We start from the raw sequence: 54,232 nt of genomic DNA, 5'->3' as shown, positions 1-54,232 counted from the left end.
ACCCTGACCAGCCTGCTGGCCTTCGGGCTGCTGGCCTTCAGCGCCACCCCCGCGCTGCACTACCTGGGACTGTCCTGCCTGATCGGCCTGGCCCTGGTATGGTGGCTGGCACGCTGGGCCGCCCCCGGCGTCGAGACCTCGCCAAGGGAGAGTGCCCATGTCGAGACACCCTGACACCGACGCGGACGTGCTGATCATCGGCGCCGGCCCCGCCGGGGCGGCGGCCGCCGCCTGGCTGGCCCGCGCCGGCTACCGGGTACGGGTGCTGGAGCGTGACCACTTCCCGCGCTTCTGCCTCGGCGAGAGCCTGCTGCCGGCGTGCATGGAGGACCTCTCGCGGGCCGGCCTGCTCGACAGCGTCCAGCGCGGCGGCTACCAGGTCAAGGATGGTGCCGCCTTCACCCGGCGGGGGCGGGAGGCCACCGTCGACTTCCGCGACCAGCCGGGCCCCGGCTGGCGCCACACCTATCAGGTCGAGCGCGCCGACTTCGACCAGCGGCTGATCCACGCCGCCACCGGGCAGGGCGTCGAGGTCGAATTCGGCGTGACGGTCACCGAGGTCCACCCGGACCACCGGCGCCCCCGCCTCACCCGGGTCGACCAGCACGGACGCACCCGGGTCCTGACGGCCCGCTTCCTGCTCGATGCCAGCGGTCCCGGGCGGGTGATCGCCCGCCGCCTGAGCCTCGCCCGCCCGCCCCGGCTGGCGCCGCGCCAGGCACTCTTCAGCCATGTCGACGATGGCATCCGCGACGCCGCCTTCGACCGCGACAAGATCCTCATCGCGATCCATCCCCGGGAAGCCGGCGTCTGGTACTGGCTGATCCCCTTCAGCGGCGGCCGCGCCTCGCTGGGCGTGGTCGGCGACCCCGCGGCCCTGGCCCGCCACGGCGACACGGCCGAGGCACGCTGGCAAGCGCTGCTGGACGCCGAACCCCGCCTGCGCGGCCTGCTGCGGGACGCGCGGCGGCGCCGCCCGCTCGACGAGCTCCAGGGCTATGCCGCGGCGGCCAGCCGCCTGCATGGCCCCGGCTACGCCGTGCTCGGCAATGCCGGGGAATTCCTCGACCCGGTGTTCTCCTCGGGCGTCACCATCGCCCTGCGCTCGGCGCTGCTGGCCGCGCCCCTGGTCGCCCGTCGGCTGGACGGCGAGGCGGTGGACTGGGCGGCGGCCTTCGAGACGCCGCTGCGCCGCGGCATCGCCACCTTCCGGGCCTTCGTCGAGGCCTGGTACGACGGCCGCCTGCCGGCGATCATCTTCCATCCCCGCCAGCCCGCCTCGCTGCGTCGGCAGATCAGCGCGGTGCTGGCCGGCTATGCCTGGGATCGCGACAACCCCTTCGTGCGGGCCCCGAATCGCCGCCTGACCGCCCTGGCCCGCCTCTGCGGTCACCGGCCATCTGCCGAGGGTACCCCGTGAGGGCGCTGTCGAGCCTGCTGCCGGCGCTGCTGCTGACCCTGCAGCTGGGCGGCTGCGCCGCGCTGCGGCCGGCCCCGCCGCCCTCGCCGGCGCTGGCGGCGATGCCGAACCAGGAGCCCGTCCAGCGACGCCTGACCCTGGCCCCCGACGCCGGACCAGCCCGGACCCTGATCATGGTGATCAGCATGGAGGCGGACCGCCTGCGCGCCGTGCTGCTCACCCCCTATGGCCAGCGCCTGGCCACCCTGATCCGAGATGCCCGCGGCAGCCGCTACGAGAGCGGCGACGCCGCCGTCCCCGGCGAGGCCCCGCTGCCGGTCCCCGCCGACTGGCTGACTGCCCGTCTGGAGTGGTGCCTGTGGCCCCTGGAGGCCCTGCGGCAGGCCTTCGCCGGCTCGGCCTGGTCGGTGGCGCGGGTCGGCGACAGCCGCGAGATCCGCCATCGCGGCACCCTCGTCGCGCGGATCCACCCGGCCGATCCCCGGCTCGGGGACACGCAACGGGTCTTGCTGGATGACCGCCAGGGTGAGTACCGTCTGACCATCGCCCCCCTGAAGGAACCCCCGCCATGAGCCCACGTCCCTGCCCGCCACGGCAGCCCTGTCGGCTGTCGCCGCCGGCCATCGTCTGCAGCCTGGGCAGCGGCCTCGCCGAGATCCGCGAGGCGCTGGCCGAGGGGCGCCGGGGGCTGACCACCGACGACGCCTACACGCCCGGCCGGCCGCTGCCGCTGGGCCGCGTCACGGTCCCCCTCCCGGCGATGGACGACTGGCCGGCGGCCCACCGCAGCCGCAACAATCGCCTGCTGGCCGCCGCCCTGGAACGCCTCGCGGCGCCGCTGCACCGGGTGCTCGCCACCCATGATCCGGCACGCATCGGGGTGGTGATCGGCACCAGCACCTCCGGCATCGCCGAGACCGAGCAGGCCCTGGCCCGGGCGGGCCAGGGGCCGCTGCCCGACGGCTTCCGCTATGCCCAGCAGGAGCTGGGCGCGCCGGCACGCTTCGTGGCCGACCGCCTGGGCCTGGCCGGGCCGGCCTACGCCCTCTCCACCGCCTGCAGCTCCGGGGCTCGGGCCCTGGCCAGTGCCCGCCGGCTGCTGCTCGCCGGCGAGTGCGACGCGGTGATCGCCGGCGGGGCCGACAGCCTGTGCCGGCTCACCGTCAACGGCTTCGCCGGCCTCGAGGCCGTCAGCGAGCGACCCTGCGAGCCCTTCTCGCGCCACCGCGACGGCATCAACCTGGGCGAGGCGGCGACCCTGTTCGTGGTCGAGGCCACCACGGGCGGCATCCAGCTCGAGGGCACCGGGGAGAGCGCCGACGCCTACCATGTGTCGGCACCGCGTCCCGACGGTGGCGGCGCCCTGGCGGCCATGCGCGAGGCGCTGGAGCAGGCCGGGCGCCGCCCCGAGGAGGTCGACTACCTCAACCTCCACGGCACCGGGACCCCCCACAACGACCGCATGGAGGCGGCGGCCATCACCGCCCTGTTCCCCCGTCCGCCGGCGTGCAGTTCGACCAAGGCCCTCACCGGCCATACCCTGGGCGCCGCCGGCGCCCTGGAAGCGGCCTTCTGCTGGCTGGCCCTGGACGCCGGCTTCCTGCCGCGCCACGTCTACGACGGCCACTACGACCCCGACCTGCCCGCGCTGCCGCTGGTGAGCGCCGCCGGCGCCGGCGGGCCGCGCCTGGCCCTGAGCAATTCGTTCGCCTTCGGCGGCAACAACGCCGCGCTGCTGCTGGGACGCCACGACTGACATGACCGACCTGCCCGACCTGCCCTGCCCCATCGCGCCCTTCGTGCCCCACCGCCAGGCCATGTGCCTGCTCGAGCGGCTGGTGACGCTGGACGACGGCTGCCTCATCGCCGAGACCTGCCCCGGGCCCGACGACCCCTTCGCCACGCCCCGCGGCATCCCCGGCTGGGTGGGCCTCGAGTGGCTGGCCCAGGCCGTCGCGGCCTGGGCCGGCGTCGAGGCGGCCCGCCGCGGCGAGGCCCCCGCCGTCGGCTTTCTGGTCGGCAGCCGGCACTATGCCTGCTCGGCCGGCCACTTCGCCCTGGGGCGCCGGGTCAGGGTCGAGGTGACCCTCGACTTCCGGGCCGACAATGGCCTGGCCGAGTTCCACGGCCGCGTGCTGGATCAGGCCGGGGAGCCACTGGCCGAGGGGCGGCTGCAGGTCTTCGAACCCCATCGACGCGGGGCCGCGCCCCGCCCCTACGAGGCACCATGAACGACAGCATCCTGATTACCGGCTCCAGCCGCGGCATCGGCCGCGCCATCGCCCTGCGCCTGGCTCGCGACGGCTTCGACGTGGTGGTGCACGCCCGCCGACCCTCGGCCGACGCCGAGGCCGTGGTGGAGCAGGTGCGTCGGGCGGGCGGCCAGGCCCGCCTGCTGTGCTTCGACGTCGCCGACCGCGAGACCGTCCGCCGCGTCCTGGAGGACGACGTCGCGGCCCACGGCGCTTACTACGGCCTGGTGTGCAACGCCGGGATCACCGCCGATGCCACCTTCGCGGCCATGACCGACGAGGCCTGGGACAGCGTCCTGCACACCCACCTCGATGGCTTCCACAACGTGGTCAAGCCGCTGGTCCTGCCGCTGGTGCGTCGCCGGGCCCCGGGCCGGATCGTGGTGATGTCGTCGGTCTCGGGAGTGATGGGCAACCGTGGCCAGGTCAACTACAGCGCCGCCAAGGCCGGCCTGATCGGCGCGGCCAAGGCCCTGGCCGTGGAACTGGCCAGCCGCGGGATCACCGTGAACTGCGTGGCCCCCGGGCTGATCGACACCGGGATGACCGAGGAGCGGCTGGATGCGGCGACCCTCGGCCAGATCCCCATGCGCCGCGCCGGCACCGCCGACGAGGTCGCCGCCCTGGTGAGCTTCCTGTGCTCCGGCGAGGCGGGCTACATCACCCGCCAGGTGTTCGGTGTGAACGGTGGCCTGTGCTGAGTCCCCACGCGGGGCCGACGCTGCACCTGGTCCTGGCGCGGGTGCCCCCCGGCCAGGGCCACGACGCGCCCTCGCGCCGAGGACGTGAGCTGCTCAGCCGCCTGGCACGGCGCCGGGGGCTGGACTGCCCGGTGGACGACTGGTCGCCCCGGGGCTCAGGGCCGCCACGCCACCCCGCCCTGCCGACCGGCCTTCACGCGACCCTCTCCCATCGCGACGACCGGGTCGTGGCGGGGCTCGCCGACTGTCCCGTCGGCCTCGACCTGGAGCATGCCCGGGCCCGCCATGCCGGGCGTCTGGCGGCGCTGGTCGCCCGACTGCCCGAGCCCGAGGTGCGTCGGGCCATCCTCGCCGCCGAGGATCCGCCGGCGGCCTTCTACCGGGCCTGGACCCTCCACGAGGCACTCTTCAAGCTGGCGAGTCTCGCCGAGCGGCCGCCGGCCGCGGTGCTCGCCACCCGCCTGGTCAGCCTCGGCCCCGGCGGCAGCCTCCACGCCTGGCAATGGCAGGAGGCCGCCTGGACCCTGTCGGTCTGTGCTCCCCATGCCGGGCTGCGCATCCACGCCGCCCCGCCATTGCCGCTGCGCCGCCTGGTCCCAGGCGATCCGCTCTGAGCCCGGCTTGCCAAGGGGCCGGCTAGCCGGCCTTCACCAGCGCCGTGACGGTGATCTCCACCCGGAGCTTGTCGGCGGGCATCGGCGCACAGACGCAGGTACGCGCCGGGGCATGGCCTTCCGGCACCCAGGCATCCCAGACGGCGTTCATGGCCGCGAAGTCGTGGCCTTCCTTGAGATAAATGGTGGCGGTGAGCAGGTGCTCGCGATCCGAGCCGATCTCCTCGAGCAGGGCGTCGACCCGGGCCAGCATGCTCTCGGTCTGCTCGGTGATATCGCCCTGACGGGCCTCGGGCCCGGCCACCTGGCCGCATAGGTAGGCCACGCCATTGTGGATCACGGCGCGGCTCATGCGGGCCTTGGTATCGTGGCGTTGAATGGTCATCGATACGTCTCCTAGCGATAAAGGGGAAGGCCAGATGATAACCCGGCATAGAAGGGAAAAGCAGTCGATATCACCGAGTCATTCGGCACAGTCGATACACTTCAACACCACGGGGTCTCCCTCCAGGCGCCGGACCGCGATCCACTCGCCACAGGCGATGCATACGCCGTACTCGCCCCGCTCGATCCGCGCCAGGGCCGAGGCGATGCGCGTCAGGGTCAGCCGACGGCGCTCCTCCTCGGCCTTGGCCATCGCCTGGCCCTGGAGGGCATCCATGCGCGACAGGCGTCCCACCGAGGACTGATCCAGCATCACGGTCTCGCGGGCATCGCGACTGTCGGCGCTCTGCTGGAGCAGGTCGTCGCGCATGGCCTCGAGGCGAGCGGAGACGGTCGCCATGTTCAGGTCGAGATGATTCATTTCCGGCTCCGTGGGCAGGGAGAGGGCGGCACGGGCAGGCACGCCCGGCATACGTTCTTGCGTTCGCCCTGTAAGCATTCGTCATCGGCCTCGACTCATCAAGGCATATCGACGCATCGCCTCGATGCGCGGTGGCACCACAACCATGTTGACGACCCACAGGAGAAAGACCGTAGGACGTCATGCGCCCGGTTCCAGGCCGATACGCGCTCATCCTAGGGGGTAACCCCCTGGGCCTCGGGGCTGGCCAGCACTCCCTGGGCCAGCCACCAGCTGCCGACCAGCAGCGCCAGCATGCCCGCCAGCACCAGGGTGAAGGTAGCCCCCAGGTCGAGCGCCACCCCCAGCACCGCCGGGGCGATCCCGGTGGAGAACACCATGGCCGCGCTCAGGGTGGCACGCACCCGGCCCAGGTGCTCGGCACCCCAGAGCCGCACCAGCAGGCTGGTGGCGATGGACTCCTGGGCGCCCATCGCCAGGCCGCCCCCCATCATCAGGGCCCATACCGCCAGGTGCCCGCCCAGGGTGATGGCCAGCGCCAGGGCCAGGGCGAAGGGCAGCAGATAGAGGCGCGCCAGGCGCACCGGCCCCAGCCGGTCGACCCAGTGGCCGCCGAGCAGCGCCCCGGGCAGCTTGGCGAGCCCCATGCCGGTCAGGGCCAGGGAGTAGATGGCCAGCGAGCTGCCCATCGCCTCGGTCAGGTGTGCCTGGAAGATGAACAGCCCGGTCATGGTGATCGGCAGGACCATCAGCAGCGGCAGCAAGCGCCAGAAGCGCGCCTCGCGGAAGGGCCGTGGACCATCGCGGGTCGCCTGCCGGTCCCCCCGCGAGCGCGGTGCCGCCGGCCAGGGGGCGCCAGCCAGCATCAGCAACCACGCCAGGGCGACCCCCGCGGCCAGGCTCCACCACAGCTCGCGCCAGCCCAGCCACACCAGCAGGGCGGCCACCAGCGGCGGCAGCAGGGTCTCGCCGAGCATCAATCCCAGCCCGGCGAGACCCAGGGCCCGGCCACGCAGGGCGGTGAACTCGCGTCCCGCCAGGGTATTGCCCAGGTGGCTCATCATGCCCTGGCCGCACAGGCGCACCAGGCCCAGTCCCAGCAGCCCGACCAGCCACCCGGGGGACAGCGTCAGCAACAGGATGCCGGCGAGCAGCGCCAGCAGGACGGCCAGGGCGAAGCGACGCGGCGCCACCCAGTCGATGCTGGGACCGAGGCGCAGCATGGCGAAGCCACTGGCCAGGGTAACCAGGGCGTAGGCGGTGCCGAACTCGCCGGCGGACAGGCCCAGCCGTTCGCCGATGGGAACCTGGAAGAGGCCGATGAAGAAGCTCTGGCCCAGGCTCGACGAGAACATCGCCAGGAAGGCGATGCCGAGCAGTCCCCGATGGTCCCTCAACAGGGTGCGATAGCTCATGGTGGTCTCCGGTTGGCAGCAAACCACGACAAAGGCCCCGCCGGGGCGGGGCCTGAGCCTTGCGGGGCGCCCCGAGATCCCGGGGCGCGACGACCTAGCGCAGCAGCAGTACGGGAATGCTGGCCCGACGCAGCACCGAGGTGGTGGTGCTGCCCACCAGCAGGTGGCGGATGCGCGAATGCCCGTAGGCCCCCATCACCACCAGGTTGATGGCGTGCTCCTCCTTGTAGGCCCGCAGGGTCTCCTCCACCTCGCCGGCCCGGATGGCCCCCTCGGCCTCGTGGCCCGCCTCACGCAGGGTGGCGAGCGCCCAGTCGAGCTGGGAGCGGTGGTCGCCGGTGTCGGCGCCGACGATCAGCACATGGCAGGGAATGCCCTTGAACAGCGGGCTCCTGGCCAGCATCTCGACGCCCTTGCGAGTGGTCGTGCTGCCGTCGAAGGCGATCATCACCCTCTCGGGGCGCTGGAAGGCCTCGGGCACCATCAGGATCGGGCGATGCAGGCTGCGGACCACCCGTTCCAGGTTGGAGCCCAGGTGCTCGCTGTCCTGGTGGGCGGTCTCGCCGCGCTTGCCCATCACCAGCAGCCGGGTCTCGTCGGCCAGTTCTTCCAGGGTCTCCACCAGGGTGCCGTTGCGCTGGCGGGTGGCGGGCTCCGCCACGCCGTCCTCGATGGCTCGATCCCTGGCCGCCTGGAGCATCAGGCGGCCCCGTTCCTGGGCCACCTTGGCGCGCTGCTCGTCCAGGTGCGAGAGCTCCTCGAGCAGGTGCTCCCGGGAGCCCAGGCCGATGTTGCCGGAGAGATCCGCCTCGGCGGTCTGGGGGTGGTTGTCGACCACGTGGAGGAAGGTCAGCGGCGCCTCCAGCGCCAGGCTGGCCCAGGCCGCGTAGTCACAGACGCCCTCGGAAAACTGCGAGCCGTCGATGGCGGCCATCACCTGTTCTGTCATCTTTCTGTCCTGAAGCCGGCGTGTGTTGTCTCGTTACCCACGTTCTACACCATCGCGGCCGCCCCGTCACAGGGGCGGAGGTCGGGCGGCGCCTCAGTGCCCGCCCATCAGCTTCTCGACCGCCTCGGGGTCATCGTGGATGGCGTAGCGGTCAACGATGGTGGCGCTGGCCTCGTTGAGGCCGATCAGCGCCACCTCGGTGCCCTCGCGGCGGAACTTGATCACCGCCCGATCCAGCGCCTGGACGGCGGTGATGTCCCAGAAGTGCGCCCGCGAAAGATCGATGGTGACCTTCTCCACGCTCTCCTTGAAATCGAAGGCGGCGGCGAAGCGCTCGGAGGAGGCGAAGAATACCTGGCCGACCACCCTGTAGATCCGGCGGCTGCCCTCGTCGGCCTCCTCGGAGCCGATATAGAGGATGTTGCCGACCTTGTTGGCGAAGAACAGCGCCGCCAGCAGCACGCCGACGAAGACGCCGATGGCCAGATTGTGGGTCCCCACCGTGACCACCACGGTGGCGAGCATCACCAGGTTGGTGGAGAGCGGATGCTTCCTGAGGTCACGGATCGAGGTCCAGCTGAAGGTGCCGATGGAGACCATGATCATCACCGCCACCAGGGCCGCCATGGGGATCCGCGAGACCCAGTCGGCGAGGAACACCACCATCATCAGCAGGGCGACGCCGGCGATCAGGGTGGAGAGGCGAGTCCGGCCCCCCGACTTGATGTTGATCACCGACTGGCCGATCATCGCGCAGCCCGCCATGCCGCCGAGCAGGCCGGTGCCGATGTTGGCCAGGCCCTGGCCCTTGCACTCGCGGTTCTTGTCGCTGCCGGTGTCGGTGAGGTCATCGACGATGGTGGCGGTCATCATCGACTCCAGCAGGCCCACCACGGTGAGCATCACCGAGTAGGGCAGGATGATCATCAGGGTCTCCAGGTTGAGCGCCACCTCCGGCCACAGGAACACCGGCAGGGTATCCGGCAGCTCGCCCATGTCGCCCACGGTGCGGATGTCCATGCCGGTCGCCAGATAGACGCCCGTGAGCACCAGGATGCAGACCAGCGGCGAGGGCAGGGTCTTGCCGATCACCGGCACGTAAGGGAAGAGATAGATGATGCCGAGCCCCGCCGCGGTCATGGCATACACGTGCCAGGTGACGCCCGTCAGCTCCGGAAGCTGGGCCATGAAGATCAGGATCGCCAGGGCATTGACGAAGCCGGTGACCACCGAGCGCGAGACGAAGCGCATCAGATCGGCCAGCCGCAGATAGCCCGCGGCGATCTGCAGCACCCCGGTGAGCAGGGTGGCGACCAGCAGGTACTCCAGGCCGTGCTCCTTGACCAGGGTCACCATCAGCAGCGCCATGGCCCCGGTGGCCGCCGAGATCATCCCCGGTCGGCCGCCGGCGAAGGCGATGATCACCGCCATGGAGAAGGAGGCATAGAGGCCGACCTTGGGGTCGACCCCGGCGATGATGGAGAAGGCGATGGCCTCCGGGATCAGGGCCAGGGCCACGACGATACCCGCCAGGGTGTCGCCCTTGAGGTTGGAGAACCAGCTCAGTTTCATCTTTTCGTACATGCTGCGGTCCCGTCAGGGGTGATTGTGATGCCGTGGGGCGCCGGGCTGCGTGACGTGCGCAACCCATCCCGACATCCCGAGGGAGGCCGACGCCGAGGCGTGTCGATGAGCAGACAGAAGTGCAAGGCGGGCGCGAGGGCGCCCTGGGCATCACGACGATGCCCGACCGCGATGACATCATGACGACGGCATCGCGATCCGAATCGGGAGGGAGATACTAGGGCGGCGTGGCCAGCCCGGAACGAGGAGTCATCACGGTCTGTCGGTTCCCTGGCTCGAGATCAGCGGGGGCGTTGAACGAACGTCTAACGAACATCCCCGACGAGAGCGCCAGAGTCTATCAGACTCGAAAGCCCGCTGCATCCGAGCAACGTTGTCCGATTACTCGTCCCGGGACGCCCCCGTGGGTCGCCGGCCGGCGCCTTCCGCCATCTGGCGGAAGGCATCCATCAGGTCGATGGGCAGCGGTACCACGATGGTGGAGGCGTTCTTGTTGCTCATGTCATTCATGGTTTGCAGGTAGCGCAGCTGAAGCGCCGCCGGGTTGGCCGACATGACGTGGGCGGCCTCGACGAGCTTCTTCGAAGCCTGCAGCTCGCCCTCGGCGTGGATGACCTTGGCGCGCCGCTCGCGCTCCGCCTCGGCCTGGCGGGCGATGGCACGGATCATGCTCTCGTCCAGGTCGACGTGCTTGATCTCGACGTTGGCCACCTTGATGCCCCAGCCCTCCGCCGAGGCGTCGATGATCTCCTGGATATCGTCGTTGAGCTTGTCGCGCTCGGAGAGCATCTCGTCCAGATCATGCTTGCCCAGCACCGAACGCAGGGTGGTCTGAGCCAACTGACTGGTGGCATTGACGAAGTGCTCCACCTGGATGATCGCCTTCTCCGGGTCCACCACCCGGAAGTAGAGCACGGCATTGACCTTGACGGTGACGTTGTCCTGGGAGATCACGTCCTGCTCGGGCACGTCCATGGTGATCACCCGCAGGTCGACCACCTCCATCTTCTGGATGCCGGGGATGATGATGAACAGCCCCGGCCCCTTCACCGCCTGGAAGCGCCCGAGGAAGAACACCACGCCGCGCCTGTACTCCGGCAGGATGCGGATCGAGGCCGCCAGCAGCATCAGCACCAGGACGACCGGCACGAGATAGGAAATCATCATGGTTGTCTCTCCTCGACGTTGAGGGCCGGCGTCCGCCGGCCTCCTTCAGGACGATCCATCTTCCGGCTCGACCTCGACGGTGAGGCCGTCGATGCCGACCACGCGCACCACCTGGCCGCGGTTCAGCGGACGACGGCTGCGCGCATTCCAGCGCTCGCCATGGAGTCGCACATGGCCCTCGCCCTGGAAGTCCTCGAGCACCTGGGCTTCGTTGCCCAGCAGCTCCTCCTGGCCGGTACGCGCCGGGCGCCGGCGCAGGCCGAGGAAGCGGGTCATGATCCACAGCATCAGCCCCGCCGCCACCAGGGCGATACCGCCGATCAGCGGCAGCGAGATGTTCAGGGTGTCGGCATCCATCAGCATCACCGAGCCGATCACGAAGGCCACGATGCCGCCCATGCCGAGGATGCCGAAGCTGGGCATCAGGGCCTCGCCGACGATCAGCCCCAGCCCCACCAGGATCAACGCCAGGCCGGCATAGTTAACGGGTAGCACCTGGAAGGCGAAGAGCGCCAGCAACAGGCAGATGATGCCGATGGTGCCCGGAACCAGGCTGCCGGGGTTGGAGAGCTCGAAGATCAGGCCGTAGAAGCCGATGATCATCAGGAAGTAGGCCACGTTGGGGTTGGTGATGACCTCCAGCAGCCGGGTGCGCCAGTCCGGATCGAAGCGCTCGACGGCCAGATCGGCGGTGGCCAGGGTCAGCGTACCGTCGGCCATGACCACCTCGCGGCCGTCGATCTGCGCCAGCAGGTCGTCGAGGTCGGTGGCCAGCACGTCGATGACGTTCTGCTCCAGCGCCTCCCGGGCGGTGAGGTTGACCGCCTCGCGCACCGCGGCCTCGGCCCAGTCGGCGTTGCGGCCATGACGGTTGGCCAGCGAGCGGATATAGGCCACGGCGTCCTCGAGCACCTTGCGCTCCATGGCGGTCTCGCCACGGCGCTTGTCCGGCTCGCTCGCTGGCGCTTCGGCGGTGTCGCCTGGCTCGCTGCCCGCACCCTCCTCGCTCGCCGAGTCGCCGCTCTTGTCCTTGCCGTCCTGGGCCTCGCCGTCCCCCTCGTCGCTCGGCGTCTCCGGCTCGCCGATGCCGGGGAGACCGCCCCCGCCGCCGATCTGCACCGGCGTGGCCGAGCCCAGGTGGGTGGCCGGGGCCATGGCCGCCACATGGCTGGCGTAGAGCAGGTAGGTGCCGGCGCTGGCCGCCCGGGCGCCGCCGGGAGAGACATAGAAGGCCACCGGCACTTCGGAGGACAGCATGGCGGAGATCATGTCGCGCATGGCGGCGTCGAGGCCCCCGGGGGTATCCATCTGCACCACCACCAGCTCGGCGCCGTCTTCCTCGGCGATCTCGAGACCGCGCATGAAGTAGTCGCTGGTGGCCGGACCGATGGCGCCGTCGAGGGTCATCATCAGCGCCGTGCCGCGCTCCTGCTGAGCCGTCGACTGCCAGGCGGCCAGGCTACCCAGCAGCAGACAGGCCAGGCTCAGCCAGAAGACGACTCGACGCCGGGACAGCGATCGCGTGGACATCATGGTGCCTCGCCTTGGCATAAGGTTAATCCTGTGATGCCGGGCCAGGCGATTCGTTCAGGCTCCGGGGCGCACCCCAAGGCTCGTCGCCAGGACATCGGCGCGAATCACCTGCTGCTCGGCGATCAGCTCGTTGACGACCGCCCGGCAGGCCGCGTAGTGCGGTGTTGCCTTGTGGGCCGCCAGGGCCTGTTGGTCAGTGTAGATCTCATAGAGGTGGAAGAGGTCCGGCGTATCGCGATCCTCGATCACGTCGAAGGCATGGCAGCCCGGCTCGTCGCGCACCGAGGCCTCGGCATTGGGCAGCATGGCCGCGAGGAAACGCTCGCGGGTGCCGGGCTTCAGTCGGGTCTGGACGATGATGCAGTACATGGGGGACTCCCGAGGGTTGTGGATTGGCGATTTTTATGGAAACATTTTCCAAAGCATTGATGAAGCCCCATCGCGCCGAGGAGGTCCCATGCAACGCCCCGCCCCGTTCAACGGCATGCGCCACATCGCCCTGCAGGTCCAGGACCTGGAGGCCTGCGAGCGCTTCTACGTCGAGGTGCTCGGCCTGGACGTGCTGCGCCGCGCCCACGACGACCTCGTCTACCTGACGCTCGGCAACGACAATGTCTCGCTGTCCCGGGCCCGCCGGCCCACCGCTGACGATCCCCAGCGCCTCGATCACTTCGGCTTCGTGGTCGATGCCCGCGAGGACGTGGATGCCTGGCACGCCTACCTGCTCGACCAGGGCGTCGAGGTGGTACGCGGCCCTCATGACCACGCCGACGGGGGGCGCAGCCTCTACTGCAAGGATCCGGACGGCAATACCGTGCAACCGCTCTACCATCCCAGCGTATCCGGCCAGCGCCTGCGCTGACCCGGTTGTCCCGCGGCGGTCGCTGGCCGCCGACTCCCCCGGCATGCAGACTCGTCAGGCGTCACCGGCCACGGTGGCGCCCTTCTTCGTGGCGCGACTGGCGATCACGGCGTCGGGCTGACAGGACGCGGCGTTGACGGCAAGCACCCGGCCGACGGGCGTCGGCGGCTATGCTGGGACACGAGGGCGCGGTCTTCCGGACCGCCGTTGTAAGGAAGGCGCGCCGCATGCGACCGAGCGCAGGCACGCCACCGACAAAAGGACTCCCGATGCCCGAGACGTCGTCCCACCCGGCCGACAGGGATCGCCGCGACGCAGACACCCTGCCGGCTCGCCTGACCCGCGCCCTGGCGCGGGCCGGTAAACGCGAGGCGATCCAGGATCTCACGACGATGGCCGATACCGGTCTCGCCCACTGGCATGTGTGGCTTCGCCGGCACGACGGCGACCTGGTGGCGCGCATTCCCAAGCAGAGCCAGATGGGCCTGCCGGCCCGGGATAACCTGGCCTACCAGGCGGCCTGCTTCGCGCGGGCCGCCGCCGGCGGCCATGCCCCGACCCTGCACGGCCTGCTGCCGCCGGACGAGGACCTGCCCCGGGGCGCCCTGCTGGTCGAGGCCATCGAGGGCCGCCCGGCACGGCTGCCCGAGGACCTGCCGGCCATCGCGCGCAGCCTGGCCGGCCTGCATCGGCTGCCCCGGCCGCCGGCAACGGAGCGTGCGCCCCTGCAGGCGCCCGACGATCCCTGGCGGGCGATGCGCGAGGAGGTGTTCGGCCAGGCCGCCGCCCTGCCCGAGGCGGGGCTCGGGGTCGAGGCGAACCGGCTGATCGAGGCCCAGCTCGCCGCGCTCCCCGAGCGGCTGCCGGAGGCCGCGGGCATGGCGAGGCTGATCAGCTTCGATGCCCACCCGGGCAATTTCCTGGTCGAGGCCGGCGGCCGCGCGGTGCTGGTCGACCTGGAGAAGTGCCGCTACGGCCTGCCGGGCTTCGACCTGGCCCATGCCAGCCTCTATACCTCCACCACCTGGGACCTCGCCAGCCGGGCGGTATTGAGCCTCGACCAGCTCGCCGACTTTCATGCCCAGTGGCGAGAGGCCATGGGCCCGGCCGCCGCCGCGCATCCCCCGGAGGCCCTGCTGGCCTGTCGCCGCGCCATGTGGCTGTGGTCGCTGACCTGGTGTGCCAAGTGGCGCGTCGCCCAGGGGCGTCGGCCGCGTCACGCCGGGGACGGCGAGGACTGGTCCGCCGCGCTCAGCGAGGACGCCCTGGTCGCCCACGTGCGCGACCGGGTCGATCACTACCTGGCCCCGGCCACGCTGCGGCGCGGCCGCGACGAGCTCGAGGCCCTGGCGGCGCGTTTCACCCGCTCTCCCCACTGCACAGGATCACCACGATGACCCCAAGCGATCTGGCCCGACGCGCGCTCCCCCTGCTGCTGGCGATAGCCCTGGCCCTCTCGTTTCCCGCGGCGGCGACCGCCGAGACGAGCCTGCCCGAGGACTGGGACGACATCGAGACCCAGGCCCGGGGCCAGACCGTCTACTGGAACGCCTGGGGGGGCGACGCCGCCGTCAATCGCTATATCGGCTGGGTGGCCGGGCGGATGGCCGAGCGCCACGGCGTGGAAGTGGTCCACGTCAAGCTCGACGACACCGCGGCGGCGGTCTCCCGGGTCATCGCCGAGAAGTCGGCGGGCAACGTCGACGACGGCGCCATCGATCTGGTGTGGATCAACGGCGAGAACTTCGCCGCCATGCAGCGCAACGGCCTGCTGTTCGGCCCCTTCGCCCAGCGGCTGCCCCACTTCGCGCTGACCGCGCCGGACGACAACCCCGAGATGCGCACCGACTTCACCCTGCCCACCGAGGGCTTTGAAGCCCCCTGGGGCAAGGCCCAGCTGACCTTCTACTACGATGCCGAGCGCGTCGAGACGCCGCCGCGCGACATGCGGGCCCTGCTCGACTGGGCGAAGGCCCACCCGGGCCGCTTCACCTACCCCCTGGTCCCGGACTTCCTGGGCAGCACCTTCCTCAAGCAGGCCCTGCTCGAGCTGGTCGAGGATCCGACGGTACTGGCCGAGCCGGCGGACGACCACGATGTGGCGGCGGTGACCGCCCCGCTGTGGGACTACCTGGATGCCCTGCACCCGCACCTGTGGCGCCAGGGCCGCCACTTCCCCGCCAGCGGGCCCGAACTCAAGCAGCTGATGGGCGACGGCGAACTGACCCTGGCCTTCACCTTCAATCCCGCCGAGCCCGCCGCGGCGGTGGCCGACCACCAACTGCCCCCCACCACCCGCAGCTATGTGCTGGACGGCGGCACCCTGGGCAATGTCCACTTTGTGGCGATCCCCTTCAATGCCCGGCACAAGGCCGGCGCCATGGTGCTGGCCAACTACCTGCTCTCCCCCGAGGCCCAGGCCCGCAAGCAGGACATCGCCGTCTGGGGCGATCCCACCGTGCTCGACATGGACCGGCTCGACGCCGACGCCCGGGCACTGTTCGGCGGAGACGACGACCACCCGGCGCGCCTGCCCCCGGAGGCCCTGGAGAGGCTGCTGCCCGAGCCCCATCCCAGCTGGATGGAGGCCCTGGAGGCGGCCTGGCTCGCACGCTATGCCCAGGGCTGATGCTCGGGCGGGATACTGATGTCGGGATTCCCCCTGGCGATTCGCCTGCTTCCCCGCCTCACCATCCTGTTGCTGGTGTTGCCCGTGGCCGCAGGCCTGGTGGGGGTCGTGGCGCCGGCCTTCGGCTGGCTGCCGGCGCTGGGTGGGCGGAGCTGGACGCTGGCCCACTGGCAGGCGCTGTGGCAGGCGCCGGGGCTCGCGGACATGCTGCGCCTGAGCCTGGTCACCGGGCTCGCCAGCACCCTGCTGGCCCTGGCCATCGTGGTGCTGTTCCTGGCGGCCTTCCTCGAGACGCCGCTGTTCCGGGTGGTCAGGCGCCTGCTGTCGCCATTGCTGGCGGTGCCCCACGCCGCCGCCGCCATCGGCCTGGCCTTCCTGCTGGCCCCCTCGGGATTCGCCAGCCGCCTGCTCTCGCCCTGGCTCACCGGCTGGACGCAGCCGCCGGACTACCTCTTCCCCGGCGACCCGGGCGGAGTGGCACTGATCGCCGGCCTGGTGCTCAAGGAGGTGCCCTTCCTGCTGCTGATGAGCCTGGCCGCCCTGCCCCAGTGCCAGGCCCGGGAACGCCTGATGGTGGCGCGCTCGCTGGGCTACGGCCCGGTCAGCGCCTTCGCCAAGGCCGTGTTGCCGGGGCTCTACCCGCTGATCCGCCTGCCGGTGTATGCGGTCATCGCCTTCGCCTCGTCCACCGTCGAGGTGGCGCTGATCCTGGGCCCCTCGACGCCGCCGCCCCTGGCCGTGGCGGTGGTCCGCTGGCTCGGCGACCCCGACCTCTCGCTGCGCTTCCTGGCCTCGGCCGGGGCCCTGCTGCAGCTCGCCGCCACCGGCCTGGCCCTGCTCGCCTGGTGGGGGGGCGAGTGCCTGGTGCGACGGCTGGCGGCCGGCTGGCTGATCGATGGCGGCCGGCGACGCGGCGAGGCGACCGGCCGGGTGCTCGGCGCCACCCTGACCTGGCTGGCCATCGGCCTGCTGGCGGCCAGCCTGGCCGGGCTGATCCTCTGGTCGCTGGCCGCCTACTGGCCCTTTCCCGCCGCCTGGCCCTCGCCGATGACGCTGCGGACCTGGCGGGAGGCCGCCGACACGGCCCTGGGTCCGCTGCGCCACACCGCCTCCATCGGCCTCGGTGCCACCGCGCTGTCGGTGGTGCTGGTGGTCGGCTGCCTGGAGGCCGAGACCCTGCGCCGCCGGCCACTGAGGCCCGGGGCCCAACTGATCCTCTACCTGCCGCTGCTGGTGCCTCCGGTGGCCTTCCTCTACGGCCTGGTCCAGCTCCAGGCCCAGCTCGGCCTCGCCGCCGGCTGGCTGGCGGTGACCCTGGGCCACAGCCTCTTCGTGCTGCCCTATGTATTCCTCTCGCTGGCCGAGAGCTACCGGCGGCTCGACCCTCGCTGGAGCCAGGTCGCCGCCGCCCTGGGGGCGTCCCGGGCCGCCACCTTCCGGCGGGTCCGGCTGCCCATGCTGACGGGGCCCATCGCCGTGGCCGCCGCGGTGGGCTTCGCGGTCAGCGTCGGCCAGTATCTGCCGACCCTGCTGCTGGGCGCCGGCCGGCTGGCCACCCTGACCACCGAAGCGGTGAGCCTGGCCAGCGGCGGCGACCGCCGCCTGACGGCGGTCTACGCGCTGGGCCAGCTCGCCCTGCCGGCCCTGGGCTTCTCGCTGGCCCTGGGCCTGCCCCGCATCCTCTTTCGCCATCGACGCCAGCTGCTGCCATGACCCAGACCACGCCCCCGACCGCTCGATCCCCGCTGATCCTGGAGGAGGTGATCATCCGCCACGGCGAGCAGACCCTGGTCGCCGTGGATGCCCGGATCCCGCCGGGCGAGGTGCTGACCCTGATGGGCCCCTCCGGGGTCGGCAAGTCGACGCTGCTGGCCCAGGTCGCCGGCTTCCTGGCCCCGGTGTTCCACGCCACCGGGCGGATCCGGCTCGGCGACGACGACCTGAGCCGTCGTCCTCCGGAGCGCCGTCGCCTGGGGCTGCTCTTCCAGGACCCGCTGCTGTTTCCCCACCTCAGCGTGGGCGGCAACCTGGCCTTCGGCATGCCCGCCGGAGGCGGCCGCCGACGCCGCCGGCGGGCCGTCGAGGCGGCGCTGGCGGACATCGGGCTGGCCGGCTTCGCCGACCGCGACCCGGCGACCCTGTCCGGCGGGCAGCGCGCCCGGGTCGCCCTGATGCGGGTGCTGCTGGCCGAGCCGCGGGCCATGCTGCTCGACGAGCCCTTCTCCAAGCTCGATGCCGCCCTGCGCGACGAGATGCGTCGCCTGGTGTTCGCGCGTATCCGCGCCCGGGGCCTGCCGACCCTGATGGTGACCCACGACCGCGACGATGCCGTGGCGGCCGGGGGGCGGGTGATCGAGCTCGCCTAGGGCGCGACCCGTGCCGGGACGCGCGGCACGGGCAGATCCTCCAGCCAGCGCAGCTCGCGGGGGCTGAAGCCGCCGACCAGGCGTGGCTTGACGACGTCGAAGAAGGGCGAGATATCGAAGTCCCGTGGCGTGAACAGGGTGTAGTGCCGCCGCCGGAACAGCCGACGATGGCCGGCGACGCGGATCGGCAGGATGGGGTAGTGCACCGACTGGAAGGCCTCGGCGAGCAGCGTCGAGCAGATGGCCCGCGTGGGATCGCCACTGCCGAGCGCCAGCAGGTGGCGCCGCCAGGCGACCGGCACCGGGGGCAGCGGCAACAGGTAGCGGGCCAGGTCGACGATATTGCGCAGGTCATAGCGATGGCCCACCCGGGCGTGGGCGAAGTCGATCAGCCGCTCGATCTCCACCGCCGACAGGCCCACCGGGCGACAGATGCGCAGGGTATGGCCTCGATAGGCCTCGAAGCCCACCATGCGCACCCCCTCGGCCAGGTCGGCCTCGATGAACCACTGGCCCGGCTGGGCGCCCAGCCGGCGGGCCTGTCGCTCTCCCACATAGAGGGCGGCGTGGGACCAGGAGGACTGGGTCAGGTACTTGATGACCGTGCTCAGTCGGGACGAGCCCTCGACCAGCAGGACATCGCCGGGGCGCAGGCAGCCGCGCACGTCCTCGTCATAGGGGGCCACCGTGCGGTGCCAGGGCCGCGGGCAGGACAGCCAGCAACCCAGCCAATAGCCGCAGCGCTCCAGCCAAGTCGTCATCGCCCCCCTCCCCGGGCCTGATGTCTCTGCTGCTCACGCCAGACCGCCAGGCGGACAAGCCCCAGCAGCAGGGCCAGGTAGGCCAGCGGGATCAGCCAGGGGGCCAGGACCGCCAGGCCGCCGGCGATCGGTAACCCCAGCCAGACCACCAGCAGGGGAGCACAACAGGCACCGCCGGCCAGCAACGCCGGCAGGGCCGCCAGCCCTCCGCTGGCGGGTGCACGCCTCGGGCAGGCGGCCGGTGCCCGGCGGGACAGCCACAGCCCGGCCAGGTTGCCCCCCAGCAGCAGGCCGAGTCCCAGGGCGATCAGGGTGTCGAGGGGACTGAGGGTCCACACCCAGGGCCCCAGTTCGACCAGGCCCACCGGCTCGAAGCGAAGCGGCCCACGGGACTCGAACATCCGATGCCAGGCGGTGATGGACAGGCGCACGTCGCCCCGACCACCGCCGGCGATATCGCCGGACAGCCACAGGAAGAGCAGTGCATAGCCCAGGGCCGTCGCGGCCATCATGGCGAGGGTGGCGGGTCGCGAGAACAGCGCCGCGAGCAGGCGGGCCAGGGCGGTCATGGCACCCCGCCTTCCCCGACCAGCAGGGTATCGGGATGGAAGCCGGCCCAGGCGAACCACATGACCTGGAAGGCGTTCACCGGCTCGAGCGCCTCGATCCCCGGCCCGCTCACACCGCCGGGGCCGAAGCGCAGCGAGGCGGGGTCGATCGCCTGGCCCGCGGAAGTACGGAACACCCAGCCGGTATCCAGCTCGGGATCGTGGATGACCACATAGGCATAGGCGCGCTCCCCTAGGGTCAGGCGCACCATCCCGGCCTCGCGCAACGCCGGGAGGCTGACGGCGGCGGCGCCCTCGGCCTCGCGGAAGGCCAGCACCATGGCCTTGGGCGGCAGGCGGGTATCCTCGGCCATCACCGGGAAGAGGCGCCGACTCTCGGGCCGATAGTAGCCGGCCACCGGGTTGTAGTCGCCATAGGGGTCGCGGCGATAGTTGCGCACATAGCCGGTGTCGCGGCTCAGCACCCGGGTCCCGGGATGACGCGCTCGCCAGGCCTCCCAGGTGGTCCATACCAGTCGCTCGGGAACCAGCCCCCGGCCGACCAGTGAGCCATCGATGGCCACGCCCAGCAGCTGAGGCCACTCGCTGTCAGTGGCCCGGTCGTACATCACCAGGTTGCTGTTGAGCAGGCGACCGGAGACGCCGAACTCGCTGTCGCCGCGACGGAAGCCCAGCGCCGACCCCGTCAACGGGCAGTAGGTGATGGCGAGCGACTCGCCGGCCACCACATCGTTGACGATCTCGTGCCAGACCAGGACGCGCTGGGGATAGGCACGGGCCTCGCCGTCGCGATAGAGGCCGATCACCCGGTCGCCCGACGCCAGCCAGGCGTCCGCCTCGCTCGCCGACACGAAGCGCGGCCGGTCGATGGCGGGAATGCCGTCCTTGCCCGGCCCACCGGGTCGCACCGCCTGCCGAAAGGCCGCCAGGGAATGCGCCAGCGGCACCTGGGGATCGGAGAGCGTCGGCGGGGCCGCCGCCCACGAGGCCGCCGCCCCGGCCAGGAGCAGAGACAGGCCCAGGATCACGGTCAACAAGGCACGTGCCATCATCGCGTTGTCCCCCTCGGCGCTTGAATCGCCTCTCTGGAATTCGTCGACGATCCGCGCCGGGACTTACACGGGCGCGAGTTCGCGGTAAGGTTTGGACAGGCGCGCCGCCCCAGGGGCGCCTTGCCCATGGACGTCGCCAGGACACCGACCGTGCACGACCCATACACTGCCCCGCCGCCCCTTTCCATCATCGTGCCGACGCTAGACGAGGCCGGCACGATCGCGGCGACCCTCGATGCGCTGCGCGCCTATCGCGAGCGCGGCGCCGAGGTGATCGTCGTCGATGGCGGCAGCCGGGACGATACCGTCGCCCTGGCCGAGCCCCGGGCCACACGGGTCGTCGTCGTCGCGCCCGGCCGGGCCCGCCAGATGAACGCCGGGGCCCGGCTGGCCCGGGCCCACCGGCTGCTGTTCCTGCATGCCGACACCCGGCTGCCGCCCGATGCCGACCGACACCTCGCCGCGGCCCTGGCCGGTGCCCACCACTGGGGCCGTTTCGACATCCGCCTGGCCGGGCGCCACCCGCTGCTGCCGGTGATCGCCCGGGCCATGACCCTGCGCTCGCGGCTCACCGGCATCGCCACCGGCGACCAGGCGCTGTTCATGACCCGCGAGGCCTTCGACACCGTGGGCGGCTTTCCCGAGCAGCCGCTGATGGAGGATATCGAGATGTCCCGGCGCCTGAAGCGCCTGTCGCGCCCGGCATGCCTGCCGGGCCCGGTGGTCAGCGACGGGCGGCGCTGGGAGTGCCGGGGCGCCTGGCGGACCCTCCTGCTGATGTGGTGGCTGCGCTACCGCTACTGGCGCGGGACCCCTCCCGAGCGACTGGCCAGGCACTACCGTGATGTCCGCTGAGCCCAGGGAGCGCGGCCCGCGGCTGGCGATCCTCGCCAAGGCGCCCTTGCCCGGACGCGTCAAGACGCGGCTGATTCCCGCCCTGGGCGAGGCGGGGGCGACGGCGCTGCATGTCCGGCTGCTGCGTCACACCCTGGCCATGGCGCTGGCGACGACACGCCCCGAGCGGATCACCCTGTGGACGGCCCTGGACCCTGCCCACCCACTGTTCCTGGCGCTCGCCGAGACCCACGGCATCCGCCTGGCCGCCCAGCCCGAGGGCGACCTGGGAGTGCGCATGCATCATGCCCTGGCGGCCATGCACGGCCCCGGCCTGCTGGTGGGCAGCGACTGTCCGGTGCTGACACCCGCGCTGCTGGGGCAATGCCAGGCGGCCCTGCAGACGGCGGAGGCGGTCTTCCTCCCCGCCGAGGACGGCGGCTTCGCCCTGGTGGGTGTCCGCGAGAGCCACCCCGGCCTGTTTCACGGGATCGACTGGGGCACGGCCCGCGTCATGGCCCAGACCCGGCAGCGGGCTCGCGCGTTGGGATGGCGACTGGCCTGCCCGGCCGAGGTATGGGATGTTGACCATCCGGAGGACCTGGGGCGGCTCGCCGCCCTGGACGCTTTCACGCCCTGACAGGGAGGCCATGTGACCTCGACAAGCACCGACGATGATCGCCACCGCCGCCTGGCGGCCGTCAGGCCGCGCCTGGTGGCCTTCGCCAGGCTGCATCTTCGCGATGCCGCCCAGGCCGAGGACGCCGTACAGGAGGCCCTGGTCGCCGCCATCGAGAAGCAGGACGCCTTCGCCGGTCGCTCCGGCTACGAGACCTGGGTGTTCGGCATCCTCAAGTACAAGATCCTCGACGCCATGCGTACCCAGAAGCGCCACGGCAAGTGGCAGCCCCTCGACGAAGAGATGGAAGACGAGGCCATCGATCGCCAGTTCCAGCGCAACGGCCGCTGGCTGGAATCCGCCCGGCCGGGGAACTGGGGCGAGCCGGAGGCGGCTTTCGAGAACGAGCGCTTCTGGCAGGTCTTCGACGCCTGCATGATCGGCCTGCCGGACAACCTCGCCCGGGTCTTCTCGCTACGCGAGCTGATGGGGCTGTCCACCGACGATATCTGCCACGAGGTCGGCATCAAGGAGAACAACTGCTGGGTGATGCTCCACCGGGCACGCCTGCGCCTTCGCGCCTGCATCGAACGCGGCTGGCTGGAGGAATCGGCATGATGATGTGCAAGGAGGCGACACGCCTGATGTCGCTGAAACGGGACCGCTCCCTGACCTTCCAGGAACGCCTGTCGCTGCGCCTGCACCTGGCGATGTGCGGCGCCTGCCGCAACTGCGACCGCCAGTTCGAGCTGCTGCACCGGGTAGGCCACCACTATGAACCCACGTCCGAAGGCGACGGAGAACGGGACGAAGAAAACGGCGATGGGGATCCCGACTCACCGGGCCGCTGACCCCCCTTGAATGACGGGGCGCCGCTCGGCGGCGCCTCGTCCCTGCATCATGGCACTTCAGAAGTCGTATTGAGCGGAGAACTGCAGCCGGGTGTTGTCCGCATCGTCGCGATTCTGCAGCTCCTTGTAGGCGTGCGAGACCTCGAAGCCCAGCGTCACCGGGTCGCTCCACTGGTAGAAATGGCTGAAGTGGATGCTCTGCAGGCTCCGGGTCGAGGTCGGGAAGAGATCCTCTGGGCGATCGCCGCGCACCAGGCCATAGGACAGACTCGAGGTGAAGACCGGAGTCCACTCCTGAACGACGGCGGTATTGAAGCCGTAGGCCTCGATGGTCTCCAGGCTGCCATCGGCATCGATATAAGCCGCCCCGATGGAGTCCCCGTCCTCGGACCCGTTCGCCGTGTAGATGTAGCGGCCGATGCCGTCACCATACAGCACCCCCGCCATCAGCCGAGTGCTGTCGGTCACGTCGACATTGCCCGCCAACATCAGCCCATAGCCGGTGGCGGCATCGTCGCTCGACGCCGACGCATCGTCGGTCTCGAGGCGCCGCACCAGCGCGCCGGTTTCGACGGCCGACGCCTCCCCTTGCCACTTGTAACGCGCCGTGATATCCGGGGCCGTATCCCGTGACTCGGCGAAGCCCGTGCCCTCCGGGTTCTCCGCGGCGAAAGACAGCTCGCCGGGCCCTACCGGCAGGGTATAGCGCACCTGGGCCTGGCGAATGAAGCTCACCCCCACCGGGCCATCGAAATCGACGGTGGCCGGGTAGGCGGAGAAGTGCATGAAGTTCGACCAGGTCTGGCCGGCCAGCAGGCCCGCCAACTCGCCATAGGCATGGCGCAACCGAAAGCCGCGGGAGTTCGAGAAGACCTCGTTGCCGCCCCCACCGAAGAAGTCGCCCTCGATATACGTGGTGGCATCGCCCAGGGAGGTGGGCGTCGAGGTCTTGATATACAACCGGGACTGGCGGGCATGGGAGCGGAAGGAGGGGTCGCTCGAGTCGTCCGAGGCATCCAGGCCATCGACGAACAGGGTATCGCCGAGGTCCTGGTCCAGGTCGTAGATGGCGTCGAACTTGACATAGCCGCCGATCTGCACCGAGGTCTCGGTTCCCGGCAGCTTGAAGCTGCCGGGCATGTCCCCGCCGGTCACCACATCGGCCGGCACGTCGGCCTCGACCTGGCGTTGCTCCGCCGCCTGGCGCTGTTCTTGCTCGAGTCGCTCGATCTGGCGCTGCATCTTCTGCATCTGGGCGCGCAGTGCCTCCAGGGTGGCCTGGTCGGACATGTCATCGGCCAGTCCGGGTTGTGCGGCCACCGACAGTATCCCGCCAAGCCCGAGAGACAGCGCCCAAACAGCAGGGAATCGTGAACTGCGTGAATGATCCATGAGAGTCACCTCTTGTTATGGTTATTGAATCAGCCTTCCCGACCCGACAGTGGCCTCATTTGACTGAGGCCGACGCCGAGGCCAAGGGGCGTCACACCCCTGCCAGTTTGTCGCCTGACACAGCCCCGGCTTACTCCAGGATCATCAGGATCTGATAACGCGACGTCTCGAGTTCGCTTCGGGTACCGAGGGTGTACCCCTCGACTTCGAGCAGGTAATCCCCCGGCGAGACCTCGGCTCCGAGCAGGAAACCTCCCCCGGCAGGGGGAGAGGCCGCCACCCGACGCGCCTCGCCATCGAGCAGGCGTCCACGAAGCCGCAACTGTTCACTGGCGGTAAAGGCCCAGCTCCGTCCCTGAAGGCGCAGGGTCGCGGGCGAGGAGATACGAATGGACAAGCGATGCACGCCACGCCGACAATCACAGCGAACCTCACCTTGCTTGGCTTGGTCGGCTACCGGCGTCCCCCCTTACTACAGGCGCCTCGGGGGAGGAGGTGGTGGGGAACCGGAGCTAGTCGCCGGCGGCCGCCTCGGCGATGCCCGACAGGGCTCCCGCCACCTTGCCCAGCGGCAGGTCGCAGGCCCCGAGGTCATGGCGCCGGGCCAGGTAATGGGGATCGTTCCATTCGATGCGGGTGCCCTCGGCGGTCTCGCGCAGCAGCATCTTCTGGGGAAGGTCCAGGGCGAGGCTGCCCCGGCATTGCATCATGGGGGTGCCCACGGCCGGGTTGCCGAAGATGAAGGTGCGTGTCTCGGGCAGCTCGAGATCGACCCCGGCGGCATTCTCGGCATGGTCGACCACCGTCATCAGGCGCATGCCACGGGCCTCCAGGGCCTCGCGCAGGCGGCCGTCGACCCGGGCGACCTCGTCCTGGCTTATCCTGTGAAGGATGCCGTGTCGTGATGTCTCGCTGGCGTCATCGGCGGCGGCGCCGAGGGCCACCCCCATCGCCAGCCCCAGCATGGCCAGGGGCCTGGTCACTCGCCTCATGGCATTCCCTCCCGTCGATGGACGTCCTCAGCCTTGGCGACACCCGGCAGCGGGTCAAGTCATCAGGGCAACATGTAAGGAATGCCCGGCCGCCGCGACACAGCCCCTCGCATTGCTCCAGCCCCCGTAAGGAGACTCCATGCGTCCCCATTCCCCTGCCCCGCAACGCCTGGCACTGCGCCTGCTGGCCGGCCTGCTCCTCGGCCTGTCGAGCGCCTCGGCCACCGCCGAACTGGCGTTCTCGCCCCGGGACATCCTCGCCTGGCCCAGCCGCTCTTTCGCCGGCCATACCGAATACCGGCTGGTGGAGCTCGACGGCCGGCTGGTGCTGCGGGCCCGGGCCGATGGGCAGGCCTCGGCCAAGTACCTGGAACGGCGGATCGACCTGACCGCCACGCCCTATCTGAAGTGGTGCTGGCGGGTCTCGGGGATCTATCCCGGCCTCGACGAGACCACCAGGGGCGGGGACGACTACCCGGGGCGGGTCTATGTGGCCCGGCGCACCGGCCTGCTGCCCTGGCAGGTGCAGTCGGTGAACTATGTGTGGTCGTCGACCCAGGCCGCCGGCAGCGACTGGCCCAACGCCTTCACCGACCGTGCCCACCTGCTGGCCCTTCAGGGGGGCACGGCCCGGGTGGGCGACTGGGTCGCCGAGGTCCGCGACGTGCGCGCGGACTACCGCCGCCTGTTCGGGGCCACCCCGGCGACCATCGACGGCGTGGCCCTGATGACCGACGGCGACAATGCCGGGGGCGATGCCCGTGCCTGGTTCGGCCGGCTGGTCTTCTCGGCGGATGCCACGCCCCTGGAGTGTCCCGCCTGACGCTCAGACCAGGGCGTCGACCAGCCCCGCCAGGTCCGCCACGGTGAGGTCGGGCTCGATGCCCCAGGGATCGAAGGGCGCCTCCGGCAGGCGCCGGACCCAGGCCGCATGCAGGCCGGCATGGCGGGCGCCGATGACGTCGAAGGCATTGCTCGAGATCAGCCAGGTATCACCGGGCTCCACCTCGAGGCGATGGCGCAGGTGGGCATAGACCGCGGGGTCCGGCTTGAAGCGCTTGACCTCCTCGACGCTGACGATGTCGTCGAAGCGCTCGAGCAGGCCGGCCTCGCCCAGCAGGCCCTCGACGGCGTCACGGCTGCCGTTGGAGAACGCCACGCAGGTCACGCCGGCCTCGGCGAGGCGCGCCAGGGCGGCCTCGGCCTCGGGGAAGGCCGGCAGCCGCGCATAGGCGTCCATCAGGTGATCCTTGTCGGCCTCGCCGAAGCCCGTACGCAGCGCCCGGTCGGTGTACTCGAGGGCCTCCCGGGTGCACTGAGAGAAGTCCACGTAGGCCCCCATCAGGCCGCGACGGAAGCTGTACTCGAGCTGCTTGTCCCGCCAGCGTCGCGAGAACTCCGGGGCCAGGTCGGACTGGCCCTGGGCGGCCAGCCGCTGCTCCAGTTCGGTGACCACGCCATGGGTATCGATCAGGGTCCCGTAGACATCGAAGGCCAGTACCATTGCCATCTCGTGCTTTCTCCTTGCGTCGATCACTGGGCTCACCCGTGCAGCCTGCGCCAGGCCGGCGCCGGGCACAAGGCGACCTAGGTCCCGACCAGCCGCGACAGCGCATGGTCGGCGATGGCGGTGTCCTGGACGCCGGTCCCGGTGAGGTCGCAGACCGTGATGGTGGCCGCCGAGAGCCGCAGCATGTCACCACCGGCGATCACCCGGCCCAGCTCGTGGACCTTGAACGGTGTCTCCCGGCCGGCAAAGGCCTTGAGCTCGCCGTTGGTCTCGCTCTGGGCCCGGCTGTCGGCGACGAAGGCATCGGCCCGGGTCAGCACCGAGGCATCGAGCTCGCGCTTGTCGGGACTGTCCGCGCCCATGGCGGTGACGTGCACGCCCTCCGGGAGGTCCCGGGCGAAGAGCAGCGGCGTCCGGGACGGCGTGGCGGTGACGATGATATCGGCCGCCGCGCAGGCGGCGGGGACCTCCTCATGGACATGCGCCTCGAGGCCGCGGGCGCGCAGCCGCTCGGCCAGGGCCTCGGCGGCCGACCGGCGGCGTGCCCAGAGATCCACGACGCGGATGTCCCGCACCAGGCGCAGGGCCTCCACCTGTCGCTCGGCCTGCTCGCCGGCCCCCAGGACCGCCACCCGGCGGCTGTTCTCCCGGGACAGGTGACGGGCGGCGATGGCCCCGGCCAGGGCCGTGCGCACCATGGTCAGGTAGCCCTCGTCGAAGAGCACGGCCTCCACCTGACCGGTCCTCGCCGAGAACACCATCATCAGGCCATTGAGACTCGGCAGGCCGAGCCGGGGGTTGTCGAAGAAGCCGGGGCTGACCTTGATGGCGAAGCGCGCGGCGCCGCGGATATGCGCCGTCTTGACGTCCACCTCGCCATTGGCCTCCTCGATGGCCATGGAGAGGATCGGGGGCTGCACGGCCTCGCCGCGGCCCAGGGCGGCGAAGCCGGCCTCCACCGCCACCAGGGCCTCGCGGTCGATGCCCACGGCGGCCTCGATGGCATCGCGTTGATAGAGCTGCATGGGGAAATCTCCAGGGGTATCCGGATCAAGTGGTTGACGAGGACCACTTCACTCCTCTGCCTTGCTTTTCAGGATGGGGTATTCCGGAAGGTGCAGGATGTTGGCGGGCAGGCTGGTCATGCAAGCTTTCCTTGTAGACATGGTCTATCGGAGAACGCACCTCAGGGGCTGAGCCGTTTTCTGGGAACTCCCGATGAATTAATCCCTCGGGTCTCCTGTCCCCCTGATCCCTGCATGCAATGACGCTATTAGCGGGCAGGTGATATTGCCCTGGTGTGAGTGGCATCGCTCGACCATGACGCTTAGCACCTTCTCGATTTGCGCCAGCCTGTCGATCTTCTCACGCACGTCCCGCAACTTGTGCTCGGCGAGCGCCCTGGCTTCCTGACAGTGGGTGCCATCGTCCAGCCGAAGCAGGTCGCTGATCTCATCGAGACTGAAGCCCAGCTGCTGCGACGTCTTCACGAACGTCAACCTGTCGATCTCGGCGGCACCATAACGTCGAATACCCCCCGGAGGACGCTCGGGCTCCGATAACAGCCCTCGTCGCTGGTAGTAGCGGATCGTCTCGACATGCACGTTTGCCGCCTTGGCCAGGCCGCCGATGGTCAGTGAATTCGCTTTATCATCCTGCACGCGCCTTGACTCCGTATCTGACTACGGAAGTAACCTTAGCTCAGCGAACCAGGCCATGAAAGGTGCAAGCGAATGTCAACATCGAAATCGGGACGTAGCCCCCTGGCCGCCGGAGGGTTCGCGGCCCTGCTGGCGTCGGCCTGCTGTCTCGGCCCTCTGGTGCTGCTCACGCTGGGCGTTTCCGGCGCCTGGATCGGCAACCTGACAGCCCTGGAACCCTACCGCCCGCTCTTCATCGGCGTGGCGCTGGTGGCGCTGTTCTTCGCCTGGCGCCGAATCTTCCGTCCCGTGGAACAGTGCCGGCCGGGGGAGTTGTGCGCCATGCCACAGGTCAGGACGGGCTACAAGGCGATCTTCTGGATGGTGTCGGTACTGGTACTGATCGCCCTCGCGTTCCCCTACGTCCTGCCCCTGTTCTACTGAAAGGAGATGTCCCATGGGAATGCGTTTCGCCCTGATATCGCTCCTCGCCCTGCTCTGCATGCCCGCTTGGGCCGCCATGCAGACCGTGACCCTGTCGGTGCCGGGCATGACCTGCGCCGCCTGCCCCATCACCGTCAAGGCCGCCCTCAACAAGGTGGACGGCGTCTCGCAAGTCGACGTGAGCTACGAGAATCGTGAGGCGGTGATCACCTTCGACGATTCCCGAACGTTCATTGAAGCATTGACCGAGGCGACCACCAACGCCGGCTATCCCTCCACCCCGACAGCCTCGGATGCGGATCGGGAGTGACCATGAAGAACCCGAAGCCCCCGCTGCGCGTGAGCGTGATCGGCACCGTCCTGGTGGCGCTGTGCTGCTTTACGCCGATCTTGGTAATTCTGCTCGGTACCGTCGGCTTGGCGGCACTGACCGGCTATCTCGACTATGTGCTACTGCCAGCCCTGGTCTTTTTCATCGGCCTGACCCTCTACGCGCTTTGGCGCAAGAAACCATACGACGCCGATGGTGGCAACGGCTCACCCCCTTCGAGGACTCCCCCTCATGAATGATGACAAGAACCTGCACATCGCGGTCATCGGCAGCGGCGGCGCCGCCATGGCGGCGGCCCTGAAGGCCGCCGAGCGTGGGGCCCGCATCACCCTGATCGAACGCGGGACCCTCGGCGGCACCTGCGTCAATACCGGCTGTGTGCCCTCGAAGATCCTGATTCGCGCGGCCCATATTGCCCACTTGCGCACGGCAAGTCCCTTCGATATAGGCCTGAGCGCCCAGGCGCCGGTGGTGGACCGGGCGCAGCTGCTCAGGCAACAGCAGGGGCGTGTCGAGGAACTGCGTGATGCCAAGTACGAGGGGATTCTGCGCGACCACCCGGCCATCACGGTCCTGCATGGCGAGGCCCGGTTCGTCGATGCCCAGCACCTGACGGTCAGACTGAATGAAGGCGGCGAGCAGACCGTCCGCTTCGATCGCGCCTTCATCGGCACCGGTGCGCGTCCGGCACAACCGCCGGTGCCGGGGCTGGCCGACACCCCGTACCTGACCTCCACCAGCGCGCTGGCCCTGGACACCCTTCCCGAGCGGCTGATCGTGATCGGGGCCTCGGTGGTGGCCCTGGAACTGGCCCAGGCCTTTGCCCGGCTGGGCAGCCGGGTCACCCTGCTGGCTCGCAGCCGCCTGTTGTCTCGGGAAGACCCGCCGGTGGGGGACGCGATGGAGGCGGCGTTTCGCCGCGAGGGCATCGAGGTGCTCAAGCAGACCCAGGCGAGCCGCGTGGACTACACCGACAATGAATTCATTGTCGATACCAACGCCGGCACCTTGCGGGCGGATCAACTGCTGGTGGCCACCGGGCGGACACCCAATACCGAGGCGCTGAACCTGGCGAGCCTCGGCGTGGAAACCGCGCGTGGGGCGATTCTGGTGGATGAGCACCTGCGAACCACGGTGCCGGGCCTCTATGCCGCCGGTGACTGTACCAATCAGCCGGCGTTTGTCTATGTGGCCGCCGCAGGCGGCAGCCGGGCCGCCATCAACATGACAGGAGGCGAGGCCACCCTGGACCTCGGCGCCATGCCGGCGGTGATCTTCACCGCCCCCCAGGTGGCGACCGTCGGCCTGACGGAAGCCGAGGCACTCGAGCGAGGCTTCCGCGTGGAGACCCGCGTGCTCGACCTGGAGAACGTGCCACGTGCGCTGGTCAATTTCGACACCGCCGGTTTCATCAAGATGGTGGCCGAACCCGACTCGGGGCGGCTGCTGGGCGTCCAGGCGGTCGCCGGGGAGGCCGGGGAGCTGATCCAGGCGGCGGTGATGGCGCTGCGCGCCCGCATGACGGTGCAGGCCATCGGCGACGAGTTGTTTCCCTACCTGACCATGGTGGAAGGCCTCAAGCTCTGCGCCCAGACCTTCACCCAGGATGTGAAGCAGCTGTCCTGCTGTGCGGGATGAGCGATATAAGCGTGACCCTGGAGCCTCCCAAGGCCAAGGCCGGCCTGCCCTTCACCGGCGTGCATGATGCCGGCCTCGACCCGTTCCACGTTGTACTTGCCCATCGCCTCCAGCAGCCCCTGGCTCGGCAGCTTGCCGGCGTCTGAGTCCAGACCCGCCTTCATAGGGATCATGAACCTACGGCTGCAAGATCGCATCCTGGGTCAGGATGCACTCGTTGGGGCCTGGTTCGCCATCGGCGAGCGCGGTGTCGGGGAAGCCATCGGGGAACGGCGAGTCATCGCTGCAGCCTCCCCGGTAGGTGTGCATCATCCCCGGCATCAGCTCGGCGACAAGCGGGCCGTGGTCGTTGACGACGAAGTGGTGCTCGGCGCCCCCCAGGTTGGTGAACTCCTGATCGGGCAGCCAGCCCCCCTCGATCGGACCGGGCGTGAAGTGGGCGCTGAAGGTGGCCTCGCCATCGTCGGTGGCGACGTTGCCGTCGGCGTAGCCGACCTGTGCCTCGGCGGGGTTGCCCTCGGCGAGGACGTCTCCCGCGGTGCAGGGTTCCGGGTGTGCCTCGCAGGCCCCGGGGTTGTTCACCACGACCCACCACAGCGTGTAGACATGCCCCGGCTCGAGGCCAGCCGCCTCGAAGTGGACGGAGCTGCCCCACTCAGTGGTGTACAAGGTGGCCTCCGCGCCGGCGACCTCGCCTTCCTTGCCCGACTGGGGGTGCCACTCCACCGCGGCGGTGTGCTGGGCGCTCTCCTGGCCCTTGTCGCCTGCCTTCACCGGGGAAGGCAGGATAAAGGCGGCGGCTACCACGGTGGCTGCCAGAACGCCGATGGGACCGAGCCGCGGAAGGACGGCCTGCGTCCTACCGGTGCCACGCGGCACCAGGGTGTTGCGGATCATCTCGTACATGGGGGTACCTCCTCGAGTTGCGGGCATTGCTACTGCCATGCCCTCTCGGTTCGGCTGGAGATGGAGTGGCGATGCGCCTTACCCGCTCCCCTTCACTCAGCCGGGTGCAATGTTGCGATTGACGCGGAAGCGGTTGTCCGGATCCCAGCGGCGCTTGATCTCGGCGAGCCGCCGGAGAGCCGGGCCGAGGGCCGCTTCGACGCGCTCCGGGCCTTCGTCCTCGGTCAGGAAGTTGATGTAGGTGCCGCCGGTGGAGAAGGCCTTCAGGTCCAGCCAGGCCTCACGGGCCCAGGCGATGTTCGCCGCGTCGTCCTCCGGCGACTCCCAGGCGCCGCCCACGTTGACGACGTAGCGCGCATCGCGGTTGCCCACCGCCGAGTGGTCGTTGTCGAGCGCGTTCAGGGCACCGCCCAGCTGGAACAGGATCACCGCCGAGTGCGGCGAGCGGATGCGCCCGGCATGTTCGATGACCGTGTCGCACAGCGCGGGCTCGATGCCCGGCAGATACTCGCTCTTCCAGTAGTAGCGCCGCCCCTTGGGCTGGGTGGCATCGAGCAGCTTCTGCAGCTGTGCGTAGGGCCGACGCACCAGCACGTCGCCGATGGGCTGGCCGAAGCCCTTGATCGGCGCGACCACCGCCTCGCCCTCCTCCGGCGTGCCGCTGTAGCAGGCCAGCAGCGCCACGATCGGCGTGCCATGGTACTCCCTGGGCAACCAGGGCGCCGGCGGTGCCGGCCGCAGCAAGGCGACAAGGGTCAGCTCGGGCGGGGCCTGCTCGGCCAGGCGGCGATAGAGCTCGAGCACCGCCGGGGCCTCGCTGGCGGGCCAGGCCACCAGGCCGCCCACGATCTCCGGGCCGAGGGGGTACAGCCGGTAGTCGAAGCGGGTCACCACGCCGAAGTTGCCGCCGCCGCCCCGCAGGCCCCAGAACAGGTCGGCATGCTCGTCGGCACTGGCATGCACCAGTCGGCCGTCGGGGGTGACCACCTCCATGCCCAGCACGTTGTCGGTGGTATAGCCCCAGCGCCGGGTCAGGTAGCCGAAGCCGCCGCCCAGGGTGAGCCCGGCGATGCCGGTGGTGGAGATGAAGCCGAGCACGGTGGCCAGGCCGTGTACCTGGGTCTCGCGATCCACGTCGCCGAGCTCGCACCCCGCCTGGGCATGGGCCACCCGGCGCTCGCGGTCGACCCAGACCCCGCGCATCAGCGAGAGGTCGAGCATCAGCGCGCCGTCGGCCACCGCCAGCCCCGCGATGTTGTGGCCGCCGCCCTTGATGCAGAGCAGCAGGTCATGCTCGCGGGCGAAGCGCACGCCCGCCATCACGTCGGCGCCCCCCAGGCAACGCACCACCACGGCCGGCCGCCGGTCGATCATGGCGTTCCACAGGCGGCGCGACGCCTCGTAGTCCGGGTCGTCCGGCGTCAACAGCGGCCCCTGGAGCTGCATCTTCAAACCGGCCAGCATGTCCGGCGTCAACTCGATCTCGGTACCCTTGAGTGTTGTCGCTCTCATGGTCAGGGCTCCTGTCGTTGCCAAGGTTCGCGGTATGCGCCGCCTCCAGTCTGCGTCCACACCGAGGGGGCCACCTCCGGGGTGCGGGCCATGGCTCGGCACCTTGCCACGCGGAGCATGGAGGACGTCACAACGCTAAACTTAGTAGAGCCGCCGGCGAGCCGGGAATTCACGATCTGTACCGCTCCGGGCGAACGGGCGGCGCCGCGGACGCCCCGCCAACCCGAGGAGGGCCTGCGATGACGGACTGGGGATACAAGCAGTTCTGCCCCGTGGCCATGGCCACGGAGGTGCTGGGCACCCGCTGGACCATCCTGGTCATCCGCGAGCTCCTGTGTGGCAGCCAGCGCTTCAATGACCTGCGCCGTGGGCTGCCGCATATCTCGCCGGCCCTGCTGTCGAAGCGGCTGCGCGAACTGGAAGAACTGGGCGTGGTGAGCCGCCGCCGCGATCCCGAGACCGGCAACCCGCATTACCGGCTGACCGAGGCGGGCGAGGAACTGCGCCCGGTGATCATGGCGATGGGCTGCTGGGGGCAGCGCTGGCTGGAAGCGCAGCTCTCCATGAAGAACCTCGATCCGTCGCTGCTGATGTGGGACATGCGACGCAACCTCGATCCCGTCCCCTTGCCGCCCCAGCGGGTCACGATTCAGTTTCTGTACCACGATGTGACGCCCGGCCGGGCCAAGTGGTGGCTGATCGTTGACAAGTCGAGCGAAGATGGCGTCGTCGACCTCTGCAGGAAGGATCCCGGCCACGATGTCGATCTCTACGTGGTCAGCGACCTGCGCACCATGACCGCCATCTGGATGGGCCTGATGACCGTGGCGGAGGCGCTCGCTGGCGGCAAGCTCCAGTTGACCGGGGCACGCCAGTTACAGGCCAGCATGCAGCGCTGGCTGGGACTCAGTGTCTTCGCCGGCGAGCCCAAGCGGGTCAGCGCCTGAGCATCCCCGCTCCCGGCGCGAACCCGACGCCACCCGCTTGGCAGGCTCCTGCCTGAACGGCACCAGTACGCCGTCACCTTCGGCCGCATGGCCTCGGGGCGGTCGATACGCGGGTCCCCAGGCGGAGAAAATGAACAAGCTCGCTACCGATGCGGCGCATCTCGACGGCTCCTTCCAGTAACGCCTCTGGCCACGGAAGTTGGGGGGTGGTGTGCGCGGTGTCTTGTCCGGGATGCTGGAAGCGAACCTGATCCACCATGAAGAGAATGAGATGAACGGGTGCGGGATGCGAACTCAGGAGGAACCCGGCTTCGCCTTGCACCGGGCCGGCAATATGGGAATCTCAGCACCCTGCCAGCGCCCGGGCCCGATCGAAGGTCTCGAGCGAGACCGCGTTGCCGGAGAGGATCAACGCCACCGTCTGCCCGCGCACCGCGATGCCGTGCTCGGCCAGGGCCGCCAGGCCGACCGCGGCCGCCCCCTCGACCAGGCGTTTCTCGTGCTCCAGGAAGTCGACCATGGCCGCGGCGATGGCCGCCTCCGATACCCGGTAGTGCTCGTCCATCACCTCGCGGACCAGGGCGAAGGTGCAGCGGTTGTCGAGGCCGATGCCGCCGCCCAGGGAGTCTCCCAGGCTCGTCTCCTCCTCCACCGCCAGCGGGTGACCCGCCGCCAGGCTCTCGGCCATGGCCGCGCCGCGGGAGAGACTGACCCCGGTGACGGTGACCTCGGGACGGAGCGCCTTGAGCGCCGCCCCGATCCCGCCGAGCAGGCCACCACCGGAGAGCCCGGCCAGGACGCGGTCGAGATCGGGCGCGTCCTCCAGCAGCTCCAGGCCGATGGTGCCCTGGCCCGCGGCGATGAGGGGATCGTCGAAGGGCGGGATCAGCACCATGCCCCGCTCGCGGACCAGCCGCTCGACCTCCGCGAAGGCCGCATCCTGGCTCTCGCCGACCCGCCGCACCTCGGCCCCCAGGGCTGCGACGGCCTCGGCCTTGTCGGCGGGCACCAGCCGCGACAGGCAGACCACCGCCGGGATCCCCAGCCGCGCCGCCGCATGGGCCACCGCCCGGCCATGGTTGCCGGTGGAGGCGGTCACCACCCCGGCGGCCAGCGCCTCGCGACCGTGCCGCTCGATCAGCGCCGCGATCATGTTGGTGGCCCCGCGCAGCTTGAAGGCGCCGGTGGGCTGGCAGGTCTCGAGCTTGAGCAGGATGTCGGCGTCGAAGCGCCGCGACAGGGCTTCGGAACGCACCAGGGGCGTGCGGGCCACCTGGCCCTCGAGGCGCCGACGGGCGGCCTGGATCGCCGCCAGGGTGACGCCATGGCTCGGTTCGCTCATCCATGGCCTCCTCACGGGTTCGGGCACGGGGCCCACGGCATGCCCATGATGGTCGATGGGCGGCTGCCCCACAAGCGCGCCGCGGGGGGATCCCCGCGGCGACTGGCGTGGACACCGGGCGGTGTCAGGCGGTCTGGAGGGCCCCCTCCCGGACCAGGGCATCGGTGACCCTGTCCACCGCGCGGCGGGTGCGGGCGACGATCTCGTCGACCTCGTCGCGGCTGGTGGTCAGCGGGGGCGCGAAGCCGAGGATGTCCCCCTGGGGCATGGCCCGAGCGATCAGGTTCTCCTCCAGGGCGGCGGCGGCCACGCGCGGGCCCACCTTCAGGCTCGGGTCGAAGTGACGGCGCCGCGCCGGGTCGGCGGAGAACTCCAGGGCCGCCAGCATGCCCACGCCGCGGGTCTGGCCGACGATCGGATGGTCGCCGAAGGCGGCCTGCATCTGCCGCTGCAGGTAGGCGCCGGTCTCGGCGGCGTTGGCGGTCAGGCCCTCGCGCTCGATGATCGCCAGGTTGGCGAGGCCGGCCGCACAGCCCAGGGCGTGACCGGAGTAGGTCCAGCCGTGGCCGATGGGGCCGTATTCGCCGGTGCCCTGCTCCAGCACGCGCCAGACCCGATCGCCGACGATCACGCCGGAGAGCGGCTGGTAGGCGCTGGTCAGGCCCTTGGCCACGGTGATCAGGTCCGGCTGGATGCCGTAGTGGTGGCTGCCGAAGTCGGCGCCGATGCGGCCGAACCCGCAGACCACCTCGTCGGCGATCAGCAGCACGTCGTATCTGGCCAGGACCGCCTGGATGGCCTCCCAGTAGCCTTCCGGCGGCGGCACGATGCCACCGGTGCCGAGCACCGGCTCGCCGATGAAGGCGGCCACGGTCTCCGGGCCCTCGGCGAGGATCATCTCCTCGAGCCTGCCGGCGCAGTGCGCCGAGAACTCGCGCTCGGTCATGCCCTCCTGCTCCGCGGCGCGATGGTAGTAGTAGGGCGCCTCGGTGTGGCGGATGGTGTCGATGGGCAGGTCGAAGTGGTCATGGAAGGCCTTCAGCCCGGTCAGCGAGCCCGAGGCGATGCCGGAACCGTGGTAGCCGCGCATCCGCGCGATGACCTTCTTCTTCTGCGGCCGGCCCAGCACGTTGTTGTAGTAGCGCACGATCTTGAGCTGGGTCTCGTTGGCATCGCTGCCGGACATGCCGTAGTAGACCTTGGACATGCCGGGGCCGGCGAGCTCGAGGATCTTCTCGGAGAGCGCGATCTGCGGCTCGTTGGAGTGGCCCACATAGGTGTGGTAGTAGGCCATCTCCAGGGCCTGCTGGTAGATCGCCTCGGCGACCTCGATGCGGCCATAGCCGATGTTGACGCAATACAGCCCGGCGAAACCGTCGATGAACTCGCGGCCGTCCTTGTCGATGATATGGATTCCCTTGCCGCCGGTGATCACGCGTCCCGGGGCGTCGCCATGGGCGAAGTCACGCAGGTGGGTGGACGCGTGGAAGGTCACCTTGCGGTCACGGTCGATCAGTTCCTGATGGGGGGTCATGCGCTTCTCCAGTGAGGCTCCCCGGCTCCGCCGGGGAGGAGTTCGTCATTCTCGGGTTGTCTTTGGTCTGGTGATTCTTTTCGCCACTAGGCCAATGCAAGAAGGGGCTCTCCGGCGGCAGGCCTCCGTGAGGGCGCTGTCAACCCATCCCTGGGCGCTACTTTTGCCCTGCGGCGCTAATGCATCCTGCGCCGCTTGCAGGGCCTGGGTTGGCCATCCATGGCTAACCCGCTCGGCGGGAAGAACATTCACTGGACGTTCTTCTCCATCCGCCTCGCCCCTGGGCAAAAGACCCTCACTGCGACCTGCCCCCGACGCCCATCGAGCTCGGATGGCCGATTCCCTAGTGCCCCGGATCCAGAGAGCTCTGCGAGCGAAGGCCTGACCAGGCGGGCCCGACGGAGAACAGCGGAGTTTACTGGCCGAAAATGAGCATGTTCGATGTCGGGCCCAACGCCGTCAGGCCGAGCGCAGCTAGCTCCCCGAAACAGAGCCCAGGGCGCCGAGACAGTAGTACTTGGTCTCCAGGTACTCGTCGATGCCGGTCACGCCGCCCTCGCGGCCCAGCCCCGACTGCTTGACGCCGCCGAAGGGGATGGGCGGGCCGGTCATCTTCACCGAGTTCACCGCTACCATGCCGTACTCCAGCGCCCGCAGGAGCTTCCAGATCCGGCGGATGTCGTGGGTGTAGACATAGGCCGCCAGGCCGTACTCGGTGTCGTTGGCCATCTCGATGACCTGATCGTCGTCGCCGTAGGCCGTGATGCCGGCCACCGGGGCGAAGTTCTCCTCGCGCCAGACCTTCATCTGCGGCGTCACGCCGGTCAGCAGGGTCGGCATGAAGAAGTTCGGGCCCGGGGCCTCGAGCTGGTCGCCGGCCACCAGCGTCGCGCCCTGGGAAAGGGCGTCATCGACGATGGACGCGGCCTTCTCCACCGCCTGGCGATGGATCAGCGGCCCCAGGTCGACTTCCGCCTCGATGCCGTTACCCACGGTGAGTGCCGCCATGCGGCTGGCGAACTGCTCGACGAAGGCGTCATGGATCGATTCGTGCACCAGGATGCGGTTGGCCGCCAGGCAGTCCTGGCCGGCGGTCTGGAACTTGGCCGCCACCGCGGCATAGGCCGCCTCCTTGGGGTCCATGTCCGGACCGACGATGAAGGGCGCGTTGCCGCCGAGCTCCAGCGAGACCCGCTTGACGGTGTTCGCACACTGCTCCAGCAGCAGCCGGCCGACCCGGGTGGAGCCGGTGAAGGACAGCGCCTTGACCCGGTCGTCGAAGCACAGGATCTTCGAGACCTCGGCCGCCTCGCCCAGCACCACGTTGAAGACCCCGGCGGGGATGCCGGCGCGCTCGGCCAGCTCGGCCAGGGCCAGCGCCGAGAAGGGGGTCTCGTGGGCGGGCTTGACGATCACCGGACAGCCGGCGGCCATGGCCGCGGCGGCCTTGCGGGTGATCATCGCCAGCGGGAAGTTCCAGGGCGTGATCAGCGCGGCGACGCCCACCGGCTCCTTGAGGGTGCCGAGGGCCGCATTGGGGATATGACTGGGGATGGTCTCGCCGAAGGTGCGCTTGCCCTCCTCGGCGAACCAGCGCACGAAGCTGGCCCCGTACTCGACCTCGCCACGAGCATCCGGCATCGGCTTGCCCTGCTCCAGGGTCATGATGGTGGCCAGGTCCTCGCGGTGGGCCTGCAGCAGGTCGTACCAGGCCAGCAGTCGCTCGCAGCGCTCGTCGGCGCGCAGCGCCCGCCACTGGACGAAGGCCGCCTCGGCGGCGTCAATGGCCGCGCTGACCTGCTCGGTCTCGAGCAGCGGGATATGCCCCAGCGCCTCGCCGGTGGCGGGGTTGAACACGGTATCCTCGCGGCCACCATCGCCGTGGGTCCACTTGCCGTCGACATAGGCATACTGGCGGAACAGACGCGGATCGCTGAGCATGTTGGACAGAGTCATGGGCACCTCCCCTGACGCACCGGCGCGTCGAGTCGTCGCGCCGGCGATGAAATGTCATCCGCGGCCCGGGGCCGCGTGATGACGTCATGGTAAGGGAGGTGGACGCTCAGGACTTTTCGAAGCACCGCCCCGGACGCGGCGGGTTTTTCGTTCCACGCCCGAGAAGTTGTGGTTTTTTTTGCGCCCCCGCCGGGGGCCGACATTCAGTCCTCCGGCGGGGCGGCCAGGGCGGCCTCGGCGAACACCAGCAGGCCGAGCTCGGGGCGGTAGCCGTGGATCTCGGTGACGTCGAGGGCCTGCAGGAAGTGCAGGATCGCCTCGCTGACCACCTGGCCCGGCACCAGCACCGGGAAGCCGGGCGGATAGGGGATCACGAAGCTCGCCGAGACCACGTCCCGCCCCTCGCGCATCTGGACCTGCAGCTCACCGTTGTCGAAGCGCAGGTACTCGGTGTTCTCCTCGTCATAGCTCAGGAAGTAGGCGCTGCGGATGTCGCCCTCCGGTGTCTCGGCACGCTGGCGGAAGGCGTCGTGGAAGCGGCTGAAATCGGGCAGCGGCGGCAGCTCCCGGGTCAGGGAATGCACCCGGCGCTCGATGATCTTGCGCTCGGGCCGGCTGCTGTCCTCCCAGCGGTACTCGAACTCCTTGGCGATCTTCATCAGCACGTCGAGCAGGTAGGCGATGGCGCCCCGGGAGGTGCCGATGTTGGTCATGAACAGCACGGTGTTGCGCGAGGTCTTGTTGATCTGGATGCCGTACTTGTTCATCAGGTACTCGTTCTTGAAGGCATCGCCGTCGACCCCGGTCGCGCCGATGGCGATGGTCACCCGGGTCGGGTCGACCACGAACTCGTCCCGCGCCCAGGCCTCTTCCATCTGGTTCCAGCCGGTCACCGGGTCGTAGTAGGACTCGACCCCGGACTCGCGGTAGGCCGCGGGGACCATGTCGCTGTTCTTGAGCACGCGGAAGTACTTCAGCAGCAGCGGATGGCTGTAGAGCTGCTCGCGCAGCGACAGCGCCGTCTCGACCTGGGCATGCACCAGCTCGAAGCCCTCCATCTCCGCCTGCATCCGGCCAACGTCCAGCGAGGCCAGGATCTGGTAGTTGGGCGAGGTCGACGTATGGGTCATGTAGGCCTCGTGGAACGGCGCCTCGACGCGCTGCCGGAAGTCCTGGTCGTAGACATGGATCATCGAGCCCTGACGCAGCGAGGTCAGGGTCTTGTGAGTGGAGTGGGTGGCATAAGTGCGCACCCGCACCTGATCCGGGTCCGGCAGCACGCGGTGCTCGAGCCAGGTGGCGTCGTCGTCGGGGTCGAGCTGGTCGAACTCGGCCTTCCAGGCCGCATACTCCTCGCGGTACGCCTCGCTGCGGTAGCGGTCGCGCAGGGTGCGCGCCGCGTGCATGGCAGTGCGCGGCCGGTAGGTGGGGTTGAAGGTGGCGAAGGCGAACCAGGCCTCGTCCCACAGGAACACCAGGTCCGGCTTGATCGCCAGGCACTCCTCCATCACCCGCCGCACGTTGTAGACCACCCCGTCGAAGGTGCAGTTGGTCAGCAGCAGCATCTTGACCTTGTGCAGCTGGCCGGCGCGCTTGTAGGCCAGCAGCGTCTTCTTGATCTCGTGCAGCGGCACCGCCCCGTACATGGAGTAGTCGTTGAGCGGGTAGGAGTCCAGGTAGCTGACATGGGCCCCGGCCAGCACCATGCCGTAGTGGTGCGACTTGTGGCAGTCGCGGTCGACGAGCACGATATCGCGGGGCTTGATCAGCGCCTGGACGACGATCTTGTTGGCCGTGGAGGTGCCGTTGGTGACGAAGAAGCTCTGGCGGGCGCCGAAGGCCCGGGCGGCATACTCCTGGGCCTTCTTGATCGGCCCGTAGGGCTGCAGCAGGGAGTCGAGCCCGCCGGAGGTGGCCGAGGTCTCGGCCAGGAAGATGTTGATGCCGTAGAAGTCGATCATGTGCCCCGCCCAGTGCGAGCGGGTGATCGACTTGCCCCGCGAGATGGGCATGGCGTGGAAGACCCCGGTGGGCTTGCGACTGTACTCGCGAAGGGCATCGAAGAAGGGCGTGCGATAGCGGCTGTCGATGGCCCGCAGGATGGTGTGGTGCTGCTCGATGTAGTCGGTCTCGCGGTAGAAGATGCGGTTGAAGTAGCGGATGTCGCGGCTCGCGGTGGCCTCCACGTCGCCGCTGGTCACCAGGAACTGGTCCACCTCGGGGCGCAGCTCGTGGATCATCGAGCTGAGCAGGATGCTGCGGTCGGCCTCCGACTGCCCCTCCAGCGCCTTCTCCGACAGCCCCTCCAGGTAGTTGCGCAGGGCGCTGAGGTTGTACTTCGACTTGTAGGGGAATTCGTAGCGGATCAGGCAGGCCTGGATGTTGGGGTTGACCAGCACCGCGATCAGGGCGTCCTCGAAGCTCCTCACGGTGACCACGTCATAGACGAACTTGTCCTCGGGGCGACGCATGTTGCGGAAGGCCTCGCGGACCACCTCCTCCTCCTGGGCCGACAGGTTGTCGACGATCAACAGCTCGAAGTAGGGCTGGGCCGAGCTGTTGGAGGCCGGATGGCCGCGCCGCAGCTGGTTGAGGGCGTCGAGGGTCTCCAGGTCCTCGGCATCGGCGTCGGTCTCGCTGAGGTCGACGTGGCGGCGCCGGTAGGACTCGCTGATCAGCGCCCGGACCAGGCGCTTGACCACCTTCTCGAGCAGCACGTACTCCTCGCGCTCGAACAGCGACCAGAGGTGACGGAAGTCCTCCTTGGAGGGGAAGGCATGGTAGTCCTCGATGATCTCCAGGCGGGTGAGCTTGACGTCGATGGCCTTGATCAGGGTCTTCGTCCGGCTCTCGTCCTTGAGTCGCACCAGCTGGCCCAGGTCCCGGGTCAGGGCATTCCAGGTGTCGGCACGCAGATGGGAGATCTTGTGGTAGAAGCCCAGGGCGGTGTAGGTGGTTTCGGTTTGCGTCGATTCTTGCATGGCGACACCCTTCTCGGTCGTTGTTCTGCGGGGAGGCGTTGCGGCTCAGCCCGAATAGAGACCGCGCGTGCCATAGCGCACGGTGATGCGTTCCTCCGGGAAGTCGTCGAAGGTCAGGTCCAGGTGCAGGCCCGGCCAGTGGAACTGGGCCCGCCCCTCACCGGGGCGGTAGACGGCGGTATAGACCGTGCCCAGGCCGCGTCCGTAGTCGTGACGAAACAGCGGCGGCGAGAAGAAGGCAGAGACCAGGCGTGCCTCGGTGGTGGCCTCGTCGTCGACCAGGATCGACAGCTGACGCTCGCGGATCAGCGTCTCGGAGGCCAGCGCATGGGCATACCACTCGATCTTCTTCTGGTGGTTGGTGGCCACCGGCACGCGCCGGATGCTGGCCTTGTGGTCCGGCGCGATCATCGCCGTCACGTAGCGCCCGTCGCGGTCGGCGACGGTGATGTTGTAGGCCATGTGGGTGGGCACCCGGGCCAGTACCTCGGCGGCCTGGGGCACGCTGTCGCAGAACTCCAGGATGTAGCGCAGGATGATCGGGGCGCCGAAGCCGTCGCCGACCACCTTGCGTCCGCCGAAGGCCAGGGAGACGGCCAGGCCGGCATCGTTCATGCCGTCGAGCACGCCCCACAGGCAATCGGACATGGCGATCACCCGGCGCTCGTTCCAGCGACTGTAGAGGATGGTCCCCTCGCAGAGTTCCGGCGGATAGTCGTAGTTGCGGGCGAGCAGCGTGGCGCCGGGCCGGGCGAGCACCGCTTGGGAGCAGCCGGTGATGTAGGGGGGCGGACGGTAGAGGCTGAGCAGTCGCGCGCTGAGGTCGCCACCGCCGGCCAGGTCGCAGAGGGCCCGGTAGGTCCCCAGCAGCTCCGGCATGTGGCGACGCAGGGCGTTGAAGCACGCCAGGTAGGCCGGCCGCTCGCGCTCCCCCTCGCTGAGGTACCAGGCCTCGTAGGCCGGCCAGTGGTAGTCGAACAGCGACTTCCACCGGGCGCCGGGCGTGTCCTCACGCACGGTACGGAAATCCAGCATCTTGTCCATCGCGCCCCGCGGCGCCCGGCCCGTCGGGTCGGTGCCTCGCTCTCCGCTCATAGGATCTTGAAGTTGCCGCCGCCGACCGCATGGCTGACGGCGACCTCCTCCACCACCGGGTCCTGCAGCGACTGGCCCGCGTACTGGCCGCGAATGCCCTCGATCCAGGCGCGGGCCCGCTCGGTGAGCTGGAAGTCATCGTCCATCAGCCGCCCGCGGGTGATCAGGATGCCCAGGTCGGCGCCCTCGTAGCGGAAGTCGCCCTCGCCGCTGATGCGCAGGAAGAAGGCCTCGTCCTCGCTCTCGGCGGCATGGGGGTGCGAATCGTAGTGGTCATAGGCGATGCGGCCGTCCTGTGCCATGCGCCACACGCCGGACTGCGGCGCGGTGGTGAGCAGGTCGACGCTCTCGTCGGTGTGCTTGATCACCAACTGGCTCCAGCTGTCGACGCTGTCGGGGTGCGCCCAGCGCTCGTTGATCTCGTCGATGTCGAGGTCGAAGTCGAGCTCCGAGAACTCCAGCAGGTGGAACAGGAACAGCGGGATGTCGGAATGGGCGAAGGCCGCCACGTTGGTCAGCGAGCTGGCGCCGGTGACCCGCGGGTTGAGCTCGCCCAGGTAGACCTCGCGGGTGTCCATGTCGATCAGGAAGTCGAGCTCGAAATAGCCGCGGTAGCCCTCCTCGCGCAGCGCCTCGCCGAACTGGAAGGTGTACTCCCGGGCCTTGTCGCGCACCTCCTGGCTGAAGGCCCCGGCGAACATCTCGTTGCCGCACCAGCCGCCCTTGTAGGGGGTCAGCGACTTGAAGCCGACCAGCTCGGTCATCAGCGGGCCGACCACGGTGCCACAGCGGGTGGCACAGGCCTCGATGGCCGAGCCGCGACAGTTGATCCGCTTCATGATCTTGACCTCGGGTTCGGCCTCGATCTCCTCGGCATGCTTGTAGTAGTCGTCCTCGCCGGCGATGAAGAAGGTGGTGTGGCCGGAATCGCCGAAGGCGGTCTGCACCACCAGGTCGCTGCCGAGCTCGCGGCTCACCTCGCACAGCTCCCGGTAGCTGCCCACATTGGCCAGCACGTTGGGCACGCTGGGCACCCCGGCCTTGTTGCCGATGCGCACCGTCTCGATCTTGTTGTCCATGCGGTTTCGCAAGGCCGCCGGCGGGAAGGCCACCTTGAGCCCCAGCTGCTTGCAGACGTCCTCGGTGTGCTCGTCGAACATCAGGAAGGTCGCGATGCCGGCGTTGTCGCCATCGGCTCTCGACTGGATGAAGTCGATGACCTCCTTGTGCTCGAGCAGGTAGTTGTTGATGTCCTCGATGCTCTCGAAGTCGCGGGGGAACTTCTCCCTGGGCACGAAGACGTTGCGCTGGCGCCCCTCGAAGCAGTCGATGTAGTTGATATGGCGAAAATTCCCGACCCAGTCACCGATACCGAGGAGGTTGAAGTTGGTCGCCGAGATGAAGTAGATCGGCTCCTTGTTGTTGAGGAAGTGGCGGCGGACATCGGCAATGCTGGTTATCTTGCTCATCGTTGTCGCTCCCTGGCTATCGGCGGATGACCCTGGTCCCGCCCCCTTGGCGGGAGCGGGCCGGTCGGGCGGAGACGCGCCGGCGGGACCGGCGGCCCTGGATGGGTCGAACAGGCGACGCAGGACGTGCAGGATCCGGGTCAGCATGGGACCTCCTCTTCCGTTGGCGCCTGTCCCTGGCGAGTCAGTACTCCTCGATATCGGCGCGTTGTGGTTTGGCCAGGGGCCCCAGGGTATCGAGGAAAGGGGTGGAGCCGCCCTCGTGGCGATACAGCGAGAAATCGACGCGGCGATCGCGGAAGCTCTTGAGCGGCTGGCCGAGGCCGCGCAGCCCGGTCTCCCGCTCGCGGCGCACCCGGCTGAAGTCCACCTCGATGGGCATGATCTCCTCGCCGGTGCCGGCCTGGTGGATGACATCGCCGGAGGGCCCCACCACGATGGAGCGGCCGTTGCCGATGGCGCCGGCGCCGTTGATGTCGAAGAAGTAGCACTGGTTCACCGCGGCGTTGGTCCGCGCGATGGACAGTTCGATGTCCCGGTCGATGGTATCGGTCATGGTCGGGTGCAGGATCACCTCGGCGCCCATGGCGGCCAGGGTGCGGGTGGTCTCGGGGAACCACATGTCGTAGCAGATCGACACCCCGAAGCGGCCGACCCGTGGCACATCGAAGGTGACGAATTCGTCGCCGCTCTCCACCCCGGCCTCGTAGGGGCGGAACGGGAACATCTTGCGATAGCGGGCCACCACCTGCCCATGGGGGTTGATCACCGACAGGGTGTTGTAGACGGCCTCCCCGGACTGCTCGAACATCGAGCCGGGAATCAGCCAGATCCGGTGCTGCTCGGCGAGCTGGCAGAACATCGCCTCGGCATTGGAGGGCAGGGGCTGGGCGTGATGCGGCGAGGCGCCCATGGGCATCAGCTCGCTGAACAGCACCATCTGCACCTGGGGGAAACGGCTCATCAGCACATCGATGCGATGACGCATGGCCTCGGTGTTGTCGCCATGATGCAGGGCATGCATCTGGACACCGGCAATCGTGAAATAGGACATCGGCGGTCTCTCTGCGTCAGGCGATCTCGAATCAGTCGGGCTACGTCCAGCACTCCGGCGCCGCAAGATTCGTCAACGCCGGTGGGATCGCCCGGCAGTCGTGGGTCTTATACCCACCTATTGACCAGCTTATCCCATTTCCGCCGCCCGAAATCAACGCTGTGGGTCCGCAGTCGCCACTGCGCGCCGACTAGAGGGCCAGATCGGCCGCCGAGATACCGGCCGCCGGGCGCTTGACGGTCTTGGTGACGATATAGGTGAAATAGCGCTCGATGCCCACGTCCGACATCAACCAGGCATCGATCAGGCGCTGGTAGGCGTCGATGGAGGGCGCCTCGAACTTCACCAGGTAATCCACGCCGCCGCCCACCGCCACGCACTCGGTGACCTCGGGGGTGTCATGCACCAGGGCCTCGAAGCGCGCGAAGCTCTCGGCATGGTGTGCCTTGAGCTCGATCTGCACCCAGACCGGCGTGCGCGGCACCAGCACCCGGGGGTTGAGCCGGGCCGCGTAGCCCTCGATGATGCCGGCCTTCTCCAGGCGCCTGACCCGCTCCCAGCAGGGGCTGACCGAGAGGTTGATCGCCTCGGCCAGCTTCGACTTGGTGATGCGCCCGTCCCGGGAGAGGATCTCGAGGATTTTCAGGTCGTAACGATCGAGCTTCATGCCAGCGACTCGACGACCTCGGCGATCACCGCGATGGTATCACCCATGTTGACGTTGGCCGGGAAGCGGCGGGCGGCCAGCACGCCGTCGCGCCCGGCCCGGTACTCGATCGGCGCCGCGCCGCTGCGGGTCATGTCGTAGACCCGGGCGATGACCTGGCCCGTCGCCACGCCCTCGCCCAGCGCCACGGCAAGCTCGAGCAGGCCGGTATGCTCGCTCTGCACGTAGCAACTGGCATCCGGCATGTCGAGGTACACCTGGGGCGCCTCGGACGCTTCCAGGGAGCCCTCGACGAGGCCGAAGTGGACCAGGAAGTTGCGGATCCCCCGCTCGGTGATGGCCAGGCTCTGCGGTGTCGAGGTGCCGCCGCCGCCGAGCTCGGTGGCGACGAAGATCTTGCCCTGACGCTCCACGGCGGTGTCGAACAGCGCCTCGGCATCGAGCTCGAACATCATCATGGCATAGGGGGCACCGAAGGCCTTGGCGCCCTCCAGGGCGCGACGCTGCTGGTCGGGGTCGTCGAGCACGTGGGAGGCGGCGAAGGGCAGGATGTCCAGGGTGCGCCCCCCCGAATGCAGGTCCAGCACCACGTCGCATATCGGCACCAGCGTGCGAGTGAAGTAGTCGGCGATCTTCTCGGTGACGCTGCCGTCGGGGTCCCCCGGGAAGCTGCGATTGAGGTTGCCGCCGTCCATCGGCGAGGTACGCCGGCCGGCCTGGGCCGCCGGGGTGTTCATCATCGGCACGATGATCACCCGGCCCTGGACGTCCTCGGCCGACAGCGAGCTCGACAGTTTCTGCAGGGCGGTGATGCCCTCGTACTCGTCGCCGTGGTTGCCACCGGTCAGCAGGGCCGTCGGCCCCTCGCCGTGCTTGATCACGGTGACCGGAATCATCACCGCGCCCCAGGCGGACTCGTCGTTGGAGATCGGCAGCTTGAGGAAGCCGTGCTGGACGCCCTCGGCGTCGAAATCGACGGTGGCGGAGATCGGGCTGGGCCGCTTGGTCATGGTCGGTGACTCCTTGTTCTCTACAGGCTCGGGGCTGATCCGGCGACAGGACTATTCCCCCTACGACCTGTCCCCGGCGCCCCTCGCTTCAGGCGACTGCGACTTAGCCGGCTCAGCGCACGAAGAGCTGGCGCGGGAAGTCAGCCAGGGTCTCGCAGCCGGTCTCGGTGATCAGGATGCTCTCGGTGATCTCCAGGCCCCACTCCTCCTCCCAGAGACCGGGCATGAAGTGGAAGGTCATGCCCGGCTGCAGGATGGTCTCGTCGGAGGGACGCAGGCTCATGGTGCGCTCGCCCCAGTCCGGCGGATAGCTGATGCCGATGGGGTAGCCGCAGCGGGCACCGCCGCGGTCGAAGCCGTACTTGTCCATGGCCGCGCCCAGGGCCATGGCGATGTCGGCGGTGCGGTTGCCGGGCTTGGCCACCGCCAGGCCGTTGTCGATGCCCTCGAGCAATGCCGACTCGGCGCGGATGAACTCCGCCGGAGGACGGCCCAGGAAAACGGTACGCGACATCGGGGCATGGTAGCGCTTGAAGACCCCGGCGATCTCGAAGAAGGTCCCCTCCCCCTCGCGGAAGGGGGTGTCGTCCCAGGTGAGGTGCGGCGCGGCGGCGTCCTTCCCGGTGGGCAACATCGGCACGATGGCCGGATAGTCTCCCCCGTAGACCTTGCCGCTGGCATCCTTCCAGCCCTCGATGCCGACCCGGTAGATCTCGGAGACCAGCTTGCTCTTGGGCAGCCCCGGCTCGATCACCTCGAGGATGCGCGAGTGCATGCCCTCGACGATCTTTGCGGCGATGCGCATGTACTCGATCTCCTGGGGCGACTTGATGGCACGACACCAGTTGACCAGGGCATTGGCATCCATGAAGCGGGCATGGGGCAGCTCGCGCAGCAGGCACTGGTAGGCCTTGGCCGAGAAGTAGTAGTTGTCCATCTCCATGCCCACCACGCCCTCGTGCCAGCCGCGATCGGGGAGGATGGTCTGGGCCAGGTAGTCCATGGGGTGCATGTCGGGATTCTGGACGTAGTAGTCCGGATAGTAGGTGATGTTCTCCGGGTCTATCCAGCAGGTGCGCAGGGCCCCGTTGGCATCCATCCGCCGACCGTACCAGACCGGCTCGCCTTCCAGGCCGAGCAGCACGCACTGGTGCACATAGAAGGACCAGCCGTCATAGCCCGTCAGCCAGGCCATGTTGGAAGGGTCGCTGATGATCAGCACATCGATGCCGCGACTCGCCATCTCGGCGCGCACCTTCCAGAGGCGGCCGAGGTATTCGTCACGAGTGAACGGCAGGGAAACCTCAATCATGGAATCGCTCATCAAACGATCACATCACCGAACCCGGCCACATCCTCTACGGGAGGCGGCCGGGGCGCAGGGGCGGACTCGCCGGCCACGCCTGGGGGGCGTGTGAATTGTCATGACGTTTGCTAGCATGTGTCATGACAATCTCCGGTCAATGTCTCAATGCTGATACTAGCACCCCCGCTCGGCGACCGGTCAAAGGCTTTATTGCATCATGACAATTGATCTGACGCCCTACCTCTCGGACACCGGCCCCAAGTACCTGTCCATCGCTCGCGCCCTCTCCGAGGCCATCCGCCAGGGCGACCTCACCCCGGGCACCCGGCTGCCGCCGCACCGCCAGCTGGCCGAGACCCTGAACGTCAGCGTGCAGACCGTCTCGCGGGCCTATGGCCAGGCCGAGAAGATGGGCCTGGTGCAGGCCCGGGTCGGCAGCGGCACCTGGATCAACGCTCTCGACGACGCCCGGGAGTCGGCCTACCTGCGCGGCCAGGAACCGCGCCATGAAAGCGCGCTGATCGACCTGTCCATCGCCCACCCGATCTGCCCGCCGGGGCATCACCTGCGCTTTCGCGAGACCCTGGCGCGGCTCGCCGAGCAGGCCAGCCCGGACGTGGTGACCGCCAATCGTCCCATCGCCGGCCTGCCCCATCATCGCGAGCGAGCCAGCGACTGGCTGAACCAGCGGCTCGGCGTGCCCGGCGAGCCCGAGAGTCGGGTGCTGTGCAACGGCGCCGCCCATGGCCTGATGCTGGCCATCTCCACGGTGGTCCAGCACGGCGACCTGGTGCTGACCGAGGCCCTCACCGACCATGGCCTGATCGCCCTGTCCCGCACCCTGGGCTTCCAGCTGCGCGGCGTGACGATCGACGAACGTGGCGTGGTGCCCGAGGCGCTGGACCTCGCCTGCCGGCGCTTCAAGCCGCGCGCCGTGTGCCTGACGCCGACCCAGCTCAATCCCACCGGCGCCACCATGGACACCGCGCGACGCGACGCCGTGGCCCGGGTGCTCGATCACCATGGCGTCTGGCTCATCGAGGACGATGTCCACGCCCTGCTGGAGCCGCCGGGCCTCACCCCGCTCACCGCCCGGGTGCCGCAGCTGGGCTTTCATGTCACCAGCCTGACCAAGGCCACCGTGCCCGGGGTCCGGGCTGGCTATCTCAGCGTGCCCCGGGGCCAGCTGCACCACACCCTGCCACGCATGCGTGCCACCACCTGGATGGCCACCCCGCTGATCTTCGAGATCGCCGATGCCTGGATCGCCGATGATAGTCTGGAGATCATGGCGGCGGAGCAGCGCCGGCTGCTCGCCGAGCGCCAGCGACTGGCCGCGAGGCTGCTCGACGCCCATGAACGCAGCGCCCGCCCGTCCAGCCTGCATGTCTGGCTGTCGCTGCCCCCCGCCTGGCGAGCGGAGGAACTCCAGCTGCAGGCCGAGCAGGAGGGGGTGGCCATCACCACGGCGGTGCCCTTCATGGTCGAGCAGACCCCGGCCCCGCGGCGCATCCGGCTCAGCCTGGGCGCCGAACCCGATATCGAGCGCCTCGCGCAGGGCCTGGCCCGCCTCGGCGGGCTGCTCGACGAGGCCCCGCCCCCCATGATGCAGATCGTCTACTGAGAGGAGTTCCCATGCGCGTAATGGTCCACATCGATGCCGCCGAGGCCTGGCGCGAGGCCCTGGCCAGTCGCCTGCCCGACGCCGAGGTCTTCACCAGTGCCGCCCCCCTCGCCGAACGCCGCCGGGCGGACTACCTGGCGGCCTGGAAGCCCTCCGCCGAGCTGCTCGGCGAGCCGACGCATCTCAAGGGCATCATCAACCTCGGCGCCGGCGTCGACGCCCTGCTGAACAACCCGGGGCTGCCCCGCGGCGTGCCCATCGTCAAGCTGCGCGACGCCGGCATGGCGGGACCCATCGGCGACTATGTGCGTTATGGCCTGCTGCACTTCCAGCGCGACTTCGACCGCTACGCCCGCCAGCAGTCGCGGGCGGCGTGGCACGAGCACCCGCTGATCGACAAGGCCGACTGGCCGGTGGGCGTGCTCGGCCTGGGGGCCATCGGCGCCAGGGTGGCCGCCTTGGTCGCCGCCGACGGCTTCCCGGTACATGGCTGGAGTCGCTCCCCCAAGCGGCTGCCCGACGTGACCTGCCACCACGGCGAGGCAGGCCTGATGACGCTGCTCGGCCGGGTGAAGAGCCTGGTACTGCTGCTGCCGGACACCGCGGCCACCCGCGGGATCATCGACGCCGACGCCCTGGCGGCGCTGCCCGAGGGCGCCACCCTGATCAACCCCGGCCGCGGCGCGCTGATCGACGAGGCCGCCCTGCTCGAGGCCCTGGGTGACGGCGAGTCGGAGGGCCGGCTGCGCGGCGCCCTGCTGGATGCCTTCCCGGAGGAGCCGCTGCCCGGAACCAGCCCGCTGTGGCACCACCCCCGGGTGATCGTCACGCCACACATGGCCGGCCCCACCCCGCTGGCCGAGGCCGTGGACCAGGTCGCCGACGCCCTGCGCGCCTTCGAGGCCGGTGAACCGGTGGAGACCATCGACCCCGAGGCCGGCTACTAGATTCGTTAAATAGCGGGCTATTCGCCTCATCCAATCGATAAAATTGTCTCGAAATCCGTGTGTCTCGCGACGATCGGTCGAGCCCGGCAGGCTCCAGGGCCTACACGAAACCGGATGCAGGGCGTAGGCTTAAGAATGACACACACCGACCTCGAAGGAGGGGCACGATGCGTCACGCTCAGGTGGACTACAGTCGCCGCGACGCGCTGCTGGTGGTGGACATGCAGAACGACTTCTGCGAGGGCGGCGCCCTGGCCGTGGACGGCGGCAACGCCCTGGTCGCGGACATCAACGCCGAGATCACCACGGCCCACCAGGCCGGCGCCCTGGTGGTGGCCACCCGGGACTGGCACCCGGTGGATCATGTCAGTTTCGCCCACCGCGGCGGCCCCTGGCCGGTGCACTGCGTACAGGACACCGAGGGGGCCGCCTTCCATCCGGATCTCCGGCTCCCGGCGGACACCATCCGCGTCAGCAAGGCCACGGCCTTCGACGCCGACGCCTATTCGGGATTCGACGGCACGGGCCTCGGCGACTACCTGCGCGACCGCGGCATCAGCCGGGTCGTCGTCTGTGGCCTGGCCCTGGACGTCTGCGTCCGGGCCACCGTGCTGGACGCCCGCCGGGAGGGCTTCGACACGCTGCTGCTCGAGTCGTTGAGCGCGGCGGTGGATGCCGACATGGTGGCAGCGTGCCGGCGCGAGTTTGCCGAGGCCGGCGCCGAGGTGCGCCCATGAGCCGGCCGACGCCCCTTCGGGTGGACGACGACGAACTGGCGCTGCTGACCGACCTCTACCAGTTGACCATGACCCAGGCCTACTGGCAGGAGGCCATGAACGAGGTCGCCACCTTCAGCCTGTTCTTTCGCCGGCTGCCGCCTCAGCGACGCTTCATGCTCGCCTGCGGCCAGCAGCATGCCGCCGAGGTGGCCAGCCGGCTGCGCTTCACCGATGGGGCCCTGGGTCGGCTGGCCAGCGTCGACCACTTCGAGACCGGCTTTCTCGACTGGCTGGCGAACTGGCGCTTCGAGGGCGAGATCTGGACCCTCCCCGAGGGCACGCCGGTCTTCGCCAACGAGCCGCTGCTGGAGGTCGACGCGCCCATCGCCCAGGCCCAGCTGCTCGAGAGCCTGGTGATGAACCTGGTGCAGCTGGAGACGGTGCTCGCCTCCAAGGCGGTGCGCATCGTCATGGCGGCCCGGGGCCGGCCGGTGGTCGACTTCGGGATGCGCCGCATGCACGGCGTGGATGCCGCCGTCCGTGGCGTGCGGGCCTACCGCACCGCCGGGCTCTCCGGCACCAGCAACGTCCTCGGCGGCCTGCGCCACGACCTCGCCCTGAACGGCACCATGGCCCACAGCTACGTGCTCGCCCACGACAGCGAGCGGGAGGCCTTTCATGCCTTCGCCCACTACTATCCGCAGACCACGCTGCTGGTGGACACCCATGACACCCTCGCCGGGATACGCCAGGTCATCGACCTGATGCGCGACGCGCCCGAGGTGCGCGTCAGCGCCATCCGTCTGGACTCCGGGGACCTGGGCGAACTGGCCAAGGGCGCTCGCGCCCTGCTCGACGAGGCCGGCCATGAGGACATCAAGATCGTCGCCAGCAGCGGCCTCGACGAGCAGGCCATCGAGGCACTGCTCGAGGACGGGGCGCCCATCGACGCCTTCGGGGTCGGCACCCAGATGGGCGTGGCGGCCGACGCCCCGGTCATCGACCTCTCCTACAAGCTGGTGGAGTACGCCGGCACGCCACGGGTCAAGCACTCCACGGGCAAGATCAACCTGCCCGGGCGCAAGCAGGTGTATCGTCGCCAGGATGCGACGGGGCACTACGGCGGCGATGTCATCGCCACGCGGGACGAGGCCATCGACGCGGCCACGCCCCTGCTGGTCCCCTGCGTGGAAGGCGGCCGGCCCGTCCCGGAGGCGATGGCCCTGGCGGATACCGCCCGGGAACGGGTGGCACAGGCCCTGACCCACCTGCCGGCGACGCTGCGACGCCTCGACCACGGCGAGACCGGCTACCCGGTGGCGCTCTCCGCGGCACTGGAACGTCAGGTCGCCCGGGACTGACCGCGGATACACGGCCCGCCGGAGGGCGGGCCATGCAGGAAGGCTCCCGCCTCGCGGGCCTGGTCACGCCTCTCGCGCGAGGGAGCCTCGACTGTGCCGGGATCGGGTCGGGGGCTAGAACAACGCGTGGAAGCGGGCGAGCCAGGCCGGATGGGCCGGCCAGGCCGGGGCCGTGACCAGCGTGTCACTGACGATCGCCTGGTCGACCTCGAGTTCGGCAAAGTCGCCGCCGGCCAGATGGACCTCCGGGGCACAGGCCGGATAGGCCGAGACCCGGAACCCCTCCAGGGAGACCGCCGCGGCCAGCAGCTGGGCCCCGTGGCAGATGGCGGCCACCGGCTTCTCGTGGTCGAAGAAGTGACGCACCAGTTCCAGGACCCGCTCGTCCAGGCGCAGGTATTCGGGGGCGCGTCCCCCCGGAATCACCAGGCCGTCGTAGTCGCCGGGGGTGACCTCGGAGAAGGTGGCGTTGAGGACGAAGTTGTGGCCCGGCTTCTCGGTATAGGTCTGGTCGCCCTCGAAGTCGTGGATGGCGGTCCGGATGCGGTCGCCCTCGCGCTTGTCGGGACACACCGCGTCCACCTGGTGACCCATGGCCTGGAGGGCCTGGAAGGGCACCATGAGCTCATAGTCCTCGACGAAGTCGCCGGCGATAAGCAGCAAGCTGGCCATGGGGATCTCCTTGTGCATGGGGAGGAAAGCGGGGCCCTGTCAGGGCAGCCTAGCCCGCCATCGATGAATCGGCCATGACCGGCGGGAACCCGGGGCGACCCGCCGCGCTCTCAGGGCAGTCACCCCATCGAGGGCATCATCATGCTCCTTTCCGCCCTGCGCCTCATCGGCTGGCTGGCGCTGCTGTCGCTGGCCCTGCC

The 54,232-nt window shown here is 69.5% G+C and carries 58 protein-coding genes (2 of these 58 only partly in view); 28 read left to right on the top strand and 30 right to left on the bottom strand.

Annotated features, from left to right (window positions below):
- The 7 genes in view from FHR97_RS16120 to FHR97_RS16090 are tightly spaced (at most 1 nt apart) and all read left to right on the top strand, a layout consistent with a single transcriptional unit that may run on beyond the window.
- Positions 1-174: the 3' portion of an MMPL family transporter gene (locus FHR97_RS16120; RefSeq protein ID WP_183384819.1), read on the top strand. The gene continues 2,166 nt to the left of window position 1, outside the view; the window shows 174 of its 2,340 coding nt (coding positions 2,167-2,340); the start codon falls outside the window, past its left edge; the stop codon is at positions 172-174.
- Positions 158-1,420 (top strand): NAD(P)/FAD-dependent oxidoreductase, encoded by a 1,263-nt coding sequence (locus FHR97_RS16115; RefSeq protein WP_183384818.1) that lies wholly within the window; start codon positions 158-160, stop codon positions 1,418-1,420. Before FHR97_RS16120 ends, FHR97_RS16115 begins: the two co-directional genes overlap by 17 nt.
- Positions 1,417-1,992, top strand: coding sequence for a DUF3261 domain-containing protein (locus FHR97_RS16110; RefSeq protein ID WP_343065614.1), 576 nt, complete (start codon positions 1,417-1,419; stop codon positions 1,990-1,992). The genes FHR97_RS16115 and FHR97_RS16110 overlap by 4 nt, the downstream gene beginning before the upstream one ends.
- Positions 1,989-3,176 carry a beta-ketoacyl-ACP synthase gene (locus FHR97_RS16105; RefSeq protein WP_183384817.1) on the top strand — a complete coding sequence of 396 codons (1,188 nt, stop codon included), beginning with the start codon at positions 1,989-1,991 and terminating at the stop codon, positions 3,174-3,176. Before FHR97_RS16110 ends, FHR97_RS16105 begins: the two co-directional genes overlap by 4 nt.
- Before the next feature lies 1 nt (position 3,177).
- Positions 3,178-3,651 carry a hotdog family protein gene (locus FHR97_RS16100; protein WP_183384816.1) on the top strand — a complete coding sequence of 158 codons (474 nt, stop codon included), beginning with the start codon at positions 3,178-3,180 and terminating at the stop codon, positions 3,649-3,651.
- Positions 3,648-4,373: a 3-oxoacyl-ACP reductase FabG gene (fabG, locus tag FHR97_RS16095; protein ID WP_183384815.1), complete on the top strand. Its 726-nt coding sequence runs from the start codon at positions 3,648-3,650 to the stop codon at positions 4,371-4,373. The genes FHR97_RS16100 and fabG overlap by 4 nt, the downstream gene beginning before the upstream one ends.
- Positions 4,367-4,987: a 4'-phosphopantetheinyl transferase superfamily protein gene (locus FHR97_RS16090; protein ID WP_183384814.1), complete on the top strand. Its 621-nt coding sequence runs from the start codon at positions 4,367-4,369 to the stop codon at positions 4,985-4,987. The genes fabG and FHR97_RS16090 overlap by 7 nt, the downstream gene beginning before the upstream one ends.
- A gap of 22 nt (positions 4,988-5,009) precedes the next feature.
- On the opposite strand, the gene FHR97_RS16085 is transcribed toward FHR97_RS16090, so the two are convergent.
- From FHR97_RS16085 to FHR97_RS16050, 8 genes are all read right to left on the bottom strand, one after another.
- Complete coding sequence (locus FHR97_RS16085) at positions 5,010-5,372, bottom strand: RidA family protein (protein ID WP_183384813.1); 363 nt, start codon at positions 5,370-5,372, stop codon at positions 5,010-5,012.
- Positions 5,373-5,450: 78 nt separating this feature from the next.
- Positions 5,451-5,792, bottom strand: a complete 342-nt coding sequence (locus tag FHR97_RS16080; protein ID WP_183384812.1) for a TraR/DksA family transcriptional regulator — start codon at positions 5,790-5,792, stop codon at positions 5,451-5,453.
- Between the two features lie 215 nt (positions 5,793-6,007).
- Entirely contained in the window at positions 6,008-7,207 is a 1,200-nt protein-coding gene (locus FHR97_RS16075; RefSeq protein WP_183384811.1) for an MFS transporter, read from the bottom strand.
- Positions 7,208-7,301: 94 nt separating this feature from the next.
- Positions 7,302-8,156 (bottom strand): universal stress protein, encoded by an 855-nt coding sequence (locus tag FHR97_RS16070; protein ID WP_183384810.1) that lies wholly within the window; start codon positions 8,154-8,156, stop codon positions 7,302-7,304.
- 93 nt (positions 8,157-8,249) lie between these two features.
- Entirely contained in the window at positions 8,250-9,740 is a 1,491-nt protein-coding gene (locus FHR97_RS16065; protein ID WP_183384809.1) for a SulP family inorganic anion transporter, read from the bottom strand.
- A 381-nt stretch (positions 9,741-10,121) separates the two neighbouring features.
- Complete coding sequence (locus FHR97_RS16060) at positions 10,122-10,907, bottom strand: slipin family protein (protein WP_183384808.1); 786 nt, start codon at positions 10,905-10,907, stop codon at positions 10,122-10,124.
- A 45-nt stretch (positions 10,908-10,952) separates the two neighbouring features.
- Complete coding sequence (locus tag FHR97_RS16055; protein WP_425486100.1) at positions 10,953-12,440, bottom strand: NfeD family protein; 1,488 nt, start codon at positions 12,438-12,440, stop codon at positions 10,953-10,955.
- Positions 12,441-12,494: 54 nt separating this feature from the next.
- The gene (locus tag FHR97_RS16050; protein WP_183384807.1) at positions 12,495-12,809 is read right to left on the bottom strand and encodes a putative quinol monooxygenase; all 315 of its coding nucleotides are present in this window, start codon (positions 12,807-12,809) and stop codon (positions 12,495-12,497) included.
- An 88-nt stretch (positions 12,810-12,897) separates the two neighbouring features.
- On the opposite strand from FHR97_RS16050, the gene FHR97_RS16045 reads away from it, so the two are divergent.
- The 5 genes from FHR97_RS16045 to FHR97_RS16025 all read left to right on the top strand — a co-directional run bounded on the left by FHR97_RS16045 (position 12,898) and on the right by FHR97_RS16025 (position 18,297).
- A complete protein-coding gene (locus tag FHR97_RS16045; RefSeq protein WP_183384806.1) occupies positions 12,898-13,302 on the top strand; it encodes a VOC family protein in 405 nt (134 codons plus the stop codon).
- Positions 13,303-13,571: 269 nt separating this feature from the next.
- Complete coding sequence (locus FHR97_RS16040; protein WP_246404093.1) at positions 13,572-14,699, top strand: aminoglycoside phosphotransferase family protein; 1,128 nt, start codon at positions 13,572-13,574, stop codon at positions 14,697-14,699.
- A complete protein-coding gene (locus FHR97_RS16035; RefSeq protein WP_183384805.1) occupies positions 14,696-15,931 on the top strand; it encodes an ABC transporter substrate-binding protein in 1,236 nt (411 codons plus the stop codon). The genes FHR97_RS16040 and FHR97_RS16035 overlap by 4 nt, the downstream gene beginning before the upstream one ends.
- A gap of 18 nt (positions 15,932-15,949) precedes the next feature.
- Positions 15,950-17,644, top strand: a complete 1,695-nt coding sequence (locus FHR97_RS16030) for an ABC transporter permease (RefSeq protein WP_183384804.1) — start codon at positions 15,950-15,952, stop codon at positions 17,642-17,644.
- On the top strand, positions 17,641-18,297 hold the full coding sequence (locus FHR97_RS16025; RefSeq protein ID WP_183384803.1) for an ATP-binding cassette domain-containing protein: 657 nt from the start codon (positions 17,641-17,643) through the stop codon (positions 18,295-18,297). The genes FHR97_RS16030 and FHR97_RS16025 overlap by 4 nt, the downstream gene beginning before the upstream one ends.
- On the opposite strand, the gene FHR97_RS16020 is transcribed toward FHR97_RS16025, so the two are convergent.
- From FHR97_RS16020 to FHR97_RS16010, 3 genes are read right to left on the bottom strand one after another with little or no spacing between them, the layout of a single operon-like run.
- Complete coding sequence (locus FHR97_RS16020; protein WP_183384802.1) at positions 18,294-19,058, bottom strand: YiiX/YebB-like N1pC/P60 family cysteine hydrolase; 765 nt, start codon at positions 19,056-19,058, stop codon at positions 18,294-18,296. The two genes, FHR97_RS16025 and FHR97_RS16020, sit on opposite strands and share 4 nt — an antisense overlap.
- Entirely contained in the window at positions 19,055-19,627 is a 573-nt protein-coding gene (locus FHR97_RS16015) for a hypothetical protein (protein ID WP_183384801.1), read from the bottom strand. Before FHR97_RS16015 ends, FHR97_RS16020 begins: the two co-directional genes overlap by 4 nt.
- Positions 19,624-20,679, bottom strand: a complete 1,056-nt coding sequence (locus tag FHR97_RS16010; RefSeq protein WP_183384800.1) for a DUF3179 domain-containing protein — start codon at positions 20,677-20,679, stop codon at positions 19,624-19,626. Before FHR97_RS16010 ends, FHR97_RS16015 begins: the two co-directional genes overlap by 4 nt.
- Positions 20,680-20,829: 150 nt before the next feature.
- On the opposite strand from FHR97_RS16010, the gene FHR97_RS16005 reads away from it, so the two are divergent.
- Genes FHR97_RS16005 through FHR97_RS15990 form a run of 4 tightly spaced genes read left to right on the top strand, consistent with a single transcriptional unit; the run spans position 20,830 to position 22,983 of the window.
- Positions 20,830-21,534, top strand: coding sequence for a TIGR04283 family arsenosugar biosynthesis glycosyltransferase (locus FHR97_RS16005; protein WP_343065612.1), 705 nt, complete (start codon positions 20,830-20,832; stop codon positions 21,532-21,534).
- Positions 21,524-22,153, top strand: coding sequence for a TIGR04282 family arsenosugar biosynthesis glycosyltransferase (locus tag FHR97_RS16000; protein WP_183384798.1), 630 nt, complete (start codon positions 21,524-21,526; stop codon positions 22,151-22,153). Before FHR97_RS16005 ends, FHR97_RS16000 begins: the two co-directional genes overlap by 11 nt.
- A 12-nt stretch (positions 22,154-22,165) precedes the next feature.
- On the top strand, positions 22,166-22,750 hold the full coding sequence (locus tag FHR97_RS15995; protein WP_183384797.1) for a sigma-70 family RNA polymerase sigma factor: 585 nt from the start codon (positions 22,166-22,168) through the stop codon (positions 22,748-22,750).
- Entirely contained in the window at positions 22,747-22,983 is a 237-nt protein-coding gene (locus tag FHR97_RS15990) for a zf-HC2 domain-containing protein (protein ID WP_183384796.1), read from the top strand. Before FHR97_RS15995 ends, FHR97_RS15990 begins: the two co-directional genes overlap by 4 nt.
- Before the next feature lie 57 nt (positions 22,984-23,040).
- Here the strand turns inward: FHR97_RS15990 and FHR97_RS15985 are convergent, their stop codons facing one another.
- From FHR97_RS15985 to FHR97_RS15975, 3 genes are all read right to left on the bottom strand, one after another.
- Complete coding sequence (locus FHR97_RS15985; protein ID WP_221187827.1) at positions 23,041-24,303, bottom strand: DcaP family trimeric outer membrane transporter; 1,263 nt, start codon at positions 24,301-24,303, stop codon at positions 23,041-23,043.
- Positions 24,304-24,505: 202 nt separating this feature from the next.
- Positions 24,506-24,772, bottom strand: coding sequence for a hypothetical protein (locus FHR97_RS15980; RefSeq protein WP_183384795.1), 267 nt, complete (start codon positions 24,770-24,772; stop codon positions 24,506-24,508).
- Between the two features lie 115 nt (positions 24,773-24,887).
- Positions 24,888-25,367, bottom strand: coding sequence for a DUF302 domain-containing protein (locus tag FHR97_RS15975; protein ID WP_246404092.1), 480 nt, complete (start codon positions 25,365-25,367; stop codon positions 24,888-24,890).
- A gap of 139 nt (positions 25,368-25,506) precedes the next feature.
- On the opposite strand from FHR97_RS15975, the gene FHR97_RS15970 reads away from it, so the two are divergent.
- Positions 25,507-26,190: a DUF3047 domain-containing protein gene (locus FHR97_RS15970; RefSeq protein WP_183384794.1), complete on the top strand. Its 684-nt coding sequence runs from the start codon at positions 25,507-25,509 to the stop codon at positions 26,188-26,190.
- Positions 26,191-26,193: 3 nt separating this feature from the next.
- On the opposite strand, the gene FHR97_RS15965 is transcribed toward FHR97_RS15970, so the two are convergent.
- From FHR97_RS15965 to merR, 3 genes are all read right to left on the bottom strand, one after another.
- Complete coding sequence (locus FHR97_RS15965; RefSeq protein ID WP_183384793.1) at positions 26,194-26,877, bottom strand: haloacid dehalogenase type II; 684 nt, start codon at positions 26,875-26,877, stop codon at positions 26,194-26,196.
- A gap of 77 nt (positions 26,878-26,954) precedes the next feature.
- The gene (locus FHR97_RS15960) at positions 26,955-27,902 is read right to left on the bottom strand and encodes a cyclodeaminase (protein ID WP_183384792.1); all 948 of its coding nucleotides are present in this window, start codon (positions 27,900-27,902) and stop codon (positions 26,955-26,957) included.
- 198 nt (positions 27,903-28,100) lie between these two features.
- A complete protein-coding gene (merR, locus tag FHR97_RS15955) occupies positions 28,101-28,538 on the bottom strand; it encodes a mercury resistance transcriptional regulator MerR (protein WP_183384791.1) in 438 nt (145 codons plus the stop codon).
- 72 nt (positions 28,539-28,610) lie between these two features.
- On the opposite strand from merR, the gene merT reads away from it, so the two are divergent.
- The 5 genes from merT to FHR97_RS15930 are packed head-to-tail and all read left to right on the top strand — an operon-like array spanning position 28,611 to position 31,076.
- On the top strand, positions 28,611-28,961 hold the full coding sequence (merT, locus tag FHR97_RS15950) for a mercuric ion transporter MerT (RefSeq protein WP_183384790.1): 351 nt from the start codon (positions 28,611-28,613) through the stop codon (positions 28,959-28,961).
- Positions 28,962-28,980: 19 nt separating this feature from the next.
- Positions 28,981-29,271 (top strand): mercury resistance system periplasmic binding protein MerP, encoded by a 291-nt coding sequence (merP, locus tag FHR97_RS15945; protein ID WP_425486099.1) that lies wholly within the window; start codon positions 28,981-28,983, stop codon positions 29,269-29,271.
- Between the two features lie 2 nt (positions 29,272-29,273).
- Positions 29,274-29,531, top strand: coding sequence for a mercury resistance system transport protein MerF (gene merF, locus FHR97_RS15940; protein ID WP_183384788.1), 258 nt, complete (start codon positions 29,274-29,276; stop codon positions 29,529-29,531).
- The gene (gene merA / locus FHR97_RS15935) at positions 29,524-30,930 is read left to right on the top strand and encodes a mercury(II) reductase (protein WP_183384787.1); all 1,407 of its coding nucleotides are present in this window, start codon (positions 29,524-29,526) and stop codon (positions 30,928-30,930) included. Before merF ends, merA begins: the two co-directional genes overlap by 8 nt.
- Positions 30,927-31,076, top strand: a complete 150-nt coding sequence (locus tag FHR97_RS15930; protein ID WP_183384786.1) for a hypothetical protein — start codon at positions 30,927-30,929, stop codon at positions 31,074-31,076. Before merA ends, FHR97_RS15930 begins: the two co-directional genes overlap by 4 nt.
- 31 nt (positions 31,077-31,107) lie before the next feature.
- Here the strand turns inward: FHR97_RS15930 and FHR97_RS15925 are convergent, their stop codons facing one another.
- Entirely contained in the window at positions 31,108-31,836 is a 729-nt protein-coding gene (locus tag FHR97_RS15925; RefSeq protein ID WP_183384785.1) for a hypothetical protein, read from the bottom strand.
- A 96-nt stretch (positions 31,837-31,932) separates the two neighbouring features.
- Positions 31,933-33,348, bottom strand: a complete 1,416-nt coding sequence (locus FHR97_RS15920; RefSeq protein WP_183384784.1) for an FAD-binding oxidoreductase — start codon at positions 33,346-33,348, stop codon at positions 31,933-31,935.
- Between the two features lie 239 nt (positions 33,349-33,587).
- Here FHR97_RS15920 and FHR97_RS15915 point away from each other — a divergent pair, with 239 nt between their 5' ends.
- Positions 33,588-34,295, top strand: a complete 708-nt coding sequence (locus tag FHR97_RS15915; protein WP_183384783.1) for a winged helix-turn-helix transcriptional regulator — start codon at positions 33,588-33,590, stop codon at positions 34,293-34,295.
- A 343-nt stretch (positions 34,296-34,638) separates the two neighbouring features.
- Here the strand turns inward: FHR97_RS15915 and eutB are convergent, their stop codons facing one another.
- The 10 genes from eutB to doeA all read right to left on the bottom strand — a co-directional run bounded on the left by eutB (position 34,639) and on the right by doeA (position 48,715).
- On the bottom strand, positions 34,639-35,637 hold the full coding sequence (eutB, locus tag FHR97_RS15910) for a hydroxyectoine utilization dehydratase EutB (protein ID WP_183384782.1): 999 nt from the start codon (positions 35,635-35,637) through the stop codon (positions 34,639-34,641).
- 124 nt (positions 35,638-35,761) lie between these two features.
- Positions 35,762-37,171 carry an aminotransferase gene (locus FHR97_RS15905; protein ID WP_183384781.1) on the bottom strand — a complete coding sequence of 470 codons (1,410 nt, stop codon included), beginning with the start codon at positions 37,169-37,171 and terminating at the stop codon, positions 35,762-35,764.
- A gap of 474 nt (positions 37,172-37,645) precedes the next feature.
- Positions 37,646-39,127: an NAD-dependent succinate-semialdehyde dehydrogenase gene (locus FHR97_RS15900; protein ID WP_183384780.1), complete on the bottom strand. Its 1,482-nt coding sequence runs from the start codon at positions 39,125-39,127 to the stop codon at positions 37,646-37,648.
- Between the two features lie 203 nt (positions 39,128-39,330).
- Positions 39,331-42,108: an aminotransferase class I/II-fold pyridoxal phosphate-dependent enzyme gene (locus FHR97_RS15895; RefSeq protein ID WP_183384779.1), complete on the bottom strand. Its 2,778-nt coding sequence runs from the start codon at positions 42,106-42,108 to the stop codon at positions 39,331-39,333.
- Positions 42,109-42,153: 45 nt separating this feature from the next.
- Positions 42,154-43,143, bottom strand: a complete 990-nt coding sequence (locus FHR97_RS15890) for a C45 family autoproteolytic acyltransferase/hydrolase (RefSeq protein ID WP_183384778.1) — start codon at positions 43,141-43,143, stop codon at positions 42,154-42,156.
- Between the two features lie 56 nt (positions 43,144-43,199).
- Positions 43,200-44,672, bottom strand: coding sequence for a biotin carboxylase (locus FHR97_RS15885; RefSeq protein ID WP_183384777.1), 1,473 nt, complete (start codon positions 44,670-44,672; stop codon positions 43,200-43,202).
- A gap of 184 nt (positions 44,673-44,856) precedes the next feature.
- The gene (locus tag FHR97_RS15880) at positions 44,857-45,726 is read right to left on the bottom strand and encodes a carbon-nitrogen hydrolase family protein (protein ID WP_183384776.1); all 870 of its coding nucleotides are present in this window, start codon (positions 45,724-45,726) and stop codon (positions 44,857-44,859) included.
- A 190-nt stretch (positions 45,727-45,916) separates the two neighbouring features.
- Positions 45,917-46,393 carry an Lrp/AsnC family transcriptional regulator gene (locus FHR97_RS15875; RefSeq protein ID WP_183384775.1) on the bottom strand — a complete coding sequence of 159 codons (477 nt, stop codon included), beginning with the start codon at positions 46,391-46,393 and terminating at the stop codon, positions 45,917-45,919.
- Complete coding sequence (gene doeB, locus FHR97_RS15870) at positions 46,390-47,403, bottom strand: N(2)-acetyl-L-2,4-diaminobutanoate deacetylase DoeB (RefSeq protein WP_183384774.1); 1,014 nt, start codon at positions 47,401-47,403, stop codon at positions 46,390-46,392. The genes FHR97_RS15875 and doeB overlap by 4 nt, the downstream gene beginning before the upstream one ends.
- Positions 47,404-47,515: 112 nt before the next feature.
- The gene (gene doeA / locus FHR97_RS15865; protein WP_183384773.1) at positions 47,516-48,715 is read right to left on the bottom strand and encodes an ectoine hydrolase DoeA; all 1,200 of its coding nucleotides are present in this window, start codon (positions 48,713-48,715) and stop codon (positions 47,516-47,518) included.
- A 211-nt stretch (positions 48,716-48,926) separates the two neighbouring features.
- On the opposite strand from doeA, the gene ehuR reads away from it, so the two are divergent.
- The 4 genes from ehuR (at position 48,927) to FHR97_RS15845 (ending at position 53,360) form a co-directional block, all read left to right on the top strand.
- Positions 48,927-50,333 (top strand): MocR-like ectoine utilization transcription factor EhuR, encoded by a 1,407-nt coding sequence (gene ehuR, locus FHR97_RS15860; RefSeq protein ID WP_183384772.1) that lies wholly within the window; start codon positions 48,927-48,929, stop codon positions 50,331-50,333.
- Positions 50,334-50,344: 11 nt separating this feature from the next.
- Positions 50,345-51,280: a 2-hydroxyacid dehydrogenase gene (locus FHR97_RS15855; protein WP_183384771.1), complete on the top strand. Its 936-nt coding sequence runs from the start codon at positions 50,345-50,347 to the stop codon at positions 51,278-51,280.
- A 167-nt stretch (positions 51,281-51,447) separates the two neighbouring features.
- Complete coding sequence (locus FHR97_RS15850; protein ID WP_183384770.1) at positions 51,448-52,017, top strand: isochorismatase family protein; 570 nt, start codon at positions 51,448-51,450, stop codon at positions 52,015-52,017.
- On the top strand, positions 52,014-53,360 hold the full coding sequence (locus FHR97_RS15845; RefSeq protein ID WP_183384769.1) for a nicotinate phosphoribosyltransferase: 1,347 nt from the start codon (positions 52,014-52,016) through the stop codon (positions 53,358-53,360). Before FHR97_RS15850 ends, FHR97_RS15845 begins: the two co-directional genes overlap by 4 nt.
- 114 nt (positions 53,361-53,474) lie before the next feature.
- On the opposite strand, the gene FHR97_RS15840 is transcribed toward FHR97_RS15845, so the two are convergent.
- On the bottom strand, positions 53,475-54,032 hold the full coding sequence (locus tag FHR97_RS15840) for a DJ-1/PfpI family protein (protein ID WP_183384768.1): 558 nt from the start codon (positions 54,030-54,032) through the stop codon (positions 53,475-53,477).
- A 141-nt stretch (positions 54,033-54,173) separates the two neighbouring features.
- Here FHR97_RS15840 and FHR97_RS15835 point away from each other — a divergent pair, with 141 nt between their 5' ends.
- Positions 54,174-54,232, top strand: the 5' end (the start) of a protein-coding gene (locus tag FHR97_RS15835) for a hypothetical protein (RefSeq protein ID WP_183384767.1). Its footprint extends 595 nt past the window's final position; 59 of the gene's 654 nt are visible here — the first part of the coding sequence; it begins with the start codon at positions 54,174-54,176; its stop codon lies off the right edge, out of view.

It is taken from the genome of Halomonas stenophila, assembly GCF_014192275.1.
Taxonomy (GTDB): Bacteria; Pseudomonadota; Gammaproteobacteria; order Pseudomonadales; family Halomonadaceae; genus Halomonas; species Halomonas stenophila.
The sequence above is the reverse complement of the archived record's forward strand: the minus strand, read 5'-3'. Positions and strand labels throughout refer to the sequence as shown.

What these genes read in the sequence shown, in the direction of transcription:
- FHR97_RS16010 (WP_183384800.1), bottom strand. Translation starts at nt 20,679, where the DNA reads ATGATGGCACGTGCCTTGTTGACCGTGATCCTGGGCCTGTCTCTGCTC.
- FHR97_RS16050 (WP_183384807.1), bottom strand. Translation starts at nt 12,809, where the DNA reads ATGTACTGCATCATCGTCCAGACCCGACTGAAGCCCGGCACCCGCGAG.
- FHR97_RS16070 (WP_183384810.1), bottom strand. Translation starts at nt 8,156, where the DNA reads ATGACAGAACAGGTGATGGCCGCCATCGACGGCTCGCAGTTTTCCGAG.
- eutB (WP_183384782.1), bottom strand. Translation starts at nt 35,637, where the DNA reads ATGAGCGAACCGAGCCATGGCGTCACCCTGGCGGCGATCCAGGCCGCC.
- ehuR (WP_183384772.1), top strand. Translation starts at nt 48,927, where the DNA reads ATGACAATTGATCTGACGCCCTACCTCTCGGACACCGGCCCCAAGTAC.
- merA (WP_183384787.1), top strand. Translation starts at nt 29,524, where the DNA reads ATGAATGATGACAAGAACCTGCACATCGCGGTCATCGGCAGCGGCGGC.
- FHR97_RS15990 (WP_183384796.1), top strand. Translation starts at nt 22,747, where the DNA reads ATGATGATGTGCAAGGAGGCGACACGCCTGATGTCGCTGAAACGGGAC.
- FHR97_RS15895 (WP_183384779.1), bottom strand. Translation starts at nt 42,108, where the DNA reads ATGCAAGAATCGACGCAAACCGAAACCACCTACACCGCCCTGGGCTTC.
- FHR97_RS16000 (WP_183384798.1), top strand. Translation starts at nt 21,524, where the DNA reads ATGTCCGCTGAGCCCAGGGAGCGCGGCCCGCGGCTGGCGATCCTCGCC.
- FHR97_RS15840 (WP_183384768.1), bottom strand. Translation starts at nt 54,032, where the DNA reads ATGGCCAGCTTGCTGCTTATCGCCGGCGACTTCGTCGAGGACTATGAG.
- FHR97_RS16030 (WP_183384804.1), top strand. Translation starts at nt 15,950, where the DNA reads ATGTCGGGATTCCCCCTGGCGATTCGCCTGCTTCCCCGCCTCACCATC.
- FHR97_RS15875 (WP_183384775.1), bottom strand. Translation starts at nt 46,393, where the DNA reads ATGAAGCTCGATCGTTACGACCTGAAAATCCTCGAGATCCTCTCCCGG.
- FHR97_RS15880 (WP_183384776.1), bottom strand. Translation starts at nt 45,726, where the DNA reads ATGTCCTATTTCACGATTGCCGGTGTCCAGATGCATGCCCTGCATCAT.
- FHR97_RS16040 (WP_246404093.1), top strand. Translation starts at nt 13,572, where the DNA reads ATGCCCGAGACGTCGTCCCACCCGGCCGACAGGGATCGCCGCGACGCA.
- FHR97_RS15925 (WP_183384785.1), bottom strand. Translation starts at nt 31,836, where the DNA reads ATGTACGAGATGATCCGCAACACCCTGGTGCCGCGTGGCACCGGTAGG.
- FHR97_RS16035 (WP_183384805.1), top strand. Translation starts at nt 14,696, where the DNA reads ATGACCCCAAGCGATCTGGCCCGACGCGCGCTCCCCCTGCTGCTGGCG.
- FHR97_RS16075 (WP_183384811.1), bottom strand. Translation starts at nt 7,207, where the DNA reads ATGAGCTATCGCACCCTGTTGAGGGACCATCGGGGACTGCTCGGCATC.
- FHR97_RS16020 (WP_183384802.1), bottom strand. Translation starts at nt 19,058, where the DNA reads ATGACGACTTGGCTGGAGCGCTGCGGCTATTGGCTGGGTTGCTGGCTG.
- merF (WP_183384788.1), top strand. Translation starts at nt 29,274, where the DNA reads ATGAAGAACCCGAAGCCCCCGCTGCGCGTGAGCGTGATCGGCACCGTC.
- FHR97_RS16115 (WP_183384818.1), top strand. Translation starts at nt 158, where the DNA reads ATGTCGAGACACCCTGACACCGACGCGGACGTGCTGATCATCGGCGCC.
- FHR97_RS16100 (WP_183384816.1), top strand. Translation starts at nt 3,178, where the DNA reads ATGACCGACCTGCCCGACCTGCCCTGCCCCATCGCGCCCTTCGTGCCC.
- FHR97_RS16085 (WP_183384813.1), bottom strand. Translation starts at nt 5,372, where the DNA reads ATGACCATTCAACGCCACGATACCAAGGCCCGCATGAGCCGCGCCGTG.
- FHR97_RS15900 (WP_183384780.1), bottom strand. Translation starts at nt 39,127, where the DNA reads ATGACTCTGTCCAACATGCTCAGCGATCCGCGTCTGTTCCGCCAGTAT.
- FHR97_RS16065 (WP_183384809.1), bottom strand. Translation starts at nt 9,740, where the DNA reads ATGTACGAAAAGATGAAACTGAGCTGGTTCTCCAACCTCAAGGGCGAC.
- FHR97_RS16055 (WP_425486100.1), bottom strand. Translation starts at nt 12,440, where the DNA reads ATGATGTCCACGCGATCGCTGTCCCGGCGTCGAGTCGTCTTCTGGCTG.
- FHR97_RS15885 (WP_183384777.1), bottom strand. Translation starts at nt 44,672, where the DNA reads ATGAGCAAGATAACCAGCATTGCCGATGTCCGCCGCCACTTCCTCAAC.
- FHR97_RS15930 (WP_183384786.1), top strand. Translation starts at nt 30,927, where the DNA reads ATGAGCGATATAAGCGTGACCCTGGAGCCTCCCAAGGCCAAGGCCGGC.
- FHR97_RS16080 (WP_183384812.1), bottom strand. Translation starts at nt 5,792, where the DNA reads ATGAATCATCTCGACCTGAACATGGCGACCGTCTCCGCTCGCCTCGAG.
- merT (WP_183384790.1), top strand. Translation starts at nt 28,611, where the DNA reads ATGTCAACATCGAAATCGGGACGTAGCCCCCTGGCCGCCGGAGGGTTC.
- FHR97_RS15845 (WP_183384769.1), top strand. Translation starts at nt 52,014, where the DNA reads ATGAGCCGGCCGACGCCCCTTCGGGTGGACGACGACGAACTGGCGCTG.
- FHR97_RS16105 (WP_183384817.1), top strand. Translation starts at nt 1,989, where the DNA reads ATGAGCCCACGTCCCTGCCCGCCACGGCAGCCCTGTCGGCTGTCGCCG.
- FHR97_RS15960 (WP_183384792.1), bottom strand. Translation starts at nt 27,902, where the DNA reads ATGCAGCTCTATCAACGCGATGCCATCGAGGCCGCCGTGGGCATCGAC.
- merP (WP_425486099.1), top strand. Translation starts at nt 28,981, where the DNA reads ATGCGTTTCGCCCTGATATCGCTCCTCGCCCTGCTCTGCATGCCCGCT.
- FHR97_RS16025 (WP_183384803.1), top strand. Translation starts at nt 17,641, where the DNA reads ATGACCCAGACCACGCCCCCGACCGCTCGATCCCCGCTGATCCTGGAG.
- FHR97_RS16045 (WP_183384806.1), top strand. Translation starts at nt 12,898, where the DNA reads ATGCAACGCCCCGCCCCGTTCAACGGCATGCGCCACATCGCCCTGCAG.
- FHR97_RS15905 (WP_183384781.1), bottom strand. Translation starts at nt 37,171, where the DNA reads ATGACCCCCCATCAGGAACTGATCGACCGTGACCGCAAGGTGACCTTC.
- FHR97_RS15970 (WP_183384794.1), top strand. Translation starts at nt 25,507, where the DNA reads ATGCGTCCCCATTCCCCTGCCCCGCAACGCCTGGCACTGCGCCTGCTG.
- FHR97_RS15920 (WP_183384784.1), bottom strand. Translation starts at nt 33,348, where the DNA reads ATGAGAGCGACAACACTCAAGGGTACCGAGATCGAGTTGACGCCGGAC.
- FHR97_RS15850 (WP_183384770.1), top strand. Translation starts at nt 51,448, where the DNA reads ATGCGTCACGCTCAGGTGGACTACAGTCGCCGCGACGCGCTGCTGGTG.
- doeB (WP_183384774.1), bottom strand. Translation starts at nt 47,403, where the DNA reads ATGACCAAGCGGCCCAGCCCGATCTCCGCCACCGTCGATTTCGACGCC.
- FHR97_RS15915 (WP_183384783.1), top strand. Translation starts at nt 33,588, where the DNA reads ATGACGGACTGGGGATACAAGCAGTTCTGCCCCGTGGCCATGGCCACG.
- FHR97_RS16060 (WP_183384808.1), bottom strand. Translation starts at nt 10,907, where the DNA reads ATGATGATTTCCTATCTCGTGCCGGTCGTCCTGGTGCTGATGCTGCTG.
- FHR97_RS15890 (WP_183384778.1), bottom strand. Translation starts at nt 43,143, where the DNA reads ATGCTGGATTTCCGTACCGTGCGTGAGGACACGCCCGGCGCCCGGTGG.
- fabG (WP_183384815.1), top strand. Translation starts at nt 3,648, where the DNA reads ATGAACGACAGCATCCTGATTACCGGCTCCAGCCGCGGCATCGGCCGC.
- FHR97_RS15855 (WP_183384771.1), top strand. Translation starts at nt 50,345, where the DNA reads ATGCGCGTAATGGTCCACATCGATGCCGCCGAGGCCTGGCGCGAGGCC.
- doeA (WP_183384773.1), bottom strand. Translation starts at nt 48,715, where the DNA reads ATGATTGAGGTTTCCCTGCCGTTCACTCGTGACGAATACCTCGGCCGC.
- FHR97_RS16015 (WP_183384801.1), bottom strand. Translation starts at nt 19,627, where the DNA reads ATGACCGCCCTGGCCCGCCTGCTCGCGGCGCTGTTCTCGCGACCCGCC.
- FHR97_RS15975 (WP_246404092.1), bottom strand. Translation starts at nt 25,367, where the DNA reads ATGAGGCGAGTGACCAGGCCCCTGGCCATGCTGGGGCTGGCGATGGGG.
- FHR97_RS15965 (WP_183384793.1), bottom strand. Translation starts at nt 26,877, where the DNA reads ATGGCAATGGTACTGGCCTTCGATGTCTACGGGACCCTGATCGATACC.